Origin of the sequence: Megasphaera stantonii (assembly GCF_003367905.1) — a bacterium.
In the GTDB taxonomy this organism is placed as follows: Bacteria; Bacillota; Negativicutes; order Veillonellales; family Megasphaeraceae; genus Megasphaera; species Megasphaera stantonii.
On sequence record NZ_CP029462.1, the window covers coordinates 978383 to 1036053 of the forward strand.

49 protein-coding genes, 2 tRNA genes, 3 rRNA genes and 1 pseudogene (2 of these 55 running past the window's edge) are annotated in these 57671 nt (G+C 54.9%); 10 read left to right on the forward strand and 45 right to left on the reverse strand.

Annotated features, from left to right (window positions below; genetic code table 11):
- Both DKB62_RS04610 and queC read right to left on the reverse strand, forming a co-directional pair.
- Positions 1–159, reverse strand: partial view of a M13 family metallopeptidase gene (locus DKB62_RS04610; protein WP_107195828.1) — the 5' portion only. Its footprint begins 1827 nt before the window's first position; only the first 159 of its 1986 coding nucleotides appear in the window; the start codon lies at positions 157–159; its stop codon lies off the left edge, out of view.
- 30 nt (positions 160–189) lie between these two features.
- Positions 190–879, reverse strand: coding sequence for a 7-cyano-7-deazaguanine synthase QueC (gene queC, locus DKB62_RS04615; protein WP_107195829.1), 690 nt, complete (start codon positions 877–879; stop codon positions 190–192).
- A gap of 142 nt (positions 880–1021) precedes the next feature.
- On the opposite strand from queC, the gene DKB62_RS04620 reads away from it, so the two are divergent.
- Positions 1022–1912 (forward strand): DMT family transporter, encoded by an 891-nt coding sequence (locus tag DKB62_RS04620; RefSeq protein WP_107195830.1) that lies wholly within the window; start codon positions 1022–1024, stop codon positions 1910–1912.
- Positions 1913–2085: 173 nt separating this feature from the next.
- Here DKB62_RS04620 and DKB62_RS04625 read toward each other — a convergent pair whose 3' ends face one another.
- The 14 genes from DKB62_RS04625 to DKB62_RS04690 all read right to left on the reverse strand — a co-directional run bounded on the left by DKB62_RS04625 (position 2086) and on the right by DKB62_RS04690 (position 17905).
- The gene (locus DKB62_RS04625; RefSeq protein WP_240320139.1) at positions 2086–3492 is read right to left on the reverse strand and encodes an amino acid permease; all 1407 of its coding nucleotides are present in this window, start codon (positions 3490–3492) and stop codon (positions 2086–2088) included.
- A gap of 504 nt (positions 3493–3996) precedes the next feature.
- The gene (locus tag DKB62_RS04630; RefSeq protein WP_107195832.1) at positions 3997–4617 is read right to left on the reverse strand and encodes a nucleotidyltransferase family protein; all 621 of its coding nucleotides are present in this window, start codon (positions 4615–4617) and stop codon (positions 3997–3999) included.
- Positions 4602–5369 (reverse strand): selenium cofactor biosynthesis protein YqeC, encoded by a 768-nt coding sequence (gene yqeC / locus DKB62_RS04635; RefSeq protein WP_107195833.1) that lies wholly within the window; start codon positions 5367–5369, stop codon positions 4602–4604. The genes DKB62_RS04630 and yqeC overlap by 16 nt, the downstream gene beginning before the upstream one ends.
- Positions 5344–6432, reverse strand: coding sequence for an XdhC family protein (locus DKB62_RS04640; protein ID WP_107195834.1), 1089 nt, complete (start codon positions 6430–6432; stop codon positions 5344–5346). Before DKB62_RS04640 ends, yqeC begins: the two co-directional genes overlap by 26 nt.
- A 25-nt stretch (positions 6433–6457) precedes the next feature.
- Positions 6458–7480 (reverse strand): sulfate/molybdate ABC transporter ATP-binding protein, encoded by a 1023-nt coding sequence (locus tag DKB62_RS04645; protein ID WP_107195835.1) that lies wholly within the window; start codon positions 7478–7480, stop codon positions 6458–6460.
- The gene (gene modB, locus DKB62_RS04650; RefSeq protein ID WP_087477886.1) at positions 7477–8148 is read right to left on the reverse strand and encodes a molybdate ABC transporter permease subunit; all 672 of its coding nucleotides are present in this window, start codon (positions 8146–8148) and stop codon (positions 7477–7479) included. The genes DKB62_RS04645 and modB overlap by 4 nt, the downstream gene beginning before the upstream one ends.
- 3 nt (positions 8149–8151) lie before the next feature.
- Entirely contained in the window at positions 8152–8985 is an 834-nt protein-coding gene (gene modA, locus DKB62_RS04655) for a molybdate ABC transporter substrate-binding protein (RefSeq protein WP_087477887.1), read from the reverse strand.
- Between the two features lie 30 nt (positions 8986–9015).
- Positions 9016–9948 (reverse strand): MOSC domain-containing protein, encoded by a 933-nt coding sequence (locus DKB62_RS04660; RefSeq protein WP_107195836.1) that lies wholly within the window; start codon positions 9946–9948, stop codon positions 9016–9018.
- A gap of 1 nt (position 9949) precedes the next feature.
- Complete coding sequence (gene moaA, locus DKB62_RS04665; RefSeq protein ID WP_087477889.1) at positions 9950–10915, reverse strand: GTP 3',8-cyclase MoaA; 966 nt, start codon at positions 10913–10915, stop codon at positions 9950–9952.
- A complete protein-coding gene (gene moaC, locus DKB62_RS04670; protein WP_107195837.1) occupies positions 10912–11403 on the reverse strand; it encodes a cyclic pyranopterin monophosphate synthase MoaC in 492 nt (163 codons plus the stop codon). Before moaC ends, moaA begins: the two co-directional genes overlap by 4 nt.
- An 8-nt stretch (positions 11404–11411) precedes the next feature.
- On the reverse strand, positions 11412–12431 hold the full coding sequence (locus DKB62_RS04675) for a molybdopterin-binding protein (RefSeq protein ID WP_107195838.1): 1020 nt from the start codon (positions 12429–12431) through the stop codon (positions 11412–11414).
- A 1-nt stretch (position 12432) separates the two neighbouring features.
- Entirely contained in the window at positions 12433–12810 is a 378-nt protein-coding gene (locus tag DKB62_RS04680; RefSeq protein ID WP_107195839.1) for a winged helix-turn-helix domain-containing protein, read from the reverse strand.
- 112 nt (positions 12811–12922) lie between these two features.
- Positions 12923–13357, reverse strand: coding sequence for a hypothetical protein (locus DKB62_RS04685; protein WP_107195840.1), 435 nt, complete (start codon positions 13355–13357; stop codon positions 12923–12925).
- Between the two features lie 6 nt (positions 13358–13363).
- Positions 13364–17905, reverse strand: a complete 4542-nt coding sequence (locus DKB62_RS04690) for an autotransporter outer membrane beta-barrel domain-containing protein (protein ID WP_107195841.1) — start codon at positions 17903–17905, stop codon at positions 13364–13366.
- A gap of 496 nt (positions 17906–18401) precedes the next feature.
- Here DKB62_RS04690 and DKB62_RS04695 point away from each other — a divergent pair, with 496 nt between their 5' ends.
- The 5 genes and pseudogenes from DKB62_RS04695 to DKB62_RS04710 all read left to right on the forward strand — a co-directional run bounded on the left by DKB62_RS04695 (position 18402) and on the right by DKB62_RS04710 (position 23532).
- Complete coding sequence (locus DKB62_RS04695) at positions 18402–19499, forward strand: molybdopterin-guanine dinucleotide biosynthesis protein MobB (RefSeq protein ID WP_162860287.1); 1098 nt, start codon at positions 18402–18404, stop codon at positions 19497–19499.
- A 90-nt stretch (positions 19500–19589) separates the two neighbouring features.
- Positions 19590–19754: pseudogene (locus tag DKB62_RS12975) on the forward strand (hypothetical protein); the annotation flags it as partial.
- Between the two features lie 24 nt (positions 19755–19778).
- A complete protein-coding gene (fdhF, locus tag DKB62_RS12775) occupies positions 19779–21791 on the forward strand; it encodes a formate dehydrogenase subunit alpha (protein ID WP_476738582.1) in 2013 nt (670 codons plus the stop codon).
- Positions 21784–22278 carry a 4Fe-4S dicluster domain-containing protein gene (locus tag DKB62_RS04705; protein WP_107195844.1) on the forward strand — a complete coding sequence of 165 codons (495 nt, stop codon included), beginning with the start codon at positions 21784–21786 and terminating at the stop codon, positions 22276–22278. The genes fdhF and DKB62_RS04705 overlap by 8 nt, the downstream gene beginning before the upstream one ends.
- A gap of 24 nt (positions 22279–22302) precedes the next feature.
- Complete coding sequence (locus tag DKB62_RS04710) at positions 22303–23532, forward strand: molybdopterin molybdotransferase MoeA (RefSeq protein WP_107195845.1); 1230 nt, start codon at positions 22303–22305, stop codon at positions 23530–23532.
- 57 nt (positions 23533–23589) lie between these two features.
- On the opposite strand, the gene DKB62_RS04715 is transcribed toward DKB62_RS04710, so the two are convergent.
- The 7 genes from DKB62_RS04715 to DKB62_RS04745 form a co-directional block, all read right to left on the reverse strand.
- Positions 23590–24216: a formate dehydrogenase accessory sulfurtransferase FdhD gene (locus DKB62_RS04715; RefSeq protein WP_157949677.1), complete on the reverse strand. Its 627-nt coding sequence runs from the start codon at positions 24214–24216 to the stop codon at positions 23590–23592.
- 70 nt (positions 24217–24286) lie between these two features.
- Entirely contained in the window at positions 24287–25153 is an 867-nt protein-coding gene (gene yqeB / locus DKB62_RS04720) for a selenium-dependent molybdenum cofactor biosynthesis protein YqeB (RefSeq protein WP_107195847.1), read from the reverse strand.
- 791 nt (positions 25154–25944) lie between these two features.
- Positions 25945–26061: ribosomal RNA gene (rrf, locus tag DKB62_RS04725) — 5S ribosomal RNA — on the reverse strand.
- A gap of 139 nt (positions 26062–26200) precedes the next feature.
- Positions 26201–29112, reverse strand: a 23S ribosomal RNA gene (locus DKB62_RS04730).
- 124 nt (positions 29113–29236) lie between these two features.
- Positions 29237–29312: transfer RNA gene (locus DKB62_RS04735), tRNA-Ala, on the reverse strand.
- Between the two features lie 111 nt (positions 29313–29423).
- Positions 29424–29500, reverse strand: a tRNA-Ile gene (locus DKB62_RS04740).
- 120 nt (positions 29501–29620) lie between these two features.
- Positions 29621–31182 (reverse strand): 16S ribosomal RNA (locus DKB62_RS04745).
- The 16S, 23S and 5S rRNA genes sit together here with 2 tRNA genes alongside, the layout of an rRNA operon.
- A gap of 490 nt (positions 31183–31672) precedes the next feature.
- Here DKB62_RS04745 and DKB62_RS04750 point away from each other — a divergent pair.
- Genes DKB62_RS04750 through DKB62_RS04760 form a run of 3 tightly spaced genes read left to right on the forward strand, consistent with a single transcriptional unit; the run spans position 31673 to position 33904 of the window.
- A complete protein-coding gene (locus DKB62_RS04750; RefSeq protein WP_107195247.1) occupies positions 31673–32458 on the forward strand; it encodes a basic amino acid ABC transporter substrate-binding protein in 786 nt (261 codons plus the stop codon).
- Between the two features lie 5 nt (positions 32459–32463).
- On the forward strand, positions 32464–33099 hold the full coding sequence (locus tag DKB62_RS04755; RefSeq protein WP_107195246.1) for an HAD family hydrolase: 636 nt from the start codon (positions 32464–32466) through the stop codon (positions 33097–33099).
- 25 nt (positions 33100–33124) lie between these two features.
- On the forward strand, positions 33125–33904 hold the full coding sequence (locus DKB62_RS04760; RefSeq protein WP_107195245.1) for a basic amino acid ABC transporter substrate-binding protein: 780 nt from the start codon (positions 33125–33127) through the stop codon (positions 33902–33904).
- Between the two features lie 67 nt (positions 33905–33971).
- Here the strand turns inward: DKB62_RS04760 and DKB62_RS04765 are convergent, their stop codons facing one another.
- From DKB62_RS04765 to DKB62_RS04855, 20 genes are all read right to left on the reverse strand, one after another.
- On the reverse strand, positions 33972–35105 hold the full coding sequence (locus tag DKB62_RS04765; RefSeq protein WP_107195244.1) for a hypothetical protein: 1134 nt from the start codon (positions 35103–35105) through the stop codon (positions 33972–33974).
- An 8-nt stretch (positions 35106–35113) separates the two neighbouring features.
- The gene (gene whiA, locus DKB62_RS04770) at positions 35114–36031 is read right to left on the reverse strand and encodes a DNA-binding protein WhiA (protein ID WP_087478244.1); all 918 of its coding nucleotides are present in this window, start codon (positions 36029–36031) and stop codon (positions 35114–35116) included.
- A gap of 14 nt (positions 36032–36045) precedes the next feature.
- Complete coding sequence (locus DKB62_RS04775; protein WP_087478243.1) at positions 36046–37404, reverse strand: gluconeogenesis factor YvcK family protein; 1359 nt, start codon at positions 37402–37404, stop codon at positions 36046–36048.
- Between the two features lie 15 nt (positions 37405–37419).
- Positions 37420–38322, reverse strand: a complete 903-nt coding sequence (gene rapZ / locus DKB62_RS04780; RefSeq protein ID WP_087478242.1) for an RNase adapter RapZ — start codon at positions 38320–38322, stop codon at positions 37420–37422.
- A gap of 14 nt (positions 38323–38336) precedes the next feature.
- On the reverse strand, positions 38337–39149 hold the full coding sequence (locus DKB62_RS04785; protein WP_107195243.1) for a Cof-type HAD-IIB family hydrolase: 813 nt from the start codon (positions 39147–39149) through the stop codon (positions 38337–38339).
- The gene (locus tag DKB62_RS04790; protein ID WP_107195242.1) at positions 39146–39538 is read right to left on the reverse strand and encodes a hypothetical protein; all 393 of its coding nucleotides are present in this window, start codon (positions 39536–39538) and stop codon (positions 39146–39148) included. Before DKB62_RS04790 ends, DKB62_RS04785 begins: the two co-directional genes overlap by 4 nt.
- 84 nt (positions 39539–39622) lie before the next feature.
- Positions 39623–40141: a DivIVA domain-containing protein gene (locus DKB62_RS04795; RefSeq protein WP_162860288.1), complete on the reverse strand. Its 519-nt coding sequence runs from the start codon at positions 40139–40141 to the stop codon at positions 39623–39625.
- A 45-nt stretch (positions 40142–40186) separates the two neighbouring features.
- Complete coding sequence (locus DKB62_RS04800) at positions 40187–40972, reverse strand: YlmH family RNA-binding protein (RefSeq protein WP_087478238.1); 786 nt, start codon at positions 40970–40972, stop codon at positions 40187–40189.
- A 19-nt stretch (positions 40973–40991) separates the two neighbouring features.
- The gene (locus tag DKB62_RS04805; protein ID WP_107195240.1) at positions 40992–41477 is read right to left on the reverse strand and encodes a cell division protein SepF; all 486 of its coding nucleotides are present in this window, start codon (positions 41475–41477) and stop codon (positions 40992–40994) included.
- A gap of 12 nt (positions 41478–41489) precedes the next feature.
- On the reverse strand, positions 41490–42173 hold the full coding sequence (locus DKB62_RS04810) for a YggS family pyridoxal phosphate-dependent enzyme (RefSeq protein ID WP_087478236.1): 684 nt from the start codon (positions 42171–42173) through the stop codon (positions 41490–41492).
- Positions 42174–42336: 163 nt separating this feature from the next.
- Positions 42337–43140, reverse strand: coding sequence for a purine nucleoside phosphorylase YfiH/LACC1 family protein (locus tag DKB62_RS04815; RefSeq protein WP_107195239.1), 804 nt, complete (start codon positions 43138–43140; stop codon positions 42337–42339).
- On the reverse strand, positions 43121–44869 hold the full coding sequence (locus DKB62_RS04820) for a radical SAM protein (RefSeq protein ID WP_107195238.1): 1749 nt from the start codon (positions 44867–44869) through the stop codon (positions 43121–43123). The genes DKB62_RS04815 and DKB62_RS04820 overlap by 20 nt, the downstream gene beginning before the upstream one ends.
- Positions 44870–44894: 25 nt before the next feature.
- A complete protein-coding gene (locus DKB62_RS04825; RefSeq protein WP_107195237.1) occupies positions 44895–46505 on the reverse strand; it encodes an FAD-binding protein in 1611 nt (536 codons plus the stop codon).
- Positions 46506–46513: 8 nt separating this feature from the next.
- Positions 46514–47197, reverse strand: coding sequence for a 4Fe-4S dicluster domain-containing protein (locus DKB62_RS04830; RefSeq protein WP_232818720.1), 684 nt, complete (start codon positions 47195–47197; stop codon positions 46514–46516).
- Positions 47194–47322, reverse strand: coding sequence for a hypothetical protein (locus DKB62_RS12875; RefSeq protein WP_255378483.1), 129 nt, complete (start codon positions 47320–47322; stop codon positions 47194–47196). The genes DKB62_RS04830 and DKB62_RS12875 overlap by 4 nt, the downstream gene beginning before the upstream one ends.
- Positions 47323–47418: 96 nt before the next feature.
- Complete coding sequence (locus tag DKB62_RS04835) at positions 47419–50853, reverse strand: pyruvate carboxylase (protein WP_107195236.1); 3435 nt, start codon at positions 50851–50853, stop codon at positions 47419–47421.
- A 237-nt stretch (positions 50854–51090) separates the two neighbouring features.
- Positions 51091–51873, reverse strand: a complete 783-nt coding sequence (phnX, locus tag DKB62_RS04840) for a phosphonoacetaldehyde hydrolase (RefSeq protein WP_087478231.1) — start codon at positions 51871–51873, stop codon at positions 51091–51093.
- 4 nt (positions 51874–51877) lie between these two features.
- A complete protein-coding gene (gene phnW / locus DKB62_RS04845; RefSeq protein ID WP_087478230.1) occupies positions 51878–52978 on the reverse strand; it encodes a 2-aminoethylphosphonate--pyruvate transaminase in 1101 nt (366 codons plus the stop codon).
- A 25-nt stretch (positions 52979–53003) separates the two neighbouring features.
- Positions 53004–53999 carry an extracellular solute-binding protein gene (locus DKB62_RS04850; RefSeq protein WP_087478229.1) on the reverse strand — a complete coding sequence of 332 codons (996 nt, stop codon included), beginning with the start codon at positions 53997–53999 and terminating at the stop codon, positions 53004–53006.
- 42 nt (positions 54000–54041) lie between these two features.
- The gene (locus DKB62_RS04855; protein WP_198643431.1) at positions 54042–55529 is read right to left on the reverse strand and encodes an ABC transporter permease subunit; all 1488 of its coding nucleotides are present in this window, start codon (positions 55527–55529) and stop codon (positions 54042–54044) included.
- A gap of 137 nt (positions 55530–55666) precedes the next feature.
- On the opposite strand from DKB62_RS04855, the gene DKB62_RS04860 reads away from it, so the two are divergent.
- On the forward strand, positions 55667–56908 hold the full coding sequence (locus DKB62_RS04860; RefSeq protein ID WP_107196844.1) for an IS256 family transposase: 1242 nt from the start codon (positions 55667–55669) through the stop codon (positions 56906–56908).
- 116 nt (positions 56909–57024) lie between these two features.
- Here the strand turns inward: DKB62_RS04860 and DKB62_RS04865 are convergent, their stop codons facing one another.
- Both DKB62_RS04865 and DKB62_RS04870 read right to left on the reverse strand, forming a co-directional pair.
- Positions 57025–57243, reverse strand: coding sequence for a hypothetical protein (locus tag DKB62_RS04865; RefSeq protein ID WP_107196495.1), 219 nt, complete (start codon positions 57241–57243; stop codon positions 57025–57027).
- An 11-nt stretch (positions 57244–57254) separates the two neighbouring features.
- Positions 57255–57671 carry the 3' portion of an ABC transporter ATP-binding protein gene (locus tag DKB62_RS04870; RefSeq protein WP_107196494.1) on the reverse strand. The gene runs 357 nt beyond the window's last position, so the window shows 417 of its 774 coding nt (coding positions 358–774); its start codon lies off the right edge, out of view; it ends in the stop codon at positions 57255–57257.

Here is a 57671-nt window from a genome sequence, read left to right on the forward strand (position 1 = left end):
CTCGGTCGGCTCAATCTTTTTTTCCTCCAGCGTCGGCCCGTTGACGGCTAAGTAAAAGTCGTCCCGTTCCGAAACGGGCTCCTGGGCCTGGGCCGTGCCGAAACCCAGCAGCGCCGTCAGCACCAGCGCGGCCAGGCGTTGTTTCGTCCCATATCTCATCGGTATCCTTACTCCTTTACAGTCGGAAATCTATCTCGCCGTCAGCGCCGGATCGGCTGCGCCGTTGGCGGCAAAGGCCTTGGCCCGGTCGATGCAGGTCGCGCAGACGCCGCAGGGCCTGTCGCCGCCTTCATAGCAGCTCCAGGTCAGTTCGTACGGAGCACCCAGCCGCAGCCCTTCCTTGACGACGCCGGCCTTGTTCCACGACAGCAGCGGCGCTTCCAGGCGGCACGTGCGGCCCGAGCCTTCGTAAATAGCCGTCGCCATGGCCTGTTCAAATTCGGGCGTACAATCCGGATAAGCCCGTCCCGCCGCGTCGTCGGCGTGGGCACCGTAATAAATTACTTCAGCGCCGACGCTGACGGCAATTGCCGCGGCATAGGATAAAAATAAGCCGTTGCGGAAGGGCACGTACGTATCAACGGTCCCTTCGCCGCCTAATTCCTTCAGCTGCTCCGCATAGGATTCATGGCGGATTTCCCTGCCCCTTCCCTGCAGCAGGGAGCTGTCACTCAGGGCGAAGGCCTGGGATAAATTCGTTTCTTTATGAGCCACGCCGTAATGGGCGGCTACCTGGCGGGCCGCCTGTATTTCCTTCGCGTGCTTTTGCCCGTAATAGGCCGTCAGGGCCATTACCTCACCGGCGCCGTATCGTTCCACAGCCATAGCCAGGCAGGTCGTCGAATCGACGCCGCCGCTCAGCAGTACAATGCATTTCATATGTATTCTTCCTTTCCATCTGTACGATGACCCTATTATACCATATTTTGCCAAGCCGTTTTTCTGACGAAATCCCTTGCATTCCCCTAGCCGTCCTATATAATAAAAACCATAACGCACTATACTAAAGGGAGAAGATATCATGATCAAAGCGCTGCTGCTCATATACGCCATTTGGGGATTTAACTGGGTCGCCATGAAGGAGGCGACGCTCTTTTTCCCTCCGGTCCTCTTTGCCTGCTACCGCTTCGCTGTCGGCGCGGCCATCCTGCTGGCCGTCAACGTCTGGCTGAAGCTGCCCCTTCCGCCGCGGCGGTACTGGAAATGGATCGCCCTGACGGGACTGCTGCAGATCGCCGGCAACAACGCAGCCATGCAAATGGGCATTAAAGATCTGGACGCCGGCCTCGTCGCCGTCCTGAATTACAGCATGCCCGTGTGGGTCGCCATCCTGGCCCATTTCTTTTTAAATGAAAAGCTGACGAAGCGCAAGGCCTTAGGCGTCGTCGTCAGCATGGTCGGCCTGGTCATCCTCATGCACATCGACTCCCTCGGCAACGCCTCCAGCCTGTTCATCACCATCGGCGGCGCCATTTCCTGGGCCGTGGCCAACGTCGTCATCAAGTATCAAAACAGCAAGCTGAAAAGCAAGGACTGCAATATGATTCAGTACACGGCCTGGCAGATGACCATCGGCTCTATCATCTTATTCGTCTACACCAGCTGTATGGAAACAGGCCAGGTACACTGGACGCCTATGGCCGTCGCCTGCCTGGCCTACAACGGCATCCTGGCCTCCGCCCTGGCCTTTTTCCTCTGGAACTACGTCCTCACCTGCATGGAAGCCAGCAAGGCCTCTATTGCCGTCTTGGCCGTCCCTGTCGTCGGCGTCGTCTGCGGCATCCTCTTCTTAGGCGAAAGGCTGTATGTCAGCACTGCCGCCGGCATGGTTCTGATACTGGCCGGCATTATTCTCATCGTAGCGCAGAACTCAAAGCCCCTGTCCTCACGGTTTCATCGCTCAAAATCGTAACAACACCGAACATATACGAGCTTACGTAAAGCCACTGTATTCGAATTGCTATAAAAATTCGTATTCTTGTGCTTCCCATAATATGACTGAACCCCGCTTGCTATAAACAGCAGGCGGGGTTCAGCGTATGCATGTCAGTATATCATTATCAGAAAAAGGCTGGCTACTGTAACTTAATGCCCCTTCGTCGGCTGCGCAGCCGGATTCATATTGGCAGCGGCAGAGCCGGCAGGAACGGTGCTTCGTCTCGTCTTAGAAATGATGCTGTGGCTGTAGCCATAGCCGAAATAGATAGCCAGGCCGACGAGGAGCCAAACGATGAAGCGAATCTGCGTAACGAGCGGCAGCATGTAAATCAGGATACCGCAGAAGACGATAGCCAGGGCCGGTACGAGCGGCACGAGCGGGCATTTGAAAGCACGCTGCTGGTTGGGGTTCTTCTTCCGCAGGATGATAACGGCCGCCGAAACGATGATGAAAGCGCAGAGCGTGCCGATGTTAGTCATTTCCGCTACGGCGTTGATGGGCAGGAAGCCTGCCGTAATGGCCGTAATCACACCGACGAGAGCGGAGCTTCTGGCCGGAGTTTTATACTTCGAATGAACGTGGCCGAAGAATTTCGGCAGCAAGCCGTCGCGGGACATGACGAACAGCACGCGGCTCTGACCAAAGCTCATGACCAGCAGTACGGACGTAAGGCCGCAGATAGCGCCGACCGATACGGCCGCAGCGCCCCAGTGATAGCCGACAGCCTGCAAGGCGAAGGCAACGGGAGCCGCCGTCGTCTGGAACTGCATAAAGGGAACCATGCCGGTCAATACGGCGGAAACGGCAATGTACAAAATCGTGCAGATAATCAAGGATAAGATAATACCGCGAGGCAGCGATTTCTGGGGGTCTTTTACTTCTTCTGCCGCCGTGGAAACAGCGTCAAAGCCAATGTACGCAAAGAAGATAATCGATGCGCCGGCGAATACGCCCGACCAGCCGAAAGGCATGAACGGAACCCAGTTCGAGGCGTCGACGTGGCTGAAGCCCAGCGCAAGGAACAATGCGACAACGGCCAGCTTAATGGCAACGATGACGTTGTTGACGAAGGAACTCTGCTTGACGCCGCGGATGTTGACAAAGGCGACGACAGCTAAGATGAGAACAGCCGGCAAGTTGACGATGCCGCCGTCATGGGGAGCCATTGTCAGTGCCGCCGGCAAGGTAATTCCCAAATTCATGAGAATATTGTTAAAATACCCGGACCAACCGATGGCGACAGTCGATACGGCGAAGGCATATTCCAAAATCAAATCCCAGCCGATGACCCAAGCCCAAAATTCCCCTAACGCTACATATCCATAGGTGTACGCGCTGCCGGCAACGGGAACCATTGCGGCAAATTCAGCGTAACATAAGGCGGCGCATCCGCAGGCTAAGGCGGCGATAATAAATGAAATAACCAGTGCAGGACCAGAATAATTTGCCGCAGCTACGCCTGTCAGGACGAAAATCCCCGTCCCTACGATGGCGCCGATCCCCAGCATGGTCAAACCGAACGTGCCGAGGAACTTGTTCATCCCGCCGTCCATTTTGGTTTCGGAGATGAACTCGTTAATACTTTTCGTTCTAAATATTTTTTTAGTCATAATACCCCTCTTTCCCCTATCTTCGTAATCGGAGTTATACGTATAACCCCCTGCTCCGATTACGTTCTCTATTATACTCCCTTATTTTAATTTGTAAAGGTTATTTTCGTGTTTTATTTTATATTTTTATAGTTTTAGCGTTTTTATTTAGAAAATATTCTAAAAAACAGGTATTTTAGTTAATTTTATATATTTAATATTCATTTTTTGTATGACATTTATGAATAGAGCTGCCTTTACCGTATATAGAAAAGCTTTACTACTATTTCATCTTTATATTGTATATAAATTTCGTATTTTACAAAAATCCTGCTAGGTTTCTTCACACCAGCATACGTGATTTCCCTCTATATAAAAACGCTGCAAAAAAAGCGTCGCCAAAAACGAGGATAGCTGACCAAGTCCTCACTGCCATCATTTCACCCATAAAAATAAGCGCTGGATTTTCTAATCCAAGCGCTTTCTTTCTAACTGTCTTTCCGTCGCTTCCCAATCGTCTCTCGTATCGATATCGCAAAGCTCGCCTTCCGGCACGGCGAACTGCCATAGGTCGTCCTCGTATGTCTCCAATATCGCCCTGCCGCCTCTATCGCCTTGCAGGGCCAGCAACTCGTCTTTATAAACATGGGAAAAAATCGCCGGACTGCCGCGGCGGCTGCCCGATACGGCGCAGCCTATGCCGCATCCCGACTGCGCGTATTGCTTGACGAAATCGCTTATGATCTCGCTGGAAAGAAAGGGCTGGTCGGCGGCGAAAAAGGCCCAAGCATCAGCGGCGGCAGACGTCTCTACTCCCAGGCGGACAGATGCAGCCATGCCTTCTCCGGCGGCCGTATTTTTCACGGCAATCGCACCATGAGCCCGGCACCACGACAGAATTTCGTCATACTGGCTGACGACGTATAGGCAGCACGAGCACGACAAGGAAACGCTGATACGCCGCGCTGCGTCCTGCAGCTGGTCAAAGCCATGGCGATACAGGGGCTTGCCGGCCAGCGGGGCCAGCAGCTTATTGCCGCCAAAGCGTCGGCTGAAGCCCGACGCCATGTAAATCAATGCGATATGCACCGTATGTCCCCCCGTTCCTCTATATCGAAAAAAGTCGTCAGCCCTATGGGCTCGGCCATGCGGCGCAGCAAAGCCTGTCCCCCCAGCCGGACCGCTTCACCATCGGCCTGATTGAAAACAGGTACGACCGGCACCTTCCAATTTCGGCGCAAGGCTGCCAAACACGAAGTGACGACGGCGGCAAATACGTCGTCCGTAACGACTTGCCGTCGAGCCCATCGGCTTCGTTCCCAGCGGAAACAGACCTCGTCCAGAGGACGGCTCAAGGCAGACAATCCCGCCACATGGACGATGCAATCAGTACGCGGCGGAATAACCGGCTCGTGCGGACCGAAGCATTTCAGCGGCTGCCGCCGCGACCCGTCGGCTTCGACGAGGACGACGTCGGCTAAGGTCCGGCATACAGCAAAGAGAGCGTCGCCGCCGTAGCCAATCTTACCCCGGCCGTCCCGACGGCCGACGACTGCGAAGCCTTGCCCTTCCAGCAGCGATTTCACCGTCTCGGTATCGTCAGCCAGTAGTTCCGACGGCGGCTCGTACATATGGGTCGTCGTCGCTATGGCGACTCGTTTGCCCTGCCGGCGCAGCTCCTCAGCCAGCCGATAGATCCATGTCGTCTTGCCGCCTGAGCCGGTAAAGGCGACGACGGTTTTTTTCTTCTGCGCCAAGGACGAACAGCCATATGCCAATCCCTGCCGCAGCGACGGCATCTCTTCAGCCGCCCCGTTACGGCAGGCGAATATGCGGCACATCGGCGGCCCTCCACTTCTTCGCGTCGGCCTTTTCCCGACCTTCCCGCCGAGCCCTGACAGCGATGAGCTCCGCTGCAATGCTGACGGCGATTTCCTCCGGCGTCGCCGCAGAGATGGGAAGGCCGATGGGGCCGTACGTATTATCTATTTCTTCTGCTGCAAAGCCGTCGGCCAGCAGCTTTTCCCTCACGAAATGCAGCTTATTTCGGCTGCCGATGACCCCGATGTACTGAGGCCGCAGCGGCAATATCTGCCGCTCTACGACGTAGTCGCCTACATGGCCCCTCGTCATGATGCAGACGTAATCATCTTCACCGATGTGGAAATCCGGCAGGTGCTCCAAGTCGGCGACGACGACGGACTCGGCGTCGGGAAACCGTTCGGCATTGGCAAAGTCTTCCCGGTCGTCTACGACGACGCAGGAAAAGCCAACGCGGGCTAATAGGGGAACCAGGGCGCAGGCTACATGGCCGCCGCCGAAGATAAAGGCTCTGCTTGATGGAAAAAAGGACTCAGCGTATAGTAATCTCCCACTATACTGTATTAACTGCGGCTTATATGTAGTATTTTCTCCACAATCCTGTAAAAAACGCTGCAAATCCGCCGCATGTCGTCCATCGCCGCAGTATATCGTTTCCGGCCCGGAAACGGCCATAGCCCACCGCTCAGGCTCCGTCATATCGCACAGGAGCAGATAGGGCCTGCGATTTCGGCCAGATTCAACCATAGCTCCGATACAGGCTGCCGCATCGGGCCCGATATACTGGCAAAAGACCGTAACCGTACCGCCGCACACGGCCCCCATATCCGCCGCCGCGCCGGGGCTCAAATCATATGCCAGCAGCGTGGAAACACCGTCCTGCAAAACCCGTCTCGCCGCCTCGCAAGCCTTATACTCGCCGATGCCGCCGCCAATTGTCCCCACCGTATCGCCGGAGGCCAATACGAGCTGGCGACTGCCGGCGCCGCGGGGCGTCGCGCCGTGACTTTCCACTACCGTCAGCAGCGCCGCCGGCCGGCCGGCGCGGAGTTCTTCTTCCAATCTCAGAAATACGTCGTCCATATATCCTATCCTTTCCGCATAGTCCTTATCGGTATAACAGCAATATATCCTCAGGCCGCACGCCCAACGTATCGGCGCGCCCGCCTTCGGCCAGCCAGACGAGGGGCGGCGCGTCGGGCCTCTGGCCGTCGCAGCGAAAGGCGACCAAGGTCCCAAAGGGCAGCTTCGTCTCTTCTGTAATCGAAACGGCGTGCGAATTGACGGGCACGGCTGGGCTGAACGAACGCTCCCGGATGCCGACGGCGCATAATTCATCCTTCACGTCGCAGGCCGCCGTAAATTCGCAGTTCCACGACGGCACGAAGACAGTCCTCCGCCCCGTTTTCCGGGCTGGCGCGATGTTGCGGCAACCCATGAGGGACGCCGCCGTCTTCGATTGGGGTTGGGCGAATACAGCGTCCCGCTCGCCGATGATGTCGATGCGCCCGTCATGGAGGACGGCGATGGTGTGGCACAGGCGGTACGCTTCTTCGTAGCTGTGGGTTACGACGACGACATCCTTGTCGAATTGGCGCAGCACGCCGGTCAGTTCTGCCATGACCTGTTCCTTCAAGGCGTCATCCAAGGCGCTGAAGGGCTCGTCCAGCAGCAGAATATCCGGCTCGTTGACCAATATGCGGGCCAGGGCCACGCGCTGCTGCTGCCCTCCCGACAGCTGGGACGGCTTATGGTGTTCTAGTCCCGTCAAGCCGAGCCGCTCCATCATCGCCGCGACGATGGGACGCCGTTCGCTCCGGCCGACATGCCGGCGGACGCCGCAGGCGATATTTTCGGCCGCCGTCATATTGGGGAATAAGGCGTAATGCTGAAACAAATAGCCGACGCGCCGCTCCTGCACCGCCAGATTTACGCCCGTTTCCCCGTCGAAAAAGACGCGGTTCCCGACGGCGATGCGCCCCCGGTCGGGACGCTCGATGCCGGCGATGCACTGCAAGGTCTTGCTCTTGCCGCTTCCCGACGGCCCCAGCAGGCCCAGCACGCCGCAGGCCTGAAATTCCACGTCCAGGCAAAACTGACCGAGCCGTTTATAACACTGCACGTCTATCACGACCAAACCTCCTTCCGGCGGCGTTTCCGTTCCATCAGGCTGACCGTCACCAGGACGGCGGCGCTGATCGCGATGTTGACGAGAACCCAGATGAAGGCGCCGTACTCGTCGTTCGTCCGCCACAACTGATACACCGTCGTCGATATCGTCGCCGTGTTCTTGGGAATATAGCCGATGAGCATGCTCGTCGCGCCGTATTCCCCCAGCGCCCGGGCAAAGGCCAGGACGAGGCCGGCCAAAATACCCTGCTTGCAATAGGGCATGCGGATGCGCCAAAAAATATACGTATTAGATAATCCCAGGGTCTGCCCGCTCCAGGCCAGTGTCTCGTCAAAACTTTCAAAGGCGCCGCGGGCCGTCCGGTACATGAGGGGAAAGGCGACGACAGCCGAAGCCGCGACGCCGCCGTACCAGGTCATGACCAAGGGAAAACCTATATCGTACAGGAACATGCCGACGGGATGGCGCAGGCCGAATACCAGCAGCAGGAGCCAGCCGCATACCGTCGGCGGCAGGACCAGGGGCAGCGTCAGGACTACGTCGAGGACGCCCTTGACGAGGCGCGGCGCTTTCGCCACATAGTAGGCGGCGGCGATGCCGCAGAAAAAGACGAGGACCGACGAAATCGCGGCGATGCGCAGGCTGTTCCAAAGGGGATACCAGTCCATGCCTTACCCTGCCCTGCTGAAGCCGACATCTTCAAAGACGGCCATAGCCTTTTCGCCCTGAAGATAGGTGAGGAAAGCCTTAGCCGCATCCTGATGGGCGCTGGTCTTCAATACGGCCGCCGGATAGACGACCTGCCCGCACATGTCCTTCGTCGCTTCGCCGACGGGCTTCAAGCCGGCGCTGTAGGCGTCGGTACCGTAAATGACGCCGCAGTCGGCGCTGCCTTCCTTGACCTGCGTCGTGACTTCCTTGACGTTCGAACCGTACGTGATACGGCCCTGCTCAGCAATAGCCTGTTCGTCTAGCCCGTAATAAGCCAATATCTTCTGTGTATACTGGCCTACGGGCACGTCGCTGTTGCCCATGACCAGGCGGATGGAGCCGTCTTCAAGCTTCTGCGCCATGTCGTCGAAGCTGGCAATCTGCTTTGGATTTCCCTCCGGCGTCGCTAAAACGACCTTGTTTTCCAGCAAATCAATCCGCGTCCCCGGAAGCACAAAATCCAGCCGTTCCGGATTAGCCCGTTCATCCTTCGACGCATCGAGCTGGTCCATCTGCTTCTGGGCCGCCGAAATGAATACGTCGCAGGCCGCGCCGTTTTGAATCTGATGCTTCAGCGTCCCTGACGAGTCAAAATTATAGACGATTTCTACATCGGGATGCTCCTGCTGATACGCCTTAGCGATTTCGTTCATCGTCTCAGTCATGCTGGCCGCCGCAAAGACGGTGAGCATTGTCTTCCCATGCTCCGCTCCGTTTTGCCCGCCGCAGCCGGCCAGTACGGCCATGCCCGCAAGCAGCAGCGCGACGCCCAACGCGCGTTTCCACTTCATCATACAGCCATCCTTTCCATTACGCTCCCGGCCTCATCGGGCGCAGTCGCCGCCGTCGCCGCGGAGCAAATCCAGTCCATGAGGAATCGTATCTAAAAAAACGTCCATACATTCCCGGCAGGCCTTGGGGCTGCCCGGCAGGTTGACGATAAGGGTCTTGCCGCGAATGACGCTGACAGCCCGGGAAAGCATGGACCGCTTCGTCACGGCCAGGGATGCGGCCCGCATAGCCTCGGCGATGCCCGGAGCCTGCCGCGTCGCCACAGCGAGAGTCCCTTCGGGCGTCATGTCGCGCGGCCCGAATCCCGTGCCGCCTGTCGTCAAAATCAAATCCAGCTGCCGCTGGTCGGCCAACCGCATCAATTCCTTTTTGAGAGGCTCCATGCCGTCGGGCAGCAGCAGCTCCTCTACGACGTCGTAGCCCCGCTGCCGCAGCGCTTCGGCGACGACAGGGCCGCTTTCGTCCTTGCGCTCGCCGCGGCTGCCCTTATCGGACAAGGTAATCACCGCCGCCTGATAGGGCCTCTTTCCCCACCGCGGTTCCACGACGATTTCGTCGCCAGGACGGATGACGCCGCCTTCCAGCACACGGGCGAAGACGCCCTCACGAGGCATGATGCAGTCGCCCACGGCCTGATAAATGGCGCAGTGGCTATGGCATTCCTTGCCGATCTGGGTCATTTCCAGCAAGACGTCGCCGCATCGAAACAGCGTGCCTACAGGCAGAGACGAAAAATCAATGCCTTCGGCGACGATATTCTCGCCGAAATCGCCGTACGATACAGGCGCGCCGCGGCGGCGGAATTCTTCTATTTTTTCCAGAGACAACAAACTTACCTGACGGTGCCAAGGGCCGCCGTGGGCGTCGCCTTCAATCCCCCAATTCACAAGACAACGGACAAAGGGCTCCGGCCGCTTCTGCGTCCCCTTGACCTTGCTCGTACAAACAGCTCTTACAATTCCCATACTAGCCTCCAATTTCATTCATAGCCTTCCGTTCCGTCACAGCCTGACCCTGTCCAAAGCAATGCCGGGCCGGTTTGCGGAGTATGGCCTGCTCTATGGCCTGCGCCAGCAAGCCTTCCCCTTGGCCGGAGCGGACGACAGCCCGTAAATCCACGCCGTTGTCGTAGCAGAGGCAGGGCTTTAAAAATCCTGTGCTCGTCAGCCGCAGGCGGTTGCACTGCCGGCAGAAGACGTGCGAATTGGCCGCGATCATCCCAATATATCCTTTCAGCCTGCGGCTGGCGTAATACGCTGCCGGGCCGTTGCCCCGCCGAACTGACAGGGGCGCTAAATCGGGATAAGCGCCGCGCAGGACCGCCAAGGCCTCGTCGGCGCTGCCGCCCTGCTGGTATGCGCCGCAGCCGATGGGCATGAGCTCGATAAACCGCACGTCCACCGGCAGCTCTTCTGCCAAACGGGTCAGGGGCGCAAGCTGCTCCTTCGTCTCGGCCAGCAGGACGGCGTTGATCTTTGTCGGCAAGCCCGACGCCGCGCACTGCCGAAGCGCCTGCAGCACCTCAGGCAGGGCGTCGACGCCCGTAATAGCCCGGTACTGGACCCTGTTCAGGCTGTCCAGGCTGATGTTCACGCCGTTTACGCCGATGCGCCGCAGCTCCGGCACTACCTGCGCCAAGAGCCAGCCGTTCGTCGTCACCGTCACGGACTCAACGCCCGGCAAGCTCCGCAGCTCCCGTATAAAGCCGACGGCTCCTTTGCGAACGAAGGGCTCGCCGCCTGTGACCTTGAACTTCGTAATGCCGACGCGCAGGGCCGCCCGGCAGATTTCCATGATTTCTTCATAATGCAGGACATCTCCATGTCCCACAGAGGATATGCCGTCGGGCATGCAGTAACGGCAGCGCATGTTGCAGCGGTCCGTAATCGAAATGCGCAGGTAGTCGATACGGCGTCCAAATGTATCTATCATACCGCGTCCTGTCCGTCAAAAGAAAAATATCCGCTTTTGCCGCCGATTTTTTCCAGCAAATGAATATCCCTAATCACCATCCGCTTATCGACGGCCTTGCACATATCGTATATCGTAAGCAGAGCCGCCGACGCGCCCGTCAGGGCTTCCATTTCCACGCCCGTCTGCCCCTGGCATTTGACGGTGCAGCGGCATTCGATGGCTCCTTCTTCGTCGTGAAAGATGAAATCGACGGCGCATTTGCTTAAATTTAATATGTGACACAGCGGGATGAGCTCGCTCGTCCGCTTCGCCCCCATGATGCCGGCGACGCGGGCCGTACCGAGGACGTCTCCCTTGACAATCGTTCCAGCCGTCACCGCCTCATAGCATTCCCGGCTCATGACGATACGCCCGGCCGCCGTCGCTTCTCGCGCCGTCGCCGCCTTGCCGCTCACGTCGACCATGACGGCGTTTCCTGTATCGTCTATATGGGTAAATCCTTCCATAGTCCCTCCTATTTTCCAAAGCCGCAGTTCGGAAAAGTACATACGGGGCAGTTCAGGCACAGCCCGCCTTCGCCGAGGCGCGCCAGCTCGTCGGCTTTGACTTCCACGCCGGCAGCCAGCGACGGCAGAACCAAATCAAAAATCGTCCGCTTGCTGTACATGACGCAGCCCGGCAAGCCGGCGACGGGACGGCCGTCGCCCGTATAGGCCAGCAAAAACATTGCTCCCGGCAGCACCGGCGCGCCGTACGACACGATGCGCGCCCCCGTATTCTTGATAGCCAGCGGCGTCTGGTCGTCAGGGTCGACGCTCATGCCGCCCGTGCAGAATACCATATCGACGCTCTGAGCCAGCATATCCTGAATCGCCGCCGTAATGGCCGCCGGGTCGTCGGCCAGCGTGACGTGCTGCGTCACGGCGATGCCGTACTCAGCCAGCTTGTCTTCGATGACCGGCGTAAACGTATCGGCAATGCGGCCCTTAAACACTTCGCTGCCCGTCGTGACGACGCCGGCCGTCTTAGCCGTAAAGGGCAATACGTTGAACAACGGCTCCGTTCCGGCCGCTGCCTTGGCCGCTTCCATCTTCGCCTTGGAAATGACCAGGGGGATGACCCGCATCCCTGCCAGTACGTCGCCTTGTTTGACGGCAAAGCCGCCGTGGCGCGAGGCAATCATCATTTCACCTAAGGAATTGACGGCCTGCAAGCCCTGCCAGCGAATCGTAAGCAGGCCGTTGCGGTCGGCGATAAGCTCGATTTTCCCTTCCTTCGCTTCCGTGGCATGCATGTTCGCGCCCAGGGAAATGTCCCGCAGGATGGCCGCCGCATCGTTTTCATGAAGCGTCGAGTCGTCGCACTCCCATATATATACGTGCTCCTTGCCGACAGACAGCAGCACGGGAATATCTTCCTCCCGAATGATATGGCCCTTGCGGAATACGGGCCCCTTGGACACGCCTTTTATGATCTGCGTAATGTCGTGGCACAATACGTGGCCTACGGCCTCTTCTGTCTTGATTTTCTTCATATCACACCTCGCCTGCTTTTATCTTTTCCAGTTCTTCGCGGCTGAAAAAGCGGTCGAACTGTTCCGCCGCCACGGCTTTAACCGCTTCCTCCATGTCGTCGTACCGCCGCAGTACCGCTTCGCCCTGGGCTGTCAGGACCGACCCGCCGCCGCGCTTGCCGCCGACGCGGCATTCCGTCAGGGGAAATCCCCAAATGCGCTCGGCCTCGCGGATGACCGTCCAGGCCTTGGAGTAGGACATATCCATCTGCCGCGCCGCGCCCTGGAGGGAACGGCAGTCCCGCACGCCCCGCAGCAAGGCCGCCACGCCGGGCCCAAAGGCCTTTTTATCGGCCAGAATGCGCACCGTCACCTTGCAGTGCAATTCTCTCTCTTCCATCGTAAGATTCTCCTTATCGTTATTCTCGCATACGAATATCGGATTCTATACAAAGTATAAACGAAAACGCCCGGACAATCAACTTGTCCGGGCGTTTTGCTCTCCGTCTTATTTACGGCTTTGCCCTGTATGTTTGTACATTTTTTCTATGCAAGGAAAACCATTGCTTGCGGCAGTCGGCGCTGCAGAAGGCCGTCCGCCTGTCCTTGGCGTCCCGTATTTCCACGAGGACGCCGCAGTTCCGGCAATAGAAGCTATGCTGTACGGGCTGGGACTCCACGTTCTTGGAATGCTTCCAGTACAGCCGCTCGCAATGGGGCGAGCAGAATTTTCTCCGCTTATCCGCTCCTTGCGTCACGACGACCCACTTGCCGCAGCGGATGCAGCGGAAGGAGCGCAGCGTCTTTCCTCCGGCTCGCTGAGACGGCGGCGCTTCGTCCCGATGGCGGTAGGCGTAACGCCGGCATGCCGCGCTGCAGTACCGCTCCGTCGCGCGGTGCGCCGTAAAGACCTTGCCGCAGACCGGGCATTTCGCTTCCCGTTCCACTGCTCCTTAGACCTTCCAGTTCATGCCAAAGTTGAACTGGTACGTGTCTTCATTGTCGTTGCCGATGGATTTTTCCATGTCCAGGTACATATAGGTGCCCTTGCTGAACTGATGGGAGAAGCCGAGGCCGATGTCGTACCACGTGCCTTCGTTTTCGTAAGTCGTGCTGAGAAGGCCCGTGGCGTCGCGGGCTTCAATGTCCTGATCGCCGAGGAATTCATGGAGCACGTCGGCCTTGATGTAGAAGGTGCTCTTTTCGCCGACGTCCTTACCGAGACGGAAGCCGACGCGGCCAATCAGGCTGTCGATGGCGTCGAGCTGGACGTGCGTATCCTGGCTCGTCGTGTAGTCGGCGTCGGTGACATGAGCGTACTGGATCTGAGCCTGCGGCTCGATGTACCAGTTGTTGCCCAGGTCTTTCTTGCGGCCGTATTCGGCGCTGGCCGAGTAGACAAAGTTGCTGTAATCGCCAGTGACTTTTTCGCCGAGAGTTCTCGTGTACAGTTCGAAATCATTGGACAATCTGCCGAATTTCAAGACGTAGTCCGTGTAATGGCCCTTATTGCCCAGCCACGTATCGTAGAACCAGATGCCGCCGCGGCGAACGTCGCCTTCACCGGCTACGTTCTTGTAGTCCGCCGTGCCGCGCATGTAGTCGATGGCCACTCCCTGACGGTGTTCGCCGTCTTCACGGTCGTTCACCCGCGTATCATAGCCCAGTTCCATCATGGTGTTCATACTGCGGAAGGCGTCGGACTTGCCGATGCGGTCGTGACGCATACGAACCCAGAGGCCTTCGTCGCCATCGATGTAACGAGCTTCGCCCATGCGCTTGTTCAGGCGGTCCATGTATACGGCGTTGGAGTAGTTAATTCGCGACATGGCAACGACAGTTTTACCGGCGTCAGACGTCGTATCGCCAGACGACGTACGGGTCAGATACCAGTTCGTACCATCAGTATACGTTTCATCTACATATTCATCGCCCGGTTTCGTTTCTGTAAAGTCAGTACCATTATAGCCTGTATTTTCCGTGTCTGCCGTCGTGTATTTTTCATTTTCAATGGTAAGCGCCATATCCATAACGCCGATATCCCGCATCATGACGCGCGCTTTATTTCCATATCCATTTTCGCCTTCATACTGGCCCACGAAGGATAACTTATCCGTCGAGGCGTTTACCGTAGCAAAACGGAGTTTTTCGCCGTCAGCCATGTCTTCCACGCCCGTAAGGCGATTGATAAATATGGTTTGTTCCCCTGCCGAGGCATTCGGGTCTTTGATGTACAGCATATCGCTGACATTATGATTATCATGGTTCAAGTCCATGACAAAGGTATGATTCCCCGTAATCGTATCGACATGTACGGCATGAGACGTTGTCTTTTCATTCTCGCTGTTGCGCATGTCGATAATACCGCCGTCACCCTTTAAGCTGGTCAGCCAGCTCTGACCCGTAACATCCCAGTACGAACCGCTGCCCATCGTGAGGTTGACTTCGCCGCCGCGATAAATCGTACTGCTGAAGGCCGGGTTAAAGAACTGGATATGCTCGTCATTTACAATCTTATCGTTGGCGTCACCATAATCGTCCGTACGGCCTACCAACGAGCCGCCGTTGCCCAGATCGACGTTCAGTACGCCGTTGTTACCGGCAAGGAGGTTGCCCGTAATAGAAATACCGGCCGAATTGCTCCTCGTCGTCGATTCCTGCGGCGCAATATCTACTTTTCCAGCATATGCTGACAACACATCGCCAGTAATGGAACTACCTGCGCCGTAATGCAACGTAACCTTTGCACGGTCTGCCTCATCTACACCTGCTTCTACCTTAGTTTCATCAAGATTTACAGCCGTACCAGCAGCAATAGCAATGTCCGCGCTGTTATGTGGCTGAAGTGCAGACGTTTCTGCGTACCGATCCGTACTAATAAGCGTACTGCCGTTGATTTCAATATTCGCACCCTCATAGGCCCAAATCGTTCTTTCTAATGTCGTATCATCATCAGGATCATCGGCGTATGTTCTAAATTCATTCCAATCGCCAGATACGGTAATATTGGCACTGTCTTCTGCATACAAGGAAGAAATAACTTTTCTGTTTTTGAATGAAGTTTCTGGGTCTGTATTTTTATCTTCATTCAAATCCCCCGCATTAGCAATAATTGCAGCAGAATAAACTTCGTTTTTCTTTGACGCGGTTTCCTCCAAACCATTTACAATGATAGTCGTATTTTCACCACTCCCATAAACTGCACCAGAAAAGCTATTATCAAAACGGGCTTCCAACGTTACTGTACTGCCATTCAGTGCCCGAATCGCTTCTGCAGATCCAAATGTAATCGCATCTTCCTCACCATATATAACACCTAACAAAGTGCCTGCGTAAATATTATTATCTTGAGTATTAGCTTTTAATTCTACAGTACTCCTTACGTCAGCTTCAATGGCAGATTGATCTGTATATAAACGGTTATTGCCACCATCCAAAGATACCTTAGCAGCGGTATTAGCTAGCGATGTTACGCCTGTTGTTTTAATACCAATTCCTTTGCTATAAATTTCATTGTCTTGACTTGACTGTAAGATAACTTCTGTCGCTTTAGTTGCACTAGTATTATTTTCAGCATTAATCCCCATATCGTCAGCAAATATCATATTGTTTCCGCGATTTGCAGTTAAAGAAACTGTACTATTTGTCGTCGCATCAATACCTTTGGTCGCTGCGGTTATATTATTTTCACCACCGGTCAAAGTTACATTAGAAGATGCTCCCTTGGCGAAAATAGCAGAACTTTTATCACTAATGACATTATTACTCATGTCCGCCGTCAGTTCAACAGCCCCGCCATTAGCATAAATAGCTTCCTTTTCTAATGCTTCAAGGATATTACTGCCTTTATCAGTCGTAATTTTGATATATGCTTCGCTTTTCCCTTCGCTCCTAACAGCATAATGACTTGCTTGTATTATGTTACCTAATTTACTGTTAATTTCCGTGTTTCCTACCCCACTAGCCTTCAAGAGCACTCCCATGCCCTCGGATTGCCCTTTGGCAATAATTTGGGTCATTCCGTCTGTATTAGTTATATCAGTAAAAGCCGCTCCATCATTATATACGCCGTAAGCTATAGCTGTTCCGTCAACCTGAATATTTACATTACTATTAGCAGTTAAACTTACCTTTCCACCATTGTTATTACTAATCCCTTGGGCCATCCTCCCTTCTGCTGTGATACTGATATTCTTCCCATTAACCGTAACCTGACCGTTATCATTTACTAACCCATTAGACGGATTATTTTTAGCAATAGAAGAAATATTTACATCGGTATTAGCTGTGATAGTTATTTCTCCATCTTTATTATAGATAGTATCTTCTTTACTTGAACCAGAAGCTTTTAAATTTGCATTTTCAGCAGTAATAGAAACCGTTCCACCAGTACTGTTAATAGCGTTTTTGTTACCAAAGACACTTGTATCATTTGTCGAATTAATAGTTACAGTTCCAGCAGAAACATTGATACCAACATTGCTTGTAATAGTCTGATTTTTATCTGTATACTGCCCAATAATATTGTCATGACCTGCCGTTACATAGATCATGCCTGTATCATTAGACAAAATACCTGTTTCTGTACCAGCTATGATATTATCATTATCAGCTATAACGTTTGTTGTCCCTGTACCGTCAGACCTTACGCCGTTTACATCGCCAGTTAATTCATTGTCATAATCCTCGTAATTTGCTAACAAAGAAATTCCTTCGCTGTCGGTTTCCGCAGTGGCTCTAATAGTAATCATGCCCGAACCTCTGGCATATACAGCGTTTTGTTTCCCATGAATGACGTTCTTACCGCCGTTCGCCGTAACCGTTATGTTTCCTTTATTTTCGCCAGCAGTATGAATACCATTGTTACCGTCAATGTAGTTGCCAATACCCTCTTCATCGCTTCCTGTAGCCGTCAGCGTAATATCCGCCGCAGCTCCGCTGTCTTGATGGATATACAAGCCGTCGTCAATAACGGTAATTGTATTGGTTTTCCCCGTTACAGTTGCCGTCCCGTCGCCCTGAATCCGAATACCGTCGCCGCCGGGAATGTTTGTTACAGTTTCCCCATAATTTTCGGCATGGATATAGTTCTGTCCATTTTCCGCACTGACTATAACGTCGGAGTTATCTTCTACGGTAATCCCATCGCCTTTTTTATCGTTTCCTTTATTGAAAAGGATCTCATTATCGCCAGCTGATGTCAGTGTTACGGTATGACCTTCATTTCCGTTTAATGTACGAATACCACTTCCATCAGATTCCAATGTAATATCCGAGTCGGTTCCAGTTGTTGCAATAGAAACAGTCTGATCCGATACATATATTGCTGCTCTATCTTCATCTTCATTAGTAACAGTAACATAATCTTCATACGGACCATTATACTGACTATCTATAATCGGGCCTGTAATCTCCGCCGCCATGCCCGTCGTCCAGACAGCCATGCTCATGGCCATGCCGAGCAGCACGGCTTTTCGTAATTGTTTGCCTTTCATGCTATTTTCCTCCTTAGCTACATGCTATTACATACCTAAAAAAACGACTTACATACGCAGCTGTCCTCCGTATGACAAGGGGTATGCTTCGGGAAAATGGCACGACAAAAGGGCAGAACTTGCGCTCTGCCTGCATAGATATGCTATATGCAGTAGGGTATAAAATCCCTGCGTTTTCAGGCTATATCTACAATATGAACCGTACCCCCCCCCCGTATATGATTTCACATAATTATACCGATTGGTATGATGTGCAGCTATTTGGCATTCCTGCCTACGGAACCGGACAGGTCTCATATTCGTTCACCCCCATTCTGTTTTTTTTATTCTTGTATATCATGATTTTACTACGACTTTAGGGGTGTACGCAATATTTTTTCGAAACATTTTACTCATACCCATGCGGTTATCCTATTCTATCTGCACGCTTTCCCTTTTCCCGCATCCTATGGTACCATAGACATACTACATGGGGAATGCAAAGGGGGAATCTGCATTGACGAATACAGCACGTACTGTTTCACTCGGCTTGATCATCTTAGCCGGCGGCCGCAGCTCCCGCATGGGACGCGACAAGGCTGCCCTGCCGTGGCGCGGCGCGACGCTGCTGACCGATTTGCTGCTGCGCAGCCAAGGCGTCGCCTTTGATGAAATCATCGTCTCGGCCAACAGGCCTCCCGACCTTTCAGCCCTTCCGCCGGATCTGGCTGCACGCATTATCGTCGTCGCTGACAGTTTCCAAGGCTGCGGTCCCCTCGGCGGCATGGAAGCGGCCTTCCGCGCCTGTACCTGCTCATACTGCCTCGTCTTGTCCGTCGACCTGCCCTTTTACGATTTCTCCCCCGTGAAGCAAATTCTGCCGGAGCTGGCTCAAATGCCGCAGGTCGACTTGTTCCTGTCTATGTCCGAAAGCCGGCCTCAGCCCCTGGCCGCCATATACAGACGAGGGCCGGCTCTCGAAGCCGTGCAGGCAGCCCTAAACGCTGGAAAACGCCGCGTCTTATCCATTGCCGACAAGCTGGCCGTCCGCATCCTCGACGACGCAGGCGCACCGATTCTATATGAAAACGTCAACACGCCGTCGGCTTACAAGGCCGCCCTGGCCATCGACGCTAACCGCCGCCGCGCCGTCCCCATCGTCTCCCTCTCTGCCGCCCGCTCGGGAGACGGCAAGACCAGCCTCGCCGTGCAGGTCATCGCCGAGCTGACGCGTCGCGGCTATGCCGTCGCCTACGTCAAGAGTACTCACCATCGCCGCTGCCGGGAAAAAATCGGTTCCGATACGGACAGAGCCGCCCAAGCCGGCGCAGTCCAAACTCTGCTCTGCAGTCCCGACGACATGGCCGACGGCGAAGGCAAAGAAGAGGCCCTCCTGCGTCTGGCCCAGCAGATGGCCGCCGATGTAGCCATCGTCGAAAGCCGCAGCCACGGCCCCTTTCCCGTCCTCTACATCGACGGCCCAGAGCCGCCGCCAATGCATCCCGACCATATCACAGCTGTCATCGGCCGCGGCGGCAATCCTTCCTTCTGCTATATCGCGCCAGCACACATCGACAGCCTTTGCAGCTATATCTTGTACCTAACAACATCCTGACAGGAGCTGCTGTACAAAGTATTTGCATATTCTCGCCGAGAATACTAAAATAGATATATTAAGCATTACTATGTAAGAAAGGAACTGCCTATGTCAGCCTATAAAACGATTACTACGGTCTGCCCGTACTGCGGCGCAGGCTGCGTCATCGACTGCACTGTCGATACGGAACATAACTGCGTCGTCGAAGCCAAAGGTTCTCCCGACGGCGTCAACAACGAAGGCCGCTTGTGCCTGAAGGGCCTGTACGGCTGGGATTATCTCAACGACCCGCAGATTTTGACCCGCCGCCTGCGCCAGCCTATGATCCGCAAGTTTGGAAAGGATTCCCCCCTCGTCGAAGTGTCCTGGAACGAAGCCATCCAATTTGCCGCCGAACGGCTCAAAGCCATCATCAAGTCCTACGGCCCCGATACGGTCATGGGCGCCGGCTCGGCCCGCGGCCCGGGAAACGAAGCGGCTTATATCATGCAGAAATTCATGCGCGCAGTCGTCGGCACAAACAACGTCGACCACTGCGCCCGCGTTTGACACGCTCCGTCTGTTGCCGGGCTCGGTGAGTCCGTAGGAGAAGGGGCGATGTCTATCAACATCCCCGAAATCGAAGATGCAGAAGTCATCTTCAACATCGGCTACAACGGGCCGGCGTCTCATCCCATCGTCGCCCGCCGCATCGTACGGGCCAAGAAAAAGGGCTGCAAGATTATCTGCGTAGACCCCCGCAAGACCGAAACGGCCCGCATCGCCGATATTTACCTGCCCATCAAGGGCGGCACCAACATGCTGTTTCTCAACGCCATGGCCCACGTCATCGTCACGTCGGACTTGGTAGACCACGACTTTATCGAGGCCCACACGACGGGCTTCGAGGAATACGCAGCGGAAATTTCGCAGAAGAAATACGCCCCCGAAGCGGTTTCCCTCGCCACGGGCCTGGCTGCCGGCGACATCCGCGCCGCCGCCCGCTTGTTCGCTTCATCGAAGCACACCATCACCTTGTGGGGCATGGGCGTGACGCAGTTTTCCCAAGGCGTAGAATGCGTCATCGCCTGTTCAAACCTAAACCTCATGACGGGAAACTACGGCCGCCACGCCTCCGGCGTCGGTCCCGTCCGCGGCCAGAACAACGTTCAAGGCACGTGCGACATGGGCCTGCTGCCTAACAATTATCCTGGCTATCAGCCCGTCGCCGATCCGCAGGTGCGGCAGAAATTTGAAAAGGCCTGGGGCCGTCCCCTGCCGTCTAAGCCCGGCATGATGCTGACCCAGGTCCCCCACGCCGTGTTGGAAGAAACGGATCCGGCCAAGAAAATTCACGCCTACTACATCGTCGGCGAAGATCCGGCCCAATCGGACCCGAATTTGGCCGAAGTCCGGGAAACCTTGTCCAACATCGATTTCGTCATCGTGCAGGATATTTTCTTCAACAAGACCTGCGAATACGCCGACGTCATCTTCCCGGCTACGGCCTGGGGCGAACACGACGCGGTGTACACGTCGTGCGACCGCCGCTTCCAGCGCGTCCGCAAGCTCGTCGAGCCCCAAGAGGGCTGCCTGACCGACTGGGACATCACGTGCCGCCTGGCAACGGCCATGGGCTATCCCATGCACTACGCCGACACGGAGCAGATATGGGATGAAATGCGCCGCTTATGTCCCAAATTTACCGGCGCGACCTATGAAAAAATCGCCGCCAACCACGGTGTCCAATGGCCCTGTACGTCGGAAGACCCGTCCGACACGGGCACGCCGATCCTCCATGAAGGCGGCCATTTCGCCACGGCCGACCACAAAGGCTATTTCTACTACTATCCCTATACGCCGGTCCGCGAACGGGAAAACGCCGAATATCCCTTTTCGCTGGCTACGGTCCGCGAGGTAGGACATTATTCGGTCCGCACCATGACCGGCAACTGCCGCGTCCTGGCCGGCCTGGCCGACGAGCCGGGCTACATCGCCATGAACACCGAGGACTGCCGGAACCTGGACATTACGGAAGGGGAACTGGTCAATGTCGTCTCGCCGCGGGGCCATACGATTACCCGCTGCCTGCCGACGGACCGCGTATCTCCCGGCTCGACGTACATGACCTACCAATGGTGGATCGGAGCCTGCAACGAGCTGACCACGTCGGTCCTCGACCCGAAAAGCCGCACGCCTGAATTCAAGTACTGCGCCTGCCGCATCGAAAAAATCCAAAACCAGAAAGGCGCCGAATTGTTCATCAAGCGGCGGTACGAAGAAATCCGCGCCCGCATGGGCGTATCCGTCAAAGGAGAAAACCATGTATAAACACGTCAAAGTCGACCCGGTTCTATGCATTGGCTGCAATACCTGCATGGCCGCCTGCGTCGTCAGCCATACGGGCAAGCGCATCTTTTCCATGGAGCCGGACAGCTACGATTTTACGCCGCGCATCCGCATCGTGCGCACCAGCGACGTCACCAAGCCCATCCACTGTATGCAGTGCGCCAATCCGCAATGCATGGCAGCCTGCCCCTTCAACTGCATCTTTTTCGGCGAGCGCACTATCGTCATCGACGAGGACGCCTGCCGGGGCTGCGGCAAATGTGCCCGGGCCTGCCCATTCGGGGCCATTACGATGACCCGAATCGTCCACGGCAACACCCAGGGCCGGTCCTTCCGCCTGGTGGCCTTAAAATGTGACCTCTGCGCCAATACGATCAAAGGGACGCCGGCCTGTATCGACGCCTGCCCGACGGAAGCTCTCTCCCTGTTTGAGCCGCCGCCTCCCCGCAAAAAGAAAAAGAACACCTGATATATGTGACAGGAGAGTATCGTCATGAACGCCCTCACGCTGGCCGAAGCCGCCGCCCTCTGGCGCGGCATACTGGCTCATACGACGCATACAATAGAATACGTCCCACCCGATACGGCCTGGGGCCGCATTGCCGCCGCCGACATCTGCGCGGCTCATCCCTATCCGCCCTATCGGAAATCGCCCTTCGACGGGTACGCCCTCTGCCTGAACGGAAAGGAACGGTCCTACGAGGTCGTCGCCACCATCGGCGCCGGCGAGCACTATGACGAGCCCGTCCTTCCCGGACAAGCCGTGCGCCTCATGACGGGCTGCGCCGTGCCGCGCAGCTGTCAGGCCGTCGTCATGCAGGAGGCCGTCCGCCGTCAGGGAAAGAGGATTGAATTGACGACCATTCCCCTGCCGGAAGACAATATCATTCCCATCGGCGAGGAATGCCTGTCCGGCGAGGTGCTTCTATCCCAGGGAACGTACCTGACAAGCGGAGCCGTATCGGTCGCCGTCGCCATGGGAAATACGGCGATTCCCGTGTACAAAGACGTCCGGGTGCTCCTCGTCACGTCGGGGCGGGAACTCGTCATGGCCGGCCAAGAGCGTCAGTACGGCCAGATATACAACTCCAACGCTTATCTGTTTCAGCAGCTGCTGCGCAACGAAGGAATTCGCAGCGCCGCCTTCTGCCACGTCAGCGACGCGCCGGAAAGGCTGGCGTCAGAAATAGAGCGGGTACGGGAGCTGGCTGCCGACGCCGACCTGATCCTGTCGACAGGCGGCGTTTCCGTCGGATTGTACGACACCATGCCTCAGCTCTTTCAGCATCTGGGAGCCAGAGAGCTATACCGGCGCATCGCTATGCGGCCCGGCTCGGCGTCGTACGGCGGCCTCATCGAACGAAAGGGCGGCAACGCCGTGCCCGTCCTGGGACTGTCGGGAAATCCTTCAGCAGCATTCAACGCCTTTCATCTCCTGGCCGTCCCGGTGCTGCGGCAGCTCCGCGGCGAAAAGCGCGGCGATTTCCCCGTCGTAACCTGCCGGCTGAACGGAAATTTGACGAAGGAAAATCCTGTAGACCGATTCGTCCAGGGACGCCTTTCCTTTGCACAAGGCCAGCCGGTATTCACGCCGAACCACGTCGTCACGTCCAGCGCCCTCTTAGGGCTAAAGGCGGCAAACGCCCTGGCCCTGCGCCCCAAACACTCGCCGCCACTGACCAATGGAGCGGAAGTTCCCGTCCTGCTGCTGCGGCGAATATAACGATACAAAATAAGACCTATGCACGCTGTCAAAGGCTGCATAGGTCTTTATTTTGTACTATTTAACAATAATGCGTTCTTCATGAGCAAAGACGCGGAACGAATCGCTCCGCAAGGCACAGACCAGCGTAAGGCCCAGCCGTGCCGCCGCTTCGATGCCGGCGCTCGTCGCCATGGCCCGCGAGGCGATGCACGATACGCCGAGGACGCTGGCCTTTTCCGCCACCTGCTGCGGCACGCGGCCGCTGAATACCAAGACAGCCTGCGACGTATCTATGTTGCGGAGATATACTTCGCCGGCCAAACGGTCCAGCACGTTATACCGGCTTACGTCTTCTGCATAGGCCAGGACCACTCCATCCTGCACGAGAGCCCCTTCATGGACGCCGTGAGTCATATGATGAGCCGCCGATAATTCGTCCAGCAGTGTGCCGTACGAGCATAATCGTTCGACCGTAACAGTCATGGGCCGCCGCTTGCTCGCCAAGGTCGGTTTAATGCCGACGACGGCAACAGATACGCCGCGATTTTCATAAAAGGCGCGAACGGCCTGCCCGTCTTTTATCAAGCCCTGCTGCAGGCAATACCCGACGGCTAATACGTCCAGCTCATGAGGCGACGACGTCATATGCCTCACGCAGCAGTCATTCAGCCATAGATCCCAGGCGATTTCATCGGAAACCATAGCCGATGCCGCCTCTGTGCCTCCCTTTCGATACAGCAGACACGGATACTCCCGGCAAGATGATGTCTGATTACCCCTCATGTCCCGTCTCCTGCCTTTTCCGCCCTTCCAGCCATAACAAGGCCGTCACGACGGCGCCGCCGATACAGCGGGACTTGTCAGAAATGGTAAAGCAATTTTTCACTTCCTCCTGCCGCGGGTCAATATCGGCGATTTTAAAGCCTTCGATGACAGGATAGGAATCTCGAATCAAGCCGCGAACCAATCCCGTCAAAGACGCCAGCACAGGTACTCCGTCATCCAGACTCGGGACATATCCCTCAGGCAAAGCTTCCTTCGTAATAACTCCCAGAGGCCGCCTTTTTTCGACTATGCTTCCGATGCGGACGAGACCGTAAAAGCGGCCCGCCGCCGGACTGTGGATGACCCGTTCTTTTCCATAGCCGCCGATCAGCCCCGGCACGCCCGTGTTGGCTTTGGCCTGCCCTTCCAATATGATGCGTCCTAAATCGTGGCCTCTCATCGTCTCGATAACGGCATCTGCATCGACGCCGGCCATAAAGCCTGGCCCCAAAGCGACGACATGGCGCGCCATGTCTTTATTCGTACCAAGATTGCGTTTCGCTAAAATAGCGTCGACGACGGCCCAGGGCTGCAGCTCCGCAATAGAGCGGCCCTTAGGGTCGATGACAACCGGGACTTCGCCCTTGCTCCAAGCCTTCTCGATAGCCTTGCCGCTGCGGCAAAGACGGGCCGTAAGGTCTTCGATAGACGCCGTTTCATCATATACGGCTTCCGACAAGGCGACTTGCCGCCGAATCGCCGACGGGTCGGCCACTTCCAACACTAAGAGGGAAAATCCAGCCCGATGCAAAGCCTGGATTGTTCCGGTCGCAATGTCGCCGCCGCCGCGGACAATAACGAGTTTATCTTTCATGGAGATACTATCCTTTCTCTTCTTTCTGTATAGGCGGTTAGATTCACAAGTAATTAAACTCATTGTATCATACATTTGCAAGGTGCAACATATGTCGGGAAAAGTCATCGTGTATTCTGAAAAAATACACATGCCAAAAAAAAACGCATACATGTTACATGCGTCGCCTGCTGCCAGTCGCCTCACCTATCTGTCGCTTTTATGCGTTGTGTCTATCTGTTTAGTATATCCCCATCAGGACTTCGAATCGACAACTTTTGCCGCATAGACCTATCAGTATTCCATCTCATTTTCCCTGATTCGAAGTAAGGGACTCTCTCCCGTTTGCGCGTCGCTGCGCTCCTTCAAATGGGGTTCCCTGCTTATGCTGATCTTAAGGCAACTCTTTGACATCGGATGGGAAGCCGCTATATATAAAACATATACGTCTCCTGCTGGCGGTCGTCTCACCTATCAGTCGGAGCGGCACGTATGCATATGTTGCTGCAACATATCCTGTTTAGGTTAGCGGTCCGACATAAGCGACTCGCACAAGTTTGCGCGTCGTGTCTATCTGTCTAGTGTATCTCCATCAGGGCTTCGAATCGGCAGGCTTTGCCACAATAGGCCTATCGGTCTTCTATCTCATGTGTCCCGATTCGAAGTAAGCGACTCACTACCGTTTGCGCGTCGCTTCGCTCCTTCAAACGGTGTTCCCTGCTTATGCTTATCCCAGGGCAAGCCCTGGGTGATAGGATAGAAGATGCTGATTACAAAAAGAGAGCAGCGCATTTGCACTGCTCTCTTTTTGTAATCAGCGGCTTCCTATCCTCCCAGGGGGCCTCCCCCCAAGTACTTTCGGCGTTTGCGGGCTTAACTGCTGTGTTCGGCATGGGAACAGGTGGATCCCCGCAGCTATCGCCACTGAATTTCCTAAGGGCCCGTGCCCTTACAACTGCATAAAACGAACTTCCTTAACGAGCCTCCGCTCTGTTACGGTCTTCTTTCCTCAGAACCTGCTTCCAGATTCCCTCACCCACTCCCTTCGGGAGTAAGCGACTCTCTACTTAAGTCAAGCCCTCGGTCTATTAGTACCGGTCCGCTCCGTGCATCACTGCACTTCCACTCCCGGCCTATCTACCATGTCGTCTTCATGGGACCTTACTTGCTTTCACAATGAGAAACCTCATCTTTAGGCTGGTTTCACGCTTAGATGCTTTCAGCGTTTATCCGTCCCGGACGTAGCTACCCAGCTGCACGGCTGGCGCCATGACTGGTACACCATTGGTCCGTCCACTCCGGTCCTCTCGTACTAGGAGCAGCCCCTTTCAAGTTTCTTCCGCCCGCGATGGATAGGGACCGAACTGTCTCACGACGTTCTGAACCCAGCTCGCGTACCACTTTAATGGGCGAACAGCCCAACCCTTGGGACCTACTTCAGCCCCAGGATGTGATGAGCCGACATCGAGGTGCCAAACCTCCCCGTCGATATGGACTCTTGGGAGAGATAAGCCTGTTATCCCCAGGGTAGCTTTTATCCGTTGAGCGATGGCAATTCCACTCTCTACCACCGGATCACTAAGCCCGACTTTCGTCCCTGCTCGACCTGTCCGTCTCGCAGTCAAGCTCCCTTCTGCCTTTACACTCTTCGCGCGGTTTCCGTCCGCGCTGAGGGAACCTTTGGGCGCCTCCGTTGCTCTTTCGGAGGCGACCGCCCCAGTCAAACTGCCCGCCTGAGACTGTCCAAAGACTCGTTACGTCTCTCGTTAGAATCCCAATAAAACAAGGTTGGTATCCCACCAGCGGCTCTGCGGATACTGGCGTACCCGTTTCTCAGCCTCCCAACTATCCTGTACATCTCTTACCGGAATCCAATCTCAGGTTACAGTAAAGCTCCATGGGGTCTTTCTGTCCAGTCGCGGGTAACCTGCATCTTCACAGGTACTTCAATTTCACCGGGTCCCTCGTTGAGACAGTGCCCAAATCGTTACACCTTTCGTGCGGGTCGGAACTTACCCGACAAGGAATTTCGCTACCTTAGGACCGTTATAGTTACGGCCGCCGTTTACTGGGGCTTCAATTCTCTGCTTCGCCTTACGGCTAACACGTCCTCTTAACCTTCCAGCACCGGGCAGGTGTCAGCATCTATACGTCAGCTTTCGCTTTAGCAGACGCCTGTGTTTGTGGTAAACAGTCGCTTGGGCCTCTCTTCTGCCGCCTATTCCTGCTCCCTGCGTTTCTGCAGCTCACATACTTTAGGCTATCCTTTTCCCGAAGTTACGGATACATTTTGCCGAGTTCCTTAACGAGGGTTTTCCCGCGCACCTTAGAATTCTCTTCCTGCCTACCTGTGTCGGTTTCGGTACGGGCGCCTGAGTCCTCACTAGAAGCTTTTCTCGACAGCCTAGTTCCTGCCCCTTCGCCATTGTCTCCAATGGCTCCCCATCACTTCTCGGCTTTTAGTATGGCGGATTTGCCTGCCACACAACCTACCAGCTTGGACGTGCTCTTCCAATCGCACGCGCGCATTCCTTTCTGTGTCACTCCTTCGCTCAAACAGACTCCTGCGGTACAGGAATTTCAACCTGTTGTCCATCTCCTACGCGTCTCCGCCTCGGATTAGGTCCCGACTTACCCTGGGTCGACGATCGTTGCCCAGGAACCCTTAGGCTTTCGGTGGAAAGGATTCTCACCTTTCTTTTCGCTACTCATACCGGCATTCTCTCTTCCTGCCTGTCCACCTGTCCTTCCGGTCAGGCTTCTCCCATGCAGGAACGCTCCCCTACCCAAGTATCTCATGATACTTGCCAAAGCTTCGGTTCCGTACTTTAGCCCCGGTCATCTTCGGCGCAGAGTCTCTCGACCAGTGAGCTATTACGCACTCTTTTAATGGTGGCTGCTTCTAAGCCAACATCCTGGTTGTTTTCGAAATTCCACATCCTTCGCCACTTAGTACGGCATTGGGGACCTTAGCTGTTGGTCTGGGCTGTTTCCCTCTTGACTACGGGCCTTATTACTCGCAGTCTGACTCCCATGTATAAGTACAGCCATTCGCAGTTTGATTAAGTTCGGTAGCCGGACAGGCCCCTACCTCGTTCAGTGCTCTACCGCCTGTACTCTTACCATGAGGCTAGCCCTAAAGCTATTTCGGGGAGAACCAGCTATCTCCACGTTCGATTGGCATTTCACCCCTACCCACATCTCATCCAAAAGCTTTTCAACGCTCACTGGTTCGGTCCTCCACACATTTTTACCTGTGCTTCAACCTGGACATGGGTAGATCACTGTGGTTTCGGGTCTACTGCTACCAACTTATCGCCCTGTTCAGACTCGCTTTCGCTTCGGCTCCGCGTTTTCCGCTTAACCTCGCTGGCAACAGTAACTCGCCGGTTCATTCTTCAATAGGCACGCCGTCGCGCATGTAAAGCGCTCCGACTGTTTGTAGACATACGGTTTCAGGTTCTCTTTCATTCCCCTCCCGGGGTTCTTTTCACCGTTCCCTCACGGTACTATTCGCTATCGGTCCATATCAGTGTTTCGCCTTGGAGGGTGGTCCCCCCTGCTTCCCACAAGGTTCCTCGTGCCCCGTGGTACTCTGGATCCTGCTCCATGGTCTTCCTTACGCTTACCGGGCTCTCACCGTCTCTGGCCCAGTTTCCCAACTGGTTCTGCTTCGTCCAACCATTTGTTAGCAGTCCGCAACCCCACAGCGGTTTCCCGCTCTGGTTTGGGCTCTGCCCTCTTCGCTCGCCGCTACTGAGGGTATCTCTGTTGATTCCTTTTCCTCCGGCTACTTAGATGTTTCAGTTCACCGGGTTCCCTTCCTTTCGGATGACAGCACTCCTGCTGCCGGGTTTCCCCATTCGGACACCTGCGGGTCAATGGTTACTTGCACCTCACCGCAGCTTTTCGCAGCTTATCGCGTCCTTCTTCGGCTGATATGGCCAAGGCATCCGCCGTACGCCCTTACTTGCTTGACTTTATGTCTTCACCGTTTTTCAGAGTTTCTTCGGTTCGTTAAGTCTTTCTCTTTTCTTCAAAAAAGAGGTTTGTTCGTTTCGTTTTATGCAGTTGTCAAGGTACGGGTCTTTCGTAATAAAATTGTGGTGGAGATGAGGAGAATCGAACTCCTGACCCCCTGCTTGCAAGGCAGGTGCTCTCCCAGCTGAGCTACACCCCCACACTCGTTGCGCCGGCTTCCCACCAGACGGGCAGGCATGTCATTGCAACATATGACGGCTCCTCGATTGTCCGTACTCTGCCTTTGCATTTCGGGTGTATCGACTTGCCCTGGTGGGCCTAGGTGGACTTGAACCACCGACCTCACGCTTATCAGGCGTGCGCTCTAACCAGCTGAGCTATAGGCCCATGGGATATTTTTTTTTAAGAGGTTCATGGCCTCTCAAAACTGAACAATGTGTACGTACTCCAGAATGCCGACCTGAAGTTTCGTAACGTCTTCCTCAGAATCCGTTACTTCTTCCCTAGAAAGGAGGTGATCCAGCCGCACCTTCCGATACGGCTACCTTGTTACGACTTCACCCCAATCATCGCCCCCACCTTCGACGGCTGGCTCCGTAAGGTTACCTCACCGGCTTCGGGTGTGAATGACTTTCGTGGTGTGACGGGCGGTGTGTACAAGGCCCGGGAACGTATTCACCGCAGTATGCTGACCTGCGATTACTAGCGATTCCTGCTTCATGCAGGCGGGTTGCAGCCTGCAATCCGAACTGGGACTCTGTTTTTGGGGTTTGCTCCGGATCGCTCCTTCGCTTCCCTCTATTAAGAGCCATTGTAGTACGTGTGTAGCCCAAGCCATAAGGGGCATGATGACTTGACGTCATCCCCGCCTTCCTCCGCATTGTCTGCGGCAGTCTCTCCTGAGTCCCCGCCTTTACGCGCTGGCAACAGAAGATAGGGGTTGCGCTCGTTGCGGGACTTAACCCAACATCTCACGACACGAGCTGACGACAGCCGTGCACCACCTGTTTTCGCGTCTTCCGAAGAAGAACTCCTCATCTCTGAGGATAGCACTCAATGTCAAGGCTTGGTAAGGTTCTTCGCGTTGCGTCGAATTAAACCACATACTCCACCGCTTGTGCGGGCCCCCGTCAATTCCTTTGAGTTTCAGCCTTGCGGCCGTACTCCCCAGGCGGGATACTTATTGCGTTAACTCCGGCACAGGAGGGGTCGATACCCCTACACCTAGTATCCATCGTTTACGGCCAGGACTACCGGGGTATCTAATCCCGTTCGCTCCCCTGGCTTTCGCGCCTCAGCGTCAGTTGTCGTCCAGAAAGCCGCTTTCGCCACTGGTGTTCCTCCTAATATCTACGCATTTCACCGCTACACTAGGAATTCCGCTTTCCTCTCCGACACTCCAGTCTCACAGTTTCCGTCCCCTCACGGGGTTAAGCCCCGCACTTTTAAGACAGACTTATGAAACCGCCTGCGCGCCCTTTACGCCCAATAATTCCGGACAACGCTTGCCACCTACGTATTACCGCGGCTGCTGGCACGTAGTTAGCCGTGGCTTTCTCTTACGGTACCGTCATTCTAATGTGGTATTGGCACACTAGCCGTTCGTCCCGTATAACAGAGCTTTACAACCCGAAGGCCGTCTTCGCTCACGCGGCGTTGCTCCGTCAGGCTTTCGCCCATTGCGGAAGATTCCCACTGCTGCCTCCCGTAGGAGTCTGGACCGTGTCTCAGTTCCAATGTGGCCGTTCATCCTCTCAGACCGGCTACTGATCGTCGCCTTGGTGGGCCGTTACCCCTCCAACCAGCTAATCAGACGCAAGCCCTCCCCGGCGGTAGCATATTCAGAGGCCACCTTTCTTCCCACTGCCATGCGGCAATGAAAACGTATTCGGTATTAGCAGCCGTTTCCAGCTGTTGTCCCCATCCGGAGGGCAGGTTGCTTACGCGTTACTCACCCGTTTGCCACTAGAGTCCATAAGAAGCAAGCTTCCCATGTCCTCCCGTTCGACTTGCATGTGTTAAGCACGCCGCCAGCGTTCGTCCTGAGCCAGGATCAAACTCTCCATGATATGTGAAGAGCTGATTGCTCGTTCTTACTTACATTATTGGTGTTACCTGTTTTGAAATCTTATTGCTAAGACCTCGCACTCTGGCGTATTGTTTCGTATCACACTGTTCAGTTTTCAAAGGCCATGCCGTCTCGCGACGACTTGTATATCTTACCAGACTCGCCCGGCCTTGTCAAGCACTTTTTTTGAAGTTCTTTTGACAAATCCCAACCGATTACTTTCCGTAATTTCTGGCTTGCCTCAACGGCTTTTATATTATAAGCTTTATCTCTTTACTTTGTCAAGAGAATTTTACAAAGAGATACGCATCTCTTGCCTCATTTCCATGGAACCGTGTATTAACTTTCGTCTATATAAAGAATATTATGCAGCATGCTATTTAATTTTACAACTTCTCTTCTTCATTCTGGTAAATTCATGCATTATATAGTATAATTTATAAAAGCAACAGATGAATAGACATACAGTCGCATCAATAGGAGATGGTAACATGATGAAGAAACAACTTATGTTGGCTGCCGCGGCTTTGACGGCGACGGCATGTATCGCCGGCTGCGGTTCGTCGGATAACGCCGGCGCCGCAAAGGAAAACGCCACGTTTATTGTCGGCATGGAACCGACGTTCCCGCCTTTTGAATTTACGGAAAACGACAAATACGTCGGCTTCGATTTGGATTTAGCCCAGGCCCTCTGCGATAAGATGGGCGTAAAGATGGAAGTCAAGAGCATGGGCTTCGACGCCTTGATCCCGGCCCTGAAGAGCGGCCAAATTGACATGATCGCTTCCGGCATGGACGCGACGGAGGAACGGGCTAAACAGGTCGCCTTCACTACGCCTTATTTCTTTGACGGCTATTCCGTCGTCGTCCGCAAAGACAATACGACGATCAACGGCTTTGACGACTTGAAGGGCAAGGTCGTCGGCGCCCAGGTCGGCACGAAGCCTGTCGACATCGCAACAGAACACGGTGCAGCAACGGTCAAGCAGTACGACGCTAACAGCCAGGGCTGGATGGAATTGAACAGCGGCACCTGCGACGCCGTCGTCATCAATACCTCCGTCGCCCTGTTCTATTTAAAGCAAGGCGGCGACAAGGACTTGAAGATCGTCGGCGAATCGGAAGTGCTCAACAGCGGCCTGGCTATGGCTCTCAACAAAGAAAAACCGGAGCAGCTTGAAAAGGTCAATAAGGCCCTTGCCGACATCAAGGCCGACGGCACGTATGCCCAAATTTACAAAAAATGGTTTGGCGTAGAACCGCCTGCTGATAAATAATCTCTATGTATACGACGTATATTTTTGATTTTGATTACACGCTGGCAAATTCAGAGCAGGGCATCGTCATGTGCTTTGAAATGCTGTTTGCTGACGAGGGGTACGGCCCCGTCCCGCGCGAAGACATTTGCCGGACCATCGGCATGACGATGTACGACGCCATGGCCCGCCTGACCGGCGAAACGAATCCGGAGCAAATCGAAGAACTCATCCGATTGTATAAAGTCCGCTATTCCGACTATTACATGGTAGATAACACGCATTTGTACCCGCAGACGGTACCCATGCTGCGCCGCTTAAAGGCAAAAGGTGCGCACTGCTGCATCGTCTCGACGAAGACCCGGTCGCGCATTAATCAGACCATTGAAAAGGAACATCTGGAATCGCTCGTCGACTGCGTCGTCGGTATGGAAGATGTCAGCGAGGCCAAGCCGTCTCCCGAAGGGATTCAGCAGATTCAGCAGCGCTTTAATCTCGAGCCGTCTGAAATCTTATACGTCGGCGACAGCCTTATTGACGCCGAAACGGCTCTTCATGCCGGCGTAGATTTCGCCGCCGTGACGACGGGCACGACTGATGCTTCTGCCTTTGCCAGCCTGCCTCACGTTCAAATCATGCAGGATTTAAGCGAACTTGTGTAATTTTACTTTGTAAGGGGTGTTCCACATGAACAAAAAATATCTTTCTATACTCGCCGCCTCTGTCGCCGCAGTGTCTCTCTTCGCCGGCTGCGGCAGCGATTCGGCGGACAATAAGGGCGCAGCCAGCGAAGAAAAAGTGCTCATCGTCGGTACGGAACCGACCTTCCCGCCTTTTGAATTTACGGAAGACGGCAAGGATGTAGGCTTTGACATCGACCTTCTCCAGGCTGTCAGCGATAAAATCGGCTACAAGATGGAAATCAAGAACCTCGGCTTCGACGCCTTGATCCCGGCCTTAAAGAGCGGCCAGATCGACCTCATCGCCGCCGGCATGGATGCGACGGAAGAACGGAAGAAGCAAGTCGATTTTACCGACGTATACTTCAGCGGCGGCTATACTGTCGTCGTCCGCAAGGACAACACGGATATTACGGGCTACGAAAGCTTAGCCGGCAAGACCGTCGGCGCTCAGGTCGGCTCGCGTGCGGCCTTCTACGCCAAGGAACACGGCGCGACAGTAAAAGAATTCGACACGAACAGCCAGGGCTGGATGGAACTGGAAGCCGGTACGTGCGACGCCGTATCGATCGACAGCGCCGTCGCCATGTATTACTTAAAACAGGGCGGCGACAAGAGCCTGAAGCTCGTCGGCGATTTGATCAAGGACCGCAACGTCGCCATGGCCGTCAGCAAAGAAAAACCCGAATTGCGTGAAAAGGTAAACAACGCATTGAAGGAATTGAAAGCCGACGGCACGTACGCCAAATTATACAAAAAATGGTTCGGCACAGAACCTGCGCTTTAATAGAAACGGCCGCAAGGCAACAAAAAAACTCCCTTTCGGGAGTTTTTTTGTTATCCGTAAACATTACTTATGCATCTGTCTTCGCTTCTCCGGCAATAGACCGCAGATCTTCGTCAGGCACTACGATGAAGCGCACCGGCAAGTTCGCCGCGCCTGGCGGCATAAACCGAAGGTTCACATCCGTTCCGGCCCTGAATGTATCGACATACTGCATGCTGTACACGTCCTCCTTGCCAATGCTGAGGGCATGGGGAGGAAGCTCGACGATTTTCCGTACCTCGTCCTTTTTTCCCTGATTATACGTGACTTCCATTACGCCGGCATATTCACCGCCCTGGGGATTAAAGTACAAATGCAGGTCTCCCTTCCCCTTCGTGCGCAGTCCGATACGATATTCAACGCCGTAATTTCCCACGTTGACAGACAGGCGGTTGTCCATGACGTCCCGCCCCACTAAATACCGGTCGTCTTCGCCGCCGACCTTGATATAGGCCGGACCGTCTTTCGGGGCGTAGGAAAACAAGGCATCCCACTCCCGATCCTTGCCAGTAAACGTACCGCGCAGCTTAACGGAATCGCTGGGCAGGTATATCTGCTTCTGCACGAACGCAATGGGGTCTTCTTCCGACGGCACCATGATTGTCGACACATACATGGGCGACGGAAGCTCTACGTCGACAATGCCGGAAAAGAGCTGACCCCGCCAAATGACGACGTGGTCCAGCCGTTCGCCCAGCAGCGCATACCCATGGGCCGGGACGCTCACCGTATGGATCGTCTCGTCGCCTTCATAATACATCATCGACAATGTCTTCCCGACGCTGTAAATAGACGAGCTGGGCCGGGCGTACTGGCATCCTTTGACGACGGCGTCGACAGGCTCGTCCGCCGGGTTATAGGCCATGACGACGACATTGCACGTCTCCCAGCTCTGGTTCATGTGATAAAAATAGACCCGGCAATCGCCGCTTACCTTGTCGCCGTATAAAATCCCCGGCCGCTCCGGATATTCCGGGCTGTCGGAAAAAATCAGCGTCCCCGTGTCGACGGGGTCTTTCATTGCAATATGCTTCATGGGAAAACGCACGACTTTCCCCATCACCGCCGGATCGGCCGGGTCAACCGCGCCTGCAGAACCCCACAAGGCACCGGCCATCAGCAGTCCCGCCGCAACGGCTCGATATAGTTTCTTTACGTTCATCCTATCTCTCATTCCTCAATTTGCTTTGCCATATCGGAAATCTTTCGAAACCGATGGGCAAGGCCTGATTTCGTCAATCCCGACAACGTCGCCAGCTCACTCATGGACGCTTCGGGATGACTCATGCGCAGCTCCGCCGCTTCCTGCAGCTTAGGCGTCAGGCGCAGGTACAAGCCCGAAGCCTGAAGCTTTTCGATATCTCTGCGCTGGCGTATGGCCGCATCGACGGTTTTCTGCAAATTTGCCGTTTCGCAGTTGACGACGCGGTTGACGTTGTTGCGCATTTCCTTGACGATACGGACGCTTTCAAACTTCATATAGGCCTGGTCAGCCCCAATGAGCTGCAAAAAGGCTGACACGCCGTTTCCCTCTTTTATATACACGAGATAATCGCCCTTGCGGTCCGTCATCTTGGCCGGCAGGTGAAACCGGCACATAATTTTAAGCAGCTTCTGGGCAAAGGATTCGTTTCCCGTCAAAAGCTCCAGATGGTAATCTCCCTTAGGCTGGTTGACGGAGCCTCCGCCCATGAAAGCGCCCCGCAGAAAGGCCCGCTGACAGGCTGGATTTTTCAAATCAATAGCGGAAAATTCCTTGTCTTTCGGGAACAGCGACAGCTGCTGCAGCGTTTTCGTGCTGGCAAAGGACGGCGGAACGCGCAGTATATAATAATTTTTCTTGCGCAGCCGAAGGCCCTGGCGCACGCGCACTTCCGGACGAACGGCAAAGGATTCCATCCACATCTTCAGGGCCTTGCGGGCTACGGCGTTGTTCGACGTGCTGAATTCGATGCCCACATGCCCGCGGGAGCCAAGCATCAGGGACCCGCCCATGCACAGCAGAGCCGCCAATTCGGCATAGCGGCAGGCGGCGTTTTCCGGCTTGCAGTGAGCAATCTCATTTTTAACCTGTTCAGCAAAGGACATAGGGTATGCCTCCTCTAGCGGCGTCTTAAATTGCGCTTCAACTCATACCGCTTCAAATAATAGTGGAGCAGCTCCGGCGACAGGTCGGTCCGCAAGGCGTTGATCAAATCGAAGAGAACATTCGCCAGTTTTTTCGGATCGTGGGTTCCGCCTTTTTCAGCGTTTACCAAATCGGCGGACAGCAACGTCGCGCCCAAGTCTCCGACGCGCCGCTTGTCTATGACGACGGGCTGGGAGCCTGCGTCGGCATACCGCTGCAGCACAGCCGTGTCAATATCGCCGCTGTTGGCGATGACGAAATCGACGATTTCCTGGCCGGCATGCTGGTTAATGGCCTTGACGTGATCCGACACGGTGTAGCCGTCCGTTTCCCCGGGCTGGGTCATGACGTTGCAGATATAAATCTTCTTGGCTTTGCTGGCCCGTACGGACGCCGCTATATCGGGCACGCACAGATTCGGCATAATGCTGGTATACAGGCTTCCCGGCCCCAGCACGATGACGTCGGCTTCCTGAATCGCCTCGATGGCAGACTGAATCGCCTTAGGCTGTTCAGGCGTCGTAAACACCCGTTTGATTTTGCCGTGGGCGTGGGGAATCTGCGATTCGCCGCAAATGACCCGGCCGTCGGTCATCTCCGCGTTCAGCTGTATTTTTTCCGCCGACGCAGGAATGACCTTGCCGCGGACCTTCAAAACCTTGCTCGTCGCATCCATAGCCTCCTCTACGTCGCCGAGAACTTCGATCAAGGCGGCGATAAATAAATTACCGAAGCTGTGACCCGTCAAATTGCCGGAGCCGCCGAAGCGATGGGCAAAGAGCTTTTCCATCAGCCCTTCCTTATCGGCCAGGGCGACCAGGCAGTTCCGCAAATCGCCGGGAGCGATGATATCCAAATCCTGCCGTATGCGGCCCGTAGAGCCGCCGTCGTCGGCTACAGTAACGACGGCCGTCAGATTATACGTCTTGGTCTTCAGCCCTCGCAGCATGACCGACAGCCCCGTGCCGCCGCCGATGACGACGACCTTCGGCCCCTTGGCCAGCTGCAGATTAGCCAAGATTAAATCGCTGATGTTTTCCGACTCATTGGGCATGACGACGCCCAGCATCGTCCGGATGAGCCGGCGCGTCGCCCATCCCATGAGGAAAAGGCCCGACACGATGACGAGGATGCCGATCGTCGCCAGCACCGTATAGTTGTAATGGCCGGTCATTTCGTACAGCAGGCGGAACATCCACTCTTCAACCTGCCCCAGCCATTGGTAGTTAAAGGTCAGGACCAGGCCGAAGCTGGTCGCCATCATTCCCAAGCCGAAAAGAAACAGCCATCGCTTGATATGCAGTCCCGGATGCAGCCATTTAAAAAAGCGCATACTCCGACACCTCCATTACATTCCTTCGTAGCCCGGCGCGTCTTCTTCTACGTCGTTTTTATACAGATCCCGATGCTCGATGGATACGTCTACGCCCGTTTCTTTCAAGTGCTTGTACAAGGCCTCGGCCATGCAGACGCTGCGGTGCATGCCGCCGGTGCAGCCGACGGCGATGACCAGCTGGCTCTTTCCCTCCCGTTCGTAGTTGGGCAGCAGGAAATCGATCATGTCAAACCATTTTTCCTTGAAGGTCGCCGATATGGGAAAGCTTTCTACGTACTCGCGAACGGCAGGAACGCGGCCTGATTTATTCCGATATTCTTCGATGTAAAAGGGATTAGGCAAAAAACGGACGTCTTCGACAATGTCGGCATCGATGGGCATGCCGTGCTTAAATCCGAAGGATACGACCGTAACGTTCATGCCCTTCCGTCCCTCGCTGATGGCGTATTTCTTCACCAGCAGTTCTTTAAGCTGCTTCGGCTTCAAATTCGTCGTATCGATGATGAAATCAGCGTGCTTCCGCAGCGATTCCAGACGCTTCCGTTCTTCTGCAATCCCCTGGCTCAGCCGGCTGTGCGGCGCCAGCGGGTGCAGGCGGCGCGTTTCCTTGTAGCGGCGTACGAGGGTCTGGTCCGATGCTTCGATAAATACGATTTCATACGAAACGCCCTGAGCTTTCAATTCTTTCAGCGACTGGCTCATGGCGTCGAAAAACTCTCCGCCCCGTATATCGGCGATGAGGGCCACGTGACGGACTCGTTCGCCGCCCTTCATGCATAGTTCGGCAAACTTGGGAATGAGGACGGGAGGAATATTATCAATGCAGAAATAGCCCATATCTTCCAATGCCTGTACGGCCTGGCTTTTTCCGGCGCCAGACATGCCGGTTACGATGATCAGATGGAATTGGTCCATAAGAGCCTCCTTGTCTATAAAACGAACTTCTCAATCACCTTGGCGACGCCGTCATCGTCGTTGCCGGCCGCGACGTAGTCCACGACGTCCTTTACGGCCGGCGAGGCGTTGTCCATGGCGACGGCAAAGCCCGCCTCTTTCAGCATATCGACGTCGTTCGGCGAATCGCCGACGGCCATAATCTGTTCGACAGGCACCTGGAACAGCTCGCCCAGGCGATGCAGGCCGATGCCCTTATTCACGCCCTTCGGCATGATTTCCAAAAACGTCGGGTCGGAAAACAAGATAGTAAACCGCCCCGGCATGGCCTCTTCGATGATATCCCTGCGCCGTACCAGCTCATCGTGCTCGCCGCGGCTCAGCAGCTTATTGGGCGCTCCCTGGGGCGTATAAAAATCGTCGCCGCAGACGACGGCCCGGCAATGGGTAATGCGTTCGTAGTCCTGAATCCATTCGTCGTATTCGGCCACACGCAGCACGTCGTCGATGTAGGTCTGCATCTGCCAGCCCATTCGTTTCGTCAGGGCCAGCAATTCCGCCGCGTCCTGCACGTCAATGGCCTGTTCAAACAGCTTCCGTTTCGATTCGACCGTCTGGATCAGCCCGCCGGCATAGAGCATCATTGGAATATCTCCCAAGCCCAGCAGCTTGCCGTAGGGACTGGCCGTCGCATACATGCGGCCCGTGGCGATGGCTACGACGACGCCGCGCGAGCAGGCTTCCTGAATCGCGCTGAGAGTCCGCGGCGATACGGCAGAGTCGCTGCGCAGCAGCGTGCCGTCCAAATCGAGGGCGATCATCCGTATTTCTGATTTCGGTGTATTCATTGTACGTCCTCCTTCTTCCATTCAAAGGGCTGTCCGCCCGTCGACGGCGCCAGCTGGGACGGATATACGCCGGCCAGAGCCAAATCATCGGCAAAGGCCTCGGCCAGCCGGTCTATTTTCTTCTGCTGTTCTTCCGTCGCCTGATTCCGGTTTCGCAGGGCCGCTTCTACCATGGGCACCATTTCAAACCGGGTCAGGGGATAGGACGGCGAAAATTTCGACAGGTCGGCGTCGGTCAGGCCGTCCTTCGTCAAATCATATACGTACTGATATTCCCAGGAGTTCTGCTCCATCGCGTCAAAGGGGTTGGGCGCGTAGGGATTATAGGCTCCCGCGCCGCCGGTCAGCAGCACGGCCGCGGCTATGAGCAGCAAGGCAATTCGCTTCATTCTTCCATACCTCCATAAAATAAATATACTCCCTGCCGGGTCTAACTGTGTCGTCATACCTGAAAGAGAGCATATTCGTTCCTATTATTCTTCTGCTTTTGCGTCTTCCGCAGGCGGTTCTTCCACCGGCTTAACCGCTGCGTCGTCATCTTTTTTGCTGTCTAAGGCCATATCGTCCAGCAGCCGCAGCTGGCTGGTCAAAATAGCCCGGCACTTTTCACGGAACGCCCGGGTCTGGGCGACAACCTTGTCTAATTCCTGCTGCGAAGACTGCAGGCTCATCGTCGTTTCGTTCAGCATCTGCTTTTTCTTATTCGACGCTTCCTGCAGGATGAGTTCTGCTTCCTTGCGGGCCGTAACTTTGACGTTTTCCGCCGTCTGCTGGGCGAGCATCAGGGTGCTGTTCATCGTCGATTCCATCTTTTCATACTGCGTCAGCTTGTCCTGCAGCTTGTCACACCGTTCTTTCAGCTCGCAATATTCGCGATAGACCTTTTCATAGTCGGCGGCAATACTATCCATAAACGCATCTACGTCTTCTTCGCTGTATCCGCGGAATCCCCGTTTAAATTCTTTATTATGAATATCCATTGGTGTCAGCATGACAAAATTCCTCCTTGAATCAGATCTACTACAACCCAATACGCCTTACATATACCGCTTCAGCAGCACGCCGATGCGCCCCTTGCGGGACGTCCCCGTAATCTGCGCCAGTTCCATCCGGCCCTTGCCGCGCAGGGAGATGACGTCGCCTTCCTGCACGTCCTGAGAAGGGCCCTTCGCCGGCTGCCAATTTACCTGCACGCGGTCGCCCTTAATCGCTTCGGCCGCCTTCGTACGGGAAATGCCGAATCCCGACGACGCGACGGCATCCAGCCGCAGAGACGCGACGGTCGTCTTGATTTCCTTTACCTTTTCCTGCCGCGGCGCAATATCGCTCAGCGGCATTTCTTCGACCGTTACGGACACCATGGCCACCTTGGTGAAGTTCTGCTTCAAATACTGCAGCAGCGCCGTATCGGCCAGAATGACCGCGCCGTCGTCCTGCATGATGATGTCGCCGAAGCGTTCGCGGCCAATGCCCAGTCCCATGAGAGAGCCCAGCACGTCGCGATGGCTGAGAAGGCGGTAGCGGGAATCCCATTTGACGCGGCAGGCCGTCAGGTTAAAATCCACCGGGCCGTCGTAATCGGCGCTGACAAAGGCCAGCTTTACCCGTTCCGCCCCCTGATAGCCGCCGAAGGTACGCAGTACCAGCGCCGGCGCGTGGGCTTGAATCGTTTCGCCGATCTGCACCGCGCCGGGCGAAACGAATTCGCTGACGGCATAGGGACGGCCCTTGGCGGCGCTGTCGGCCAAATCGATCAGCCGTGCCGCCAGCTCCCCATTGTCCGTGCCTTGGTAATACCGAATAATTCTATCTCTGTTTTTCACAAAAATCCCTCGTTATGTCTTACTTCTGCGGCGTGTCGTCGCCGTTATTCCAGGCCAGCTGCGCCGCATTGAAATCGCCGTAGTCGTGCTTGCTTCTGTCGACGGTCACGTTGCTCGGAACGCACAGGAAAATATCCTTGCCGACCTTCTGGATGTTGCCGTCGAGAGCATACGTCGCGCCGCTGATGAAGTCTACGACGCGCTTCGATACGTCGGGAGCCGTCGATTCGAAGTTGATGACCACGGGCTTGCGTTCCCGCAGGAAATCGGCGATGCTCTGCGAATCGTCAAAGGTTTCCGGTTCGACGATCATCATTTTCAGGGGCTGCGCCGGCTGTGCGCCGTATCCTAAGGCAGGACGATGGGGCGCAGCGACAGAGCGGCGGTTCTGCCGTTCTTCCACAACGTCTTCTTCGTCTTCGAATTCATCCGTTTCGAAATCGTCTTCGTCGTTTACTCCGCTAATAGAATTCGTAACCTTATTCCAAACATCTTTCAATCCCATGTCATATCCTCCTTAGTAATTACGCGCGCCGAAGATAGCCGTGCCTACGCGGACTACGTTCGCGCCTTCTTCAATTGCTATTTCAAAATCATGGGTCATGCCCATAGACAGATACTGAACCTGGCCTTCAGGGAATTTGAGCTTCATGTCGTCGTACAGCGCGCGAGCAATGCGGAAGATGGGACGAACGTCCTCTACCTGCTCAAAATTCGGCGCGATGCACATCAGCCCCCGCACGCGGACGTTAGGGAGCTCGCCGGCCAATCGGCACAGGGCGGGAAACTCTTCCACTTCCATGCCGAACTTCGTTTCTTCCCGGGCCACGTTGACCTGCAGCAAAATATCCTGAACCTTGCCGATCTTTCCGGCTTCCTTGTCGACGGCCCGCAGCAAATGCTCCGAGTCGACGGAATGAATCAAATCAAAGTGTTCGACGGCGTGCTTGGCCTTATTGGTCTGCAAGTGACCGATCAGATGCCACGTCAATCCATTATCGGGAAATTCCTTCTGTTTCTGCAGAGCTTCCTGCACACGGTTTTCACCTACGTCGGTAATACCGGCTGCGGCCGCTTCTTTCATGAATTCGACCGGGTGGTTCTTCGTCACGGCAACCAGCGTAATCGCATCGGTTCTCCCGACGCGGGCGGCTGCTGCGGAAATCCGCTGCCGTACGGCCTCAATATTATCCTTAATCAAGCGTAATCCCTCCGTAGCGCCCATAGTTTCAGTAGGGTACATGACTTACTTCATAAAACATTACACTGTTTCTATTATATATATTTAACGCTGCAAATGCTAGTAATTTTTATAAAAAATTCTCACTCCGTCCATTCGTCTTCGTCAGCCGTCCCCGCTTCCCTTACAGAACGGCGAAGGCCGCCATGCGGCCCGTACGGCCGAAGTCCCGCCGGTAGGAAAAAAATCGTTCTTCCTCTTCGTATACGCACGAAGAAGAAATATCTATATGGCCCAGTAAAAGTCCCGCATCTGTCAGCAGCTGCCGCGCGGTCTGCTTCAAATCGATCGTCCGCCGGGCTCCGCGGCCGATGCAGCAGGCATAGGCAGGCCCCATGCGTTCTACGGCCTGGGCGAAGCCTTCGCTGATTTCGACATGGTCCGCGCCGGCGCAGGGGCCGACGTAGGCGTACAGGTCGGCGGAAATAGAACCGTATACCAGTTCCATGGCCAGGACCATTTTCGCAGGCAGCCTCGTCGTCGTTTCCCGCAGGCCGGCCCGTCCGACAGCGCAGGCATGATGGGCCGGATCGAACAGGATGACAGGAGCGCTGTCTGCAGTAAAAACGGCCAGGGGCAGGCCGGCGCAGTTTGTCATCAAGGCGTCTGTATGAGCCAGCTCCGTATGGACGCTGCCGGCGCCGCAGCCGGCTTCGGCAGGGCCGACAGCGACGATGTGGCCTTCGCCGGTCTGGCGGCACGTCGTCAGCTTCGTCAAATCCATGCCGACGGCCTGACACAAGCGACGGCGGTTTTCCAGCACATGCAGCGCAGCGTCCCCAGTCTGAAACGACAGGTTCAGCGATTCATAGGCCCCCTGGCTCACGCCGCCGCAGCGGCCCGTCGCGCCGTGACGCAGGCCGGCCTGCCGCAGCAGGCGACTCTGTTCCCAGCCGAGGCCATCGCGGCTAATCCATTCCGTCGCCATCGCCGCCTCCGCATACGTGACACCGCCGGCAGCCGTCGAAGCACGGTATGGTAAACGCGCCCTTGCGAGCCAGCTCCAGCTCTTTCACCAGGTAGTTCGCATCTAAACCCATATCCAGCACGCTCCACGGCAATACGGCGTCTACAGGCCGCTCTGTATACAGGAAACCCTGTACGTCGAAGCGGAGCTCTTTCACGGCCCGCTTCCAGCCCTTTACGCCGCCGTATTGATGGGCCAGGGCCAGCAATTGGCCGACTCTCCGGTCGCCGCGGGCCAGCACGCCCTGAATATAGCATTGCCGCAGCGGCTCGGCCAATATTTCGATTTGCTTATCCTTGTCCAAGGCCTTCTTTATATAGGACAGCCGTTTTTCGACGGTCTTCTGGTCGGTCATGGCCATCCACTGGAAGGGCGTGCACGGCTTGGGAATAAAGGGATTGATGCTCAGAGTAATCTTGCCCTTATTGCCGATGGAAGCCATATGGGCCTGCACGCGCCTGGTCATCGTCACGATGCCTTCGATGTCCTCGTCTGTTTCCATTGGAAGGCCGATCATGATGTACATGCGGACGTGGCGGATGCCGGCAGCCGTCGCCAAGTCGATGGAATGGAGCAGGTGCTCTTCCGTAATCCCTTTATTGATGATGTCGCGCATGTGGGTGCTGCCCGCTTCCGGCGCCAGGGTAATCGTCTTTTGGCCGCTTTCGGCCAGCCCCTTAACGATGGCCGGCGTAATCGAATCGGCCCGCAGGGAGGCGCAGGAAAACGCCAGCCCCTGGCTGCGGATAAATTCGACGAGCTCGTCGATATAGGGATAGTCCGATATGGCTGCGCCCATGAGGCCGATTTTCTTGCCCAGGCGCTTGCCCCTCAGCACGGCTTCCTTCACGTACTCCAAAGGCCGCACGCGGGGCCGCCGGTAACAGTAGCCGGCCATGCAGAACCGGCAGTGCCGGCCGCAGCCGCGGGCGATTTCAATGAGGTACATCGCTCCGAATTCCGTATGGGGCGTCGCCACGACCGTTTCTCCCGGCCCGGTAAGCTCCCGCCACTGCCGCCGTACCGACGCCGGCGCGCCGTCTTCCGGGACGATGGCCCGCAAACGGCCGTCCTCGTCGTATTCATGACGATACAGGGACGGCACGTATACGCCGGGCACCTTCGCCAGCCGCCGCAGCAGCGCCTGCCGGCTTTCCCCGGCCTCGCGGCCCGCCGTGTAGGCGTCTAAAAAAGAATGGATCAGCCCTTCGCCTTCGCCGATCAGACAGACGTCGACAAAGGGAGACAAGGGTTCGGGATTAAAAAACGCTACGGGGCCGCCCATGACGACGAGAGGGTCTGTTTCCTCCCGATCCGCAGCCAGCACGGGCACGCGGCCCTGCTCCAGCATAGCCGGAATATTAAAATAATCCATTTCAAAGCTGACGGATAAGCCGATGATTTCAAAATCACAGAGAGGCCGGCCGTTTTCCAGGGTCAGCAAAGGAGAGCGCTCTTTGGCGTACAAGGCGGCCAATTCTTTATCGGGAAGGAAGGCCCGTTCGCACAGCCAGTCGGCCCGTTCGTTCACTTCGCGATAAATGATCTGCATTCCCAGGTTGCTCATGGCGACTTCATACGTATTGGGGTAGCAAAGGGCCATAGCCCGCCGCGTGCCGAAGGGATACTTGTAATATCCCGTCTCGTCAGCCAGGCGCTCGGCTAATTTCCGTTCAATCTGCCAGCTCATGACATGCTCCTTTCTCTCATCGCCGTCATCCTCTCGTACCGCGGTTATGGGTATAGTTCGGCAGCAGCTTCGGCGACGGCGTCCCGTTTTTCACGTGGGCCGCCTCCCGCTCTTCTTCAAAGCGCTGCACGTGCGCTACCGTCAGCGCCCCCAGAGACGCCGTCCGGCTGTAGGCCGCCGCTTCCCTGCCGGCAATGCGCCCGAAGACGATGATGTCGAGGAGGCTGTTGCCCATCAGCCGGTTCGTCCCGTGAATGCCGCCGACGTCTTCCCCTGCTGCATACAGGCCGGGAATCTTCGTCGCGCTGCGCTCGTCGATGCAGATGCCGCCGTTTTGATAATGAAGGGTAGGATATACTAAAATAGGCTGCTTGCGGATATCGATGCCGAACCGCTCGTACATATGAATCATCGCCGGCAGCCGCCGCTCCATCGTCCCTTCGCCGTGAATCATATCTACCATTGGCGTATCGAGCCACAGCGCAGGCCCGTGAAGGGCATGGACGCCTTTATGGCGGGCCAGGCATTCGCGGATAATCGACGCCGCTACGACGTCGCGCGTCTCCAGCGGATGCAGGAAGGCTTCGCCGTCCTTGTTGACCAGCATCGCGCCGAGGGAACGGACCTTTTCCGTCACCAGGGCGCCGTAAATCTGCGGCGGATAAGCGGCTCCCGTCGGATGATACTGTATCGCGTCGGCGTATACCAGAGGCACGCCGGCCCGATAGGCCAGCACCAGCCCGTCTGCCGTCGAGCCGTAGTGATTGGACGTAGGAAATCCCTGATAGTGCAGCCGCCCGGCGCCGCCCGTGGCGATGATGACGCTTTTCGCCCGGACGCCATGGTATTCCTGCGTATCGAAGTCATACAATACGGCTCCGGCCGCTTTGCCTTCTTCATCTAAAATGAGCTCTACAGCCGGCGAATATTCCAGGACTTCTACGCCTTCGTCGCGCACCTCGTCGCGGAGGACCCGCATGATTTCGGCTCCCGTATAGTCGCCGCAGGCATGCATCCGCTTGCGCGACGTGCCGCCGCCGTGAGTCGTGACCATCGTGCCGTCGTCGTATTTATCAAACATGACGCCCAGGCCGCCTAGCCATTGGATCGCCGCAGGCCCCTGCATGACGAGGCATTTCAGCAGTTCCGGCACATTTTTAAAATGACCGCCGCCCAGAGCGTCTAAATAGTGGATAGCCGGCGAATCGTTTTCCTTATCGGCCGCCTGGATGCCGCCTTCAGCCATGCCCGTGTTGGCGTCGCCGAGACGCAGCTTCGTCGCCAGCAGGACGGACGCGCCGTGCTGGCGCGCTTCAATAGCCGCCGCGGCCCCGGCGCCCCCGCCTCCGATGATGAGGACGTCCGCATCGTGCTCGATATGGCTCAAGTCGAAGTCCGCGCTGAGAAGGCGGCTCTTTCCCTCCAGAACCGCCGCCAGCTCGCTGGGCACCTTATCGCCTTTATTGGGGCCGACCATCAAAATAGAAAAATCCTTATGGCTGTAATCGGGATGATAATTCCGCAGCAGCTCCTGCTTTTCCTGAGCCGTATACCGGCGAAGCTCCGCGTACAGGCGCTCGTTCCGCGTAGCGTCTACGCAGGCCTGCGACGCCAGCATTTCTTCTGTATATTTCATGGTGCCGCCTACCTTTCCATGTCCCGCGCTTCATACAGCCGGTGAATTTCTTTATCGGACAAATGCATAAGACGTTCCAATTCCTCATCGTACAGCCCGGCCTCAATATCCTGCACCCGTTGATCCAGATGGACGCTTTTTTTCGCGATATACCGGCCCGTCAGGCGGCGGACCATGAGGCTGACCGCGCTGTGGCTGATCTTTACCGGACAACGGGAGGCGCAGATATCGCAGGCGACGCAGCGGAAGGATTCTTCGGCGCAGCCTTCGTAATCGCCGCGCTGGGCCAGGGCGATGTACTTCATGACGTTGATGCCCTGGGGGCAGCTCTTCGTACAGGCGTTGCAATGAATGCAGTTGTAGATTTCCGGGTAAAACTGCCCTACGACGTTGCCGGCCAGGGGCAGATTGTTGATATCGTAATCCTTTTTATTGATGGGAAAGGATTCCAGGCGTCCAACGCACATCCCCTCTTCTACCTTCGTCTGACAGGCCAGGGCGGAATACAGCTTCGTCTCGCCCTGAATGCGGTACACGACGGCGCAGGCTCCGCAGAACCCGCTGCGGCATCCGCAGCCCCGCACGAGGCGGAAGCCGGCGTACTCCATGGCCCGCATGATCGTTAAATCATCAGGCACAGTGCATCGTTTTCCCAATATATACAGGGTAACCATATGATGTTTCGTAGTCATATATGCTCCTTTTCTTTTAATGCAACCAGCTCTGCCGCTTCCTGCGGCATGAGGTGTGTTTCATTATACCATACTTCGGCCGCCTGCAACAAAATCGATTTTCCCCTGCCTGCCGCAGCTTTCACGCCGCAACCATAGAGGCACTCCGTCTAAAGGAAACGCCAAGCACGGAATGCATGCTTGGCGTTTTTTTCCTGCCTGTTCAGCAGGTACATATTCTATTAGGCTAATACTTCCAGGAGGCAGTCGCCGCTGATGATGGCCTGGCCCTTGGTGACGTAGATTTCGCCGATAGTGCCGTCGATAGGAGACGTAATGGTCGTTTCCATCTTCATGGCTTCCGTTACGACGAGGTCGTCGCCTTTCTTGACCTTCTGGCCCGGCGATACGAGGACGTTGACGACGGAGCCGGACAAGGTGGCGCCGATATCGCCTACCTTAGACGGGTCGGCTTTGCGTCTCGTCACGGTCTTCATGTCGACGCTCTTATCCTGTACCTGGATTTCACGTTCGACGCCGTTGAACATGAACGTAATGGTACGCATGCCGCTTTCGTCGGGGTCGCTGATGTTGATCATCGTGATGACCAAATCCTTGCCCTTTTCGATTTCAACGTGGATTTCTTCGTTTTTCTTCATGCCGAAGAAGAAGGTCGGCGTATCCAATACGCTTACGTCGCCGTACAGCTTGACGTTTTCATTGTAATCCTTGAATACTTTTTCGTATTGGCAGTATGCGTTGATATCTTCGTCTTCATGCTTGTAGCCTGCGCCGGCCAGCTTCTTGCGGACGGCTTCAAAGTCTACGGGAGCCAGGCTCTTGCCCGGACGTTCCGTCAACGGCTTGCGGCCCTTGAGGATAATCTTCTGCAATTTTTCCGGGAAGCCCTGATAGGGAATGCCCAAGCGGCCTTCAAAGAATTCTACAACGGACTGCGGGAAGTTGAGGATATCGCCCTTTTCGTAGACATCTTTTTCCGTCAGGCCGTTCTGCACCATGAACAGCGTCATGTCGCCGACGACCTTAGACGACGGCGTTACCTTGACGATATCGCCGAACATCATGTTGACGTCGTGGTACATCTTCTTGATGTCGTTCCATTTTTCGCCGAGGCCAACGGCTTTCGCCTGCTGACGGAGGTTGGAGAACTGTCCGCCAGGCATTTCATGCTGGTATACTTCCGTGTTGGGGAACGGTTCGGCCTTGTCTACGCCCTTGTAGTACGGACGAACTGTCGCCCAGTAGCGGGACATTTCTTCCATGGCGTCGATGTCCAGATCGGGCTGGCGGTCGGTGCCGCTCAACGCATAGTACAGCGTGTTCATGCTCGGCTGGCTCGTGCCGCCGGCAAAGGACGAGTAAGCTGCGTCTACGATATCGACGTTGGCAGCCACGGCGCGGCTCAATGTCGCGACGCCGTTGCCCGAGCCGTCGTGCGTATGGAGATGGATCGGCAGGTCGACCGTTTCTTTCAGAGCCGAAACGAGGCGGTATGCCGCTTCCGGCTTGAGCAGGCCGGCCATATCCTTGATGGCGATGATGTTTGCGCCGGCGTTCTGCAGTTCCTTCGCCATGTTGACGTAGTACGCCAAATCGTATTTCGTGCGGGAGCTGTCGAGGATATCGCCGGTGTAGCACAAGGCGACTTCGGCGATCTTGCCCGTTTCGCGGACGGCCTGAATCGTGCCGTACATGTTGTCCAGGCTGTTGAGGCTGTCGAAAATACGGAATACGTCGATGCCGTTTTTCGCCGACAGTTCGACGAAGTTCTTGACGACGTTGTCCGGATAGCTCGTGTAGCCTACGGCGTTTGCGCCGCGGATGAGCATCTGGAGCAAAATGTTCGGCGCTTTTTCGCGCATCTGGCGGAGACGTTCCCACGGATCTTCATAGAGGAAGCGGTAAGCGACGTCGAAGGTCGCGCCGCCCCAGCATTCATAGGAGAAGAACTGCGGCAGCTTCTTGGACGCCGTTTCGAGAACGCGGAGCATATCGATGGTGCGGACGCGGGTAGCCATCAGGGACTGATGGGCGTCACGCATCGTCGTATCCGTAACCAAAACTTTTTTCTGGTCGAGAATCCATTTAGAGAACTTTTCCGGCCCCATGGAATCGAAAATCTGCTTCGTGCCGGCCGGATACTCACCTGCTACAGCTGTCGGCATTTCCAATCGTTCGAATTCCGGTTTTTCCTGATGGCCAGTGCCAGCATAGCCGTTAATCGTCGTGTCGCCGATGTATTTCAGCAGCTTCGTGCCGCGGTCCTGTACGACGGGCAGGTTAAACAGTTCCGGATGGTTGTCAATGAAGTTGACATTGTACGAACCGTCTACGAATTCCGGCGATTTCAGCACGTTGATGAGGAAGCCGATGTTCGTCTTAACGCCGCGGATACGGAATTCTTTCAGCGTACGCAGCATTTTCTGCACAGCCCCTTCATGGGTCAGCGCATATGTCGTAGCCTTAACGAGAAGGGAATCATAATACGGCGTAATAATCGCGCCGGTATACGCATTGCCGCTGTCGAGACGGACGCCGAAGCCGCCGCCGCTGCGGTATACCATAATTTTGCCCGAATCCGGCATAAAGTTGTTCATCGGGTCTTCTGTCGTAATACGGCACTGGATGGCATTACCTTGGCAATGAATCGATTCCTGCGACGGAATGGCAATTTCCTTGCTGTCCAGCGCATAGCCTTCGGCCACTTTTATCTGGGTCTGCACAATATCGATACCCGTAATCATTTCCGTGACAGTATGTTCTACCTGTACGCGGGGGTTAACTTCGATAAAGTAGAATTTTTCATCAGGCGTAACGAGGAATTCGACTGTGCCGGCATTGACATAGTTGACGTTCTTCATGAGCTTGATCGCCGCGGCGCAGATGTCATGGCGAAGCTTTTCCGACAAGGAGAAGGCCGGAGCGATTTCGACTACCTTCTGGTGACGGCGCTGGATAGAGCAGTCCCGTTCGAACAAGTGGATGACGTTGCCGTGTTCGTCGCCCATGATCTGGACTTCGATGTGCTTCGGATTGACGATGCACTTTTCCAAATAAATTTCGTCGTTGCCAAATGCCAATTTAGCTTCTGACCTTGCCCGGTCATAGGCTTCGCGCAAATCAACCATGCGGTTGACCATGCGCATGCCGCGGCCGCCGCCGCCGTTGACGGCTTTGAGCATGATGGGGAAGCCTTCTTCGCGGGCGAATTTTTCGACTTCTTCATAATTCATAACCGGGCCGTCGCTGCCGGGAATATACTGGATGCCCGCTTTTTTAGCCTGAATACGGGCGTTGATTTTATCGCCGAACATGATGAGATGTTCGACCTTAGGCCCAATGAAAATAATGCCTTCTTCTTCGCAGCGCTTCGCCAAATCGGCGTTTTCGGACAAGAAGCCGTACCCCGGATGGATTGCGTCTACGTCGTGTTCATGGGCAATGCGGATAATATCTTCAATATCTAAATATGCATCTACCGGTTTCTTACCTTCCCCAACCAGATAGGATTCGTCCGCACGGAAACGGTGCAGAGACAGCGAATCTTCTTTGGAGTAAATAGCTACGGTGCGGATTCCCAGCTCGTTGCAGGCACGGAATACGCGGATAGCGATTTCCCCGCGGTTGGCCACTAAAACCGAACGAATTTTTCTCATGAAAATACCCTCCTGAGTAATGATTTACAGTACATAACAATGAATGATAGGTATATTACCTTTTCTTTTCACTGTAGTTTTAATTATAACAAAATAGGAAAACATTACAAGAGAAGGAATCGTTATATACGGAATAAATACTGTATACAAAATAAGAACTGCTGAGTTATCCCCGAATCCTTCCGAAAATGATAAAAAGCCCGCCGCACATTGCTGCACGGCAGGCAGGGAGAGGCGTTACCGATGCTGAATCGCTTCGACGACAGCTGGTAATTCTGTAATATTCTGGATCACGTAGTCTGCGCCGGCTCCTTCAAATACGGCCCGCACGTCCTGACGCTTCTGAGTTTTTTCTTCTTCGCTCAAGGCGTTGAACTGGTCTTCGTTCAGCCCCATGACGGAACTGCCGTCGATAATGCCGACGGACCAGACGCCGGCGGCCTTGCCCTCTCTAATATCCGACACGGTATCGCCGACCTTGACGACGCAGCGTACGTCCGACAGGCCCAGCTTCATCATGTTTTTAAAGATCATATAGGGATACGGGCGTCCCTTGCCGTCCGTCGAATCAGGGGAAAACCAGCAGTCCGGCTCATAGCCCTGGTCCGCCGCGGCTTTGACGACGATGTCCATCATGACGTCCGTATATCCCGTCGTCGAGCCGATGGCCAGCCCCATAGCCCGAAGCTTGGCTACCGTCTCGATGACGCCGGGCTTTACCTTCGAATAATTGGCGAGCGTCGACAACAGCTCCGGTTCAAAATGGCTGTAAACTTTTTCTACGTCTTCTTCCGCCCAAGCGCTGCCGTTTGCGTCTTTCCAGGCTTCGCCGATGCGGTCCATGGACAGCATCGTGCGGATGTGGTCGCGCTTGAGCATCCCCATGGGCTTTCTCGTTTCTTCTTCCGTAACGGTTACGCCGTTGGCGGCAAAGCTGTCCATAAAGGCCCGGACAGGAGCCATGCAGCCGAAGTCGACCGTCGTGCCTGCCCAGTCAAAGATAATTCCTTCTATTTTCATCGTCTTACTTCAATCCCTTCATATAATCTGTGAAAATCTGCAGAATTTTCTGTACGTCTTCGTCGTAAATTTCGCCGATATTGCCCAGGCGGAACGTATCCTGGGCCGTCAGCTTGCCCGGATAGATGACGTATCCCCGTTCTTTCAGGAAGGCGTACATATCCTGGAAGTCGAAAGACATGGTTTCCGGATACAGGAAGGTCGTAATGATCGGCCCCTGCACGTCCTTGTCGATATACGCCGTAAAGCCCAGGGCTTCCATCCCTTCGCGAAGGGCGGCGTTCGTGCGGGCGTACCGTTCGTGACGGGCCGCAATCCCTCCTTCGGCGCGCAGTTCTTCCAGCGCCTTGCGGAAAGCCGCGACGACGTGTGTCGGCGACGTGAAGCGCCATTTGCCGCCGTCCTTTTCCATCGTTTCCCACTGGGCGTATACGTCGAGGGACAGGCTGCGGGCCGTGCCCTTCGTTTCCTTCAAATCAGCTTCCTTGGCAATGATGAAGGAGAAGCCCGGCACGCCCTGGATGCACTTGTTGGCACTGCTGATGAGGTACATAATCCCCAGAGCCGGCACGTCGATATCGACACCGCCGAAGCTGCTCATAGCGTCGACGATGAATTTCTTCCCGTACTTCTTCGCCACTTCGCCGACGGCGGCAATATCGTTGAGAATGCCCGTCGTCGTCTCGCTGTGGACCATGGAAATATGGGTAATGGCCGGGTCGGCTTTTAAGGCTTCTTCAATAGCGTCCGCCTGGGGAATCGTATCGTACGCCGTTTCAACGACAGCGTAGGGAAGGCGGTGATAGCGGCAGATTTCCGCCATGCGCTTGCTGTACGCGCCGTTTACGGCGATGAGAAGCTTGTCCGTATCCTTGATGACGCTGGACAAGACGGCTTCTACGCCGAAGGTGCCGCTGCCCTGCATGAGAACCGTCGTGTATCCCGATTCCGCATGGGCCAGGCGGAGGAGCTCCGCCCGGATTTCCTGGGTCATGTTCTTATAGTCGTCGTCCCAGGTGCACAAGTCGACGAGCATTTCTTCTTTTACCGTTTCCGTCGTCGTAAGCGGCCCCGGAGTGAGCAATTTATATTTATTTTTATCCATAATTCGTTACCTGCTTTCTCTTCGATTATCCTTTAATGAGCTGCTGATGCTTTTTCAAGAGGTCTACAGTCAGCGCTTCCTTATACTGCTTCGGATAGGCCGGTTCGAAGGTCTTGTCTACGGTTTCGCCTTCATACAGGGCCATGGGGTAGAATTTGAGCAGTTCCTGGCGGCTGTTCTTGACGATGCATTCGGCCATCTTCATAGCCAGCTCTTTCTTCTTGCTGTCGGCCTTATTGATAACGGCTACGCCTTCGGTGAGGAAGAAGTTGCCTTCCGTCGGGTCGACGACTTTAATGGGCAAGCCTTTCTGTTCTTCCATCAGGCCCTGATGACGGAGGCCGAAGCCGACGGCCACTTCGCCGGCCTTAACTTTTTTGAGGGGGCCGGAACCGGATTTTTCCATGTGCGGGCCGGCGTTGGCTTCGAGCTGTTTCAAGATAGCTGCGCCTTCCTGTTCGCCGTAAGCGTCGAACACGGCCTGGGCCAGCAGCCAGGATGTAGACGAGCCCATGATATCAGGCAGGGAAATCTTATCTTTATATACGGGGTTGGTCAAGTCTTTAATGGATTTCGGCATGGGGAGATTTTCCTTCTGCAATACTTCCGTATTGACGAAGATGGCGCCGAACTGGCCTGTCGTCGGCTTGTAATACGACGGCGTTTCCTGCAAGGTCTTGGCGTCGAAGGTCAAGTCTGCGAACATCTTGTTTTCCTTCTGGGCCGAATCGATATAATAGGTGCTCATGGTAATCAAGTCGGCTTCGATATTCGTGCCTTCGGCCATGAGCTTACCGCCTAATTCGGACGTGCCGAAGGCCTGCATGACATATTTTCCTTCAAAGCCGTTGCTGTCCAAGGCATGCTTGAAGGCGTCCTGCGCTTCCGGGTCGGCGTTGGTATAGATGACGACTTGTTCGTCTGCCGACGCGCTGTCGCCGCTGCTGCCGCAGCCGGCAAATCCGGCGGCCATAGTCACGGCCAAACATCCGGCGATTAAATACTTGTACCATTTTTTCATGATGTAAATCCTCCTCGTAGTAGCTGATACATATTGTGATTTTTATATGCGTTCCGGCAAATCTTCCAGGCCGGCGTTCTGCCGTTTGGCCTCTTTGCCGAAAATGCTTTGGAATTTCTGCTTGACATGGAGCACGATATCGTCATGGCTCGACAGATAATCGAAGATGACCTTGACGATGATATTCGTCAGGAAAATGAGCAGGGACAACACGAATACTTCGTCGTATTTTTCAAAATACTGGGCCTGGGTGATCTTCGTCGTCATGACCATCGTGCGGGCGCCGGTGACGAAGATAATGGCGCTGATCGTGACCATAGCCTGAATGAAGATATAGCTGAGCATCTGGAACACCGTCGACATCGTGTTGGGAATGATGACCCGGAAAATCGTCTTCAGCCACGAATCGCCCATCAGAGCCCCCGTCGTTTCCCAAGACATGTTGATCTTAGACAGGGAAGCCTGAATCATGAGGTACGGCGTCGTAAATTCGCGGACTGAATTCAGCAGGATAATGATGATGAAGGTGTTCTGAATTGGCGAGCCCGTAAAGGCAAACAAGAATGCCACGCCGAGGACCATGCCGGGAACGGTATTCGTCACCATGGCGCAGGCGTCCATGAGCATCTTGCAGACGCCGGGAAGCTGGGAGCGGGCGTTGACCAGTGCGGCCATGTAGGCCAGGACCGTGCCGATGACGGCCGTGGCGGCGGCTACCATGACGGAGTTCGTATATACCGTTTCAATGGACCGGTCGCTCAAAATGCGCTGCAGTGTTTCCGTCGTAAAGACGACCTGATAGGGCCAGCTCTTGATAAAGGGTACGATGAACATGATGGCGAAAATAGCGAAGATCGCAGCAATCACGACGACGTACACGGCGGCAAAGAAACCATCGCGCACCTTGTCGTCGGCCAATTCAAAGGTGCTGATCTTGTTGTAGCGGAAGTTGAAGCGTTCTGTAAACCGCAGGAGCCACACGGCGACGATAGACGGAATCAGCATGATGACGGCAATAGCCGAGCCGGACTGGAAATCAGGCACGGCGCCCATCATGACCATGTACAGCTGCGTCGCCACGACGGTGTACTGTCCTCCGATAGAAGCAGGAATACCGAAATCCGTAAAGGATAAGAAGAAGGAAAGAATAAAGGCTGCGGCAATCGTCCCAATCATAGGACGCACGCTCGTAATATAGAACGTGCGCAGCGGGCTGTCGCCCATAATCTGCGATACGATGATGAAATGTTTGTCTACGTACTTAAAGGCGTTGTACAGCAAAACAAAGGCTGGCGGCAGCGTGTAGATAACGTAGGAAATGAGCAATCCCCAAAATCCATAAATGGAAAAGAGCTGGTGCCCGATAATCTGAGTAATTAACCCCTGTTTGCCCAAGGAATAAATGACGGCAAACCCATAGGTTAAGGTCGGCAGAAACATGGGAAGGATGATGAGAATCTGTACGACAGATTTAAATTTCTCAGGAAGCTTCGTATAATGAAGGCCATAAGCCAATACAAAGGCCAGCACGACTGTGATGAAGGCTTCCAGTCCCGATACGGCAAAGCTGTTGCGCAGGGACAGTGACTATGTGAAGCTTTTTCTGTAAATAACTGCCAGGTATAGGTCTTCTATGATACAATCTAAATCATAGGAGGCTTAGTATCATGGCAAGAGAAAAGAAACCGGTACATAAGGTCATTATGACCGAAGGAAAACGCAGCATTATTCAACAACTGTTTCAAGAATATGACATTCAATCCGCAGAAGATATTCAGGAAGCACTGAAAGACCTGCTGGGCGGTACCATCAAAGAAATGATGGAAACCGAGATGGACGAACACCTTGGCTATCAGAAATCCCAGCGGTCTGACAGCGAGGATTACCGCAATGGGTATAAGAGAAAGCGGGTCAACAGCCGGTATGGTACCGTAGATATCCAGGTACCGCAGGACCGCAACTCCACGTTCGAACCGCAGGTGGTCCGTAAACGGCAAAAAGATATCTCTTCTATCGACCAGAAAATTATCTCCATGTATGCCAAGGGAATGACGACCCGGCAAATTTCAGAAACGTTAGAGGATATCTATGGATTTGAGGCTTCCGAAGGCTTCATTTCCGATGTAACCGATAAAATCCTGCCTCAAATTGAAGACTGGCAGAAACGCCCGCTGTCGGAAGTGTATCCTGTCCTCTATATTGATGCCATTCATTATTCTGTCCGGGATAACGGAGTGATCCGGAAGCTGGCAGCCTACGTCATTCTGGGAATCAACATAGACGGACAAAAAGAAGTTCTGACGATTCAGGTCGGAGACAATGAGAGCGCAAAATATTGGCTTTCCGTGCTGAATGAATTGAAAAATCGCGGGGTAAAAGATATCCTGATTCTCTGTGCCGATGGCCTGAGCGGGATCAAAGAAGCCATCGCCGCAGCCTATCCTAACACGGAATACCAGCGCTGCATCGTACATCAGGTACGAAACACGCTGAAATATGTAGCAGACAAGGATCGTAAGCCTTTTGCCAATGATTTAAAGACTATTTATCAGGCTCCGTCTGAAGAACAGGCTTTGGAATCTCTGGAAAGGGTAACCAAAACATGGTCTGTAAAATATCCGAATTCCATGAAAAGTTGGAAGCAAAACTGGGATGCCATCTGCCCAATTTTCAAGTTTTCCATGAACGTAAGAAAAGTGATTTACACGACCAATGCCATCGAATCCCTGAATTCCACCTACCGGAAGCTGAACCGTCAGAGAAGCGTATTTCCAAGCGATACAGCGCTTTTAAAAGCCCTGTATCTGGCGACGTTTGAAGCCACCAAAAAATGGACCATGCCAATCCGAAACTGGGGACAGGTGTATGGGGAACTGAGCATAATGTACGAAGGCCGACTCCCAGAGTAACGCATAGCTGGCAAAAGCAGGCGAAAATCCTGTCTGTACTTGACATGTTCAGCATGTGTTGTTATATATAAACCATGAGCTGAAAGTTCTCAAATTCGCTTTCAGCTTACCGAGTATCATAGAAGATCTATGTTTACAGAGATTTTTTCACAGGCTCGGGACAGTAAAAATTCCTCATTGTTCAGCACGGCCAGATAATTTTCCAATCCGACGCCGCCGGAAGCCTGCAAGAAGGACTTGCTGAGCAAGATAGCCAAGGGACAGCAAACGGCGCCTAAAAAGACGACGCATATAAGCCCGAATATAAACTTTAACTCTATTCGTTCTTTTTCCATGACCTTCTCCTTTACTGCGCCTGCCGCGCCGCAGGCATCGCGCCGGGTTCAAACAGCTTGTAAATGTTGTCGCGCTTGATTTGCAGCTGCGACAAGATAAACTTTTTGATGAAATCGTCCTTCGGAGCATGGATAATGTTGTCCGGCGTATCGAACTGGGCGATTTTGCCGCCGTTCAAAATAAGCACCCGATGAGACAAGGTAAGGGCCTCTTCCGGGTCATGGGTTACGATAATCGTCGTCAGATGATACTGCTTGGCAATGGTGCGGATGCGTTCTTTAATGGATTCCTTAATAACGCCGTCCAGCGCGCTGAGCGGTTCGTCGAGCAGGAGAATCTTTGGCTTCATCACCAGCGTTCTGGCTAAAGCGACGCGCTGCTTTTGGCCGCCCGAAAGCTGACTGATGCGCTTATCGACGTGGTCCTG

Bases quoted from the DNA above. Each gene is read 5' to 3' on its own strand.
- rapZ (WP_087478242.1), bottom strand. From the start codon at position 38,322: ATGGACCAATTCCATCTGATCATCGTAACCGGCATGTCTGGCGCCGGA.
- DKB62_RS04680 (WP_107195839.1), bottom strand. From the start codon at position 12,810: ATGGAAGAGAGAGAATTGCACTGCAAGGTGACGGTGCGCATTCTGGCC.
- DKB62_RS04865 (WP_107196495.1), bottom strand. From the start codon at position 57,243: ATGGAAAAAGAACGAATAGAGTTAAAGTTTATATTCGGGCTTATATGC.
- phnW (WP_087478230.1), bottom strand. From the start codon at position 52,978: ATGGATAAAAATAAATATAAATTGCTCACTCCGGGGCCGCTTACGACG.
- moaA (WP_087477889.1), bottom strand. From the start codon at position 10,915: ATGATAGATACATTTGGACGCCGTATCGACTACCTGCGCATTTCGATT.
- DKB62_RS04805 (WP_107195240.1), bottom strand. From the start codon at position 41,477: ATGGGATTGAAAGATGTTTGGAATAAGGTTACGAATTCTATTAGCGGA.
- DKB62_RS04785 (WP_107195243.1), bottom strand. From the start codon at position 39,149: ATGAATACACCGAAATCAGAAATACGGATGATCGCCCTCGATTTGGAC.
- DKB62_RS04640 (WP_107195834.1), bottom strand. From the start codon at position 6,432: ATGGACGACGTATTTCTGAGATTGGAAGAAGAACTCCGCGCCGGCCGG.
- DKB62_RS04820 (WP_107195238.1), bottom strand. From the start codon at position 44,869: ATGAGCTGGCAGATTGAACGGAAATTAGCCGAGCGCCTGGCTGACGAG.
- DKB62_RS04835 (WP_107195236.1), bottom strand. From the start codon at position 50,853: ATGAGAAAAATTCGTTCGGTTTTAGTGGCCAACCGCGGGGAAATCGCT.
- DKB62_RS04765 (WP_107195244.1), bottom strand. From the start codon at position 35,105: ATGAACGTAAAGAAACTATATCGAGCCGTTGCGGCGGGACTGCTGATG.
- modB (WP_087477886.1), bottom strand. From the start codon at position 8,148: ATGGACTGGTATCCCCTTTGGAACAGCCTGCGCATCGCCGCGATTTCG.
- DKB62_RS04790 (WP_107195242.1), bottom strand. From the start codon at position 39,538: ATGAAGCGAATTGCCTTGCTGCTCATAGCCGCGGCCGTGCTGCTGACC.
- DKB62_RS04715 (WP_157949677.1), bottom strand. From the start codon at position 24,216: ATGGTTTCCGATGAAATCGCCTGGGATCTATGGCTGAATGACTGCTGC.
- DKB62_RS04825 (WP_107195237.1), bottom strand. From the start codon at position 46,505: ATGAAATATACAGAAGAAATGCTGGCGTCGCAGGCCTGCGTAGACGCT.
- DKB62_RS04625 (WP_240320139.1), bottom strand. From the start codon at position 3,492: ATGGACGGCGGGATGAACAAGTTCCTCGGCACGTTCGGTTTGACCATG.
- DKB62_RS04850 (WP_087478229.1), bottom strand. From the start codon at position 53,999: ATGAAAAAATGGTACAAGTATTTAATCGCCGGATGTTTGGCCGTGACT.
- DKB62_RS04660 (WP_107195836.1), bottom strand. From the start codon at position 9,948: ATGGGAATTGTAAGAGCTGTTTGTACGAGCAAGGTCAAGGGGACGCAG.
- DKB62_RS04755 (WP_107195246.1), top strand. From the start codon at position 32,464: ATGTATACGACGTATATTTTTGATTTTGATTACACGCTGGCAAATTCA.
- phnX (WP_087478231.1), bottom strand. From the start codon at position 51,873: ATGAAAATAGAAGGAATTATCTTTGACTGGGCAGGCACGACGGTCGAC.
- DKB62_RS04815 (WP_107195239.1), bottom strand. From the start codon at position 43,140: ATGGCGACGGAATGGATTAGCCGCGATGGCCTCGGCTGGGAACAGAGT.
- DKB62_RS04830 (WP_232818720.1), bottom strand. From the start codon at position 47,197: ATGACTACGAAACATCATATGGTTACCCTGTATATATTGGGAAAACGA.
- queC (WP_107195829.1), bottom strand. From the start codon at position 879: ATGAAATGCATTGTACTGCTGAGCGGCGGCGTCGATTCGACGACCTGC.
- whiA (WP_087478244.1), bottom strand. From the start codon at position 36,031: ATGTCCTTTGCTGAACAGGTTAAAAATGAGATTGCTCACTGCAAGCCG.
- DKB62_RS04710 (WP_107195845.1), top strand. From the start codon at position 22,303: ATGAACGCCCTCACGCTGGCCGAAGCCGCCGCCCTCTGGCGCGGCATA.
- DKB62_RS04860 (WP_107196844.1), top strand. From the start codon at position 55,667: ATGGCAAGAGAAAAGAAACCGGTACATAAGGTCATTATGACCGAAGGA.
- DKB62_RS04795 (WP_162860288.1), bottom strand. From the start codon at position 40,141: ATGCTGACACCAATGGATATTCATAATAAAGAATTTAAACGGGGATTC.
- DKB62_RS04690 (WP_107195841.1), bottom strand. From the start codon at position 17,905: ATGAAAGGCAAACAATTACGAAAAGCCGTGCTGCTCGGCATGGCCATG.
- yqeC (WP_107195833.1), bottom strand. From the start codon at position 5,369: ATGTGCCGCATATTCGCCTGCCGTAACGGGGCGGCTGAAGAGATGCCG.
- DKB62_RS04760 (WP_107195245.1), top strand. From the start codon at position 33,125: ATGAACAAAAAATATCTTTCTATACTCGCCGCCTCTGTCGCCGCAGTG.
- DKB62_RS04705 (WP_107195844.1), top strand. From the start codon at position 21,784: ATGTATAAACACGTCAAAGTCGACCCGGTTCTATGCATTGGCTGCAAT.
- modA (WP_087477887.1), bottom strand. From the start codon at position 8,985: ATGATGAAGTGGAAACGCGCGTTGGGCGTCGCGCTGCTGCTTGCGGGC.
- DKB62_RS04620 (WP_107195830.1), top strand. From the start codon at position 1,022: ATGATCAAAGCGCTGCTGCTCATATACGCCATTTGGGGATTTAACTGG.
- DKB62_RS04775 (WP_087478243.1), bottom strand. From the start codon at position 37,404: ATGCGCTTTTTTAAATGGCTGCATCCGGGACTGCATATCAAGCGATGG.
- yqeB (WP_107195847.1), bottom strand. From the start codon at position 25,153: ATGAAAGATAAACTCGTTATTGTCCGCGGCGGCGGCGACATTGCGACC.
- DKB62_RS04750 (WP_107195247.1), top strand. From the start codon at position 31,673: ATGATGAAGAAACAACTTATGTTGGCTGCCGCGGCTTTGACGGCGACG.
- moaC (WP_107195837.1), bottom strand. From the start codon at position 11,403: ATGGAAGGATTTACCCATATAGACGATACAGGAAACGCCGTCATGGTC.
- DKB62_RS04675 (WP_107195838.1), bottom strand. From the start codon at position 12,431: ATGAAGAAAATCAAGACAGAAGAGGCCGTAGGCCACGTATTGTGCCAC.